53 protein-coding genes, 1 riboswitch and 3 other annotated features are annotated in these 57,671 nt (G+C 33.2%); of the genes, 2 read left to right on the top strand and 51 right to left on the bottom strand.

The features are described from left to right. Nucleotides 1-46: 46 nt before the first annotated feature. The 22 genes from aspS to AL499_RS00720 all read right to left on the bottom strand — a co-directional run bounded on the left by aspS (nucleotide 47) and on the right by AL499_RS00720 (nucleotide 22,155). Entirely contained in the window at nucleotides 47-1,813 is a 1,767-nt protein-coding gene (aspS, locus tag AL499_RS00820) for an aspartate--tRNA ligase (RefSeq protein ID WP_037540787.1), read from the bottom strand. A gap of 22 nt (nucleotides 1,814-1,835) precedes the next feature. After that, a complete protein-coding gene (gene hisS / locus AL499_RS00815) occupies nucleotides 1,836-3,095 on the bottom strand; it encodes a histidine--tRNA ligase (RefSeq protein WP_002478086.1) in 1,260 nt (419 codons plus the stop codon). Nucleotides 3,096-3,429: 334 nt separating this feature from the next. Continuing rightward, a complete protein-coding gene (locus tag AL499_RS00810; protein ID WP_002492192.1) occupies nucleotides 3,430-4,305 on the bottom strand; it encodes an N-acetylmuramoyl-L-alanine amidase in 876 nt (291 codons plus the stop codon). Next, nucleotides 4,302-4,754, bottom strand: coding sequence for a D-aminoacyl-tRNA deacylase (gene dtd / locus AL499_RS00805; RefSeq protein ID WP_002458932.1), 453 nt, complete (start codon nucleotides 4,752-4,754; stop codon nucleotides 4,302-4,304). Before dtd ends, AL499_RS00810 begins: the two co-directional genes overlap by 4 nt. A gap of 15 nt (nucleotides 4,755-4,769) precedes the next feature. Further along, entirely contained in the window at nucleotides 4,770-6,959 is a 2,190-nt protein-coding gene (locus tag AL499_RS00800) for a RelA/SpoT family protein (protein WP_002492194.1), read from the bottom strand. Nucleotides 6,960-7,218: 259 nt separating this feature from the next. Beyond that, nucleotides 7,219-7,737: an adenine phosphoribosyltransferase gene (locus tag AL499_RS00795; RefSeq protein ID WP_002458930.1), complete on the bottom strand. Its 519-nt coding sequence runs from the start codon at nucleotides 7,735-7,737 to the stop codon at nucleotides 7,219-7,221. Nucleotides 7,738-7,756: 19 nt separating this feature from the next. Further along, nucleotides 7,757-10,033, bottom strand: coding sequence for a single-stranded-DNA-specific exonuclease RecJ (gene recJ / locus AL499_RS00790; protein WP_037540789.1), 2,277 nt, complete (start codon nucleotides 10,031-10,033; stop codon nucleotides 7,757-7,759). A 272-nt stretch (nucleotides 10,034-10,305) separates the two neighbouring features. After that, nucleotides 10,306-12,594 carry a protein translocase subunit SecDF gene (gene secDF, locus AL499_RS00785; protein WP_037540792.1) on the bottom strand — a complete coding sequence of 763 codons (2,289 nt, stop codon included), beginning with the start codon at nucleotides 12,592-12,594 and terminating at the stop codon, nucleotides 10,306-10,308. Nucleotides 12,595-12,779: 185 nt separating this feature from the next. Further along, the gene (gene yajC / locus AL499_RS00780; protein ID WP_002458927.1) at nucleotides 12,780-13,040 is read right to left on the bottom strand and encodes a preprotein translocase subunit YajC; all 261 of its coding nucleotides are present in this window, start codon (nucleotides 13,038-13,040) and stop codon (nucleotides 12,780-12,782) included. An 18-nt stretch (nucleotides 13,041-13,058) separates the two neighbouring features. Continuing rightward, nucleotides 13,059-14,198, bottom strand: a complete 1,140-nt coding sequence (gene tgt, locus AL499_RS00775; protein ID WP_002458926.1) for a tRNA guanosine(34) transglycosylase Tgt — start codon at nucleotides 14,196-14,198, stop codon at nucleotides 13,059-13,061. Between the two features lie 18 nt (nucleotides 14,199-14,216). Next, nucleotides 14,217-15,242 carry a tRNA preQ1(34) S-adenosylmethionine ribosyltransferase-isomerase QueA gene (gene queA / locus AL499_RS00770; protein WP_002492120.1) on the bottom strand — a complete coding sequence of 342 codons (1,026 nt, stop codon included), beginning with the start codon at nucleotides 15,240-15,242 and terminating at the stop codon, nucleotides 14,217-14,219. 2 nt (nucleotides 15,243-15,244) lie between these two features. Next, on the bottom strand, nucleotides 15,245-16,249 hold the full coding sequence (gene ruvB / locus AL499_RS00765) for a Holliday junction branch migration DNA helicase RuvB (protein ID WP_002478078.1): 1,005 nt from the start codon (nucleotides 16,247-16,249) through the stop codon (nucleotides 15,245-15,247). A 38-nt stretch (nucleotides 16,250-16,287) separates the two neighbouring features. After that, complete coding sequence (ruvA, locus tag AL499_RS00760; protein ID WP_002492123.1) at nucleotides 16,288-16,896, bottom strand: Holliday junction branch migration protein RuvA; 609 nt, start codon at nucleotides 16,894-16,896, stop codon at nucleotides 16,288-16,290. Nucleotides 16,897-16,908: 12 nt separating this feature from the next. Further along, nucleotides 16,909-17,364, bottom strand: a complete 456-nt coding sequence (locus AL499_RS00755) for an ACT domain-containing protein (RefSeq protein ID WP_002458922.1) — start codon at nucleotides 17,362-17,364, stop codon at nucleotides 16,909-16,911. A gap of 11 nt (nucleotides 17,365-17,375) precedes the next feature. Further along, on the bottom strand, nucleotides 17,376-18,668 hold the full coding sequence (gene obgE / locus AL499_RS00750; protein ID WP_002492126.1) for a GTPase ObgE: 1,293 nt from the start codon (nucleotides 18,666-18,668) through the stop codon (nucleotides 17,376-17,378). A gap of 187 nt (nucleotides 18,669-18,855) precedes the next feature. After that, nucleotides 18,856-19,140: a 50S ribosomal protein L27 gene (rpmA, locus tag AL499_RS00745; RefSeq protein WP_002458920.1), complete on the bottom strand. Its 285-nt coding sequence runs from the start codon at nucleotides 19,138-19,140 to the stop codon at nucleotides 18,856-18,858. Nucleotides 19,141-19,151: 11 nt separating this feature from the next. Continuing rightward, nucleotides 19,152-19,472: a ribosomal-processing cysteine protease Prp gene (locus tag AL499_RS00740; RefSeq protein WP_002458919.1), complete on the bottom strand. Its 321-nt coding sequence runs from the start codon at nucleotides 19,470-19,472 to the stop codon at nucleotides 19,152-19,154. A gap of 5 nt (nucleotides 19,473-19,477) precedes the next feature. Next, nucleotides 19,478-19,786, bottom strand: coding sequence for a 50S ribosomal protein L21 (gene rplU / locus AL499_RS00735; RefSeq protein ID WP_037540794.1), 309 nt, complete (start codon nucleotides 19,784-19,786; stop codon nucleotides 19,478-19,480). A gap of 13 nt (nucleotides 19,787-19,799) precedes the next feature. Next, nucleotides 19,800-19,883, bottom strand: a sequence feature (ribosomal protein L21 leader region). 59 nt (nucleotides 19,884-19,942) lie between these two features. Next, nucleotides 19,943-20,437: a rod shape-determining protein MreD gene (gene mreD / locus AL499_RS00730; RefSeq protein ID WP_002458917.1), complete on the bottom strand. Its 495-nt coding sequence runs from the start codon at nucleotides 20,435-20,437 to the stop codon at nucleotides 19,943-19,945. Beyond that, nucleotides 20,437-21,279: a rod shape-determining protein MreC gene (mreC, locus tag AL499_RS00725; protein WP_002478075.1), complete on the bottom strand. Its 843-nt coding sequence runs from the start codon at nucleotides 21,277-21,279 to the stop codon at nucleotides 20,437-20,439. Before mreC ends, mreD begins: the two co-directional genes overlap by 1 nt. Nucleotides 21,280-21,474: 195 nt before the next feature. After that, complete coding sequence (locus AL499_RS12785) at nucleotides 21,475-21,606, bottom strand: hypothetical protein (protein WP_002458915.1); 132 nt, start codon at nucleotides 21,604-21,606, stop codon at nucleotides 21,475-21,477. Between the two features lie 78 nt (nucleotides 21,607-21,684). Beyond that, a complete protein-coding gene (locus AL499_RS00720) occupies nucleotides 21,685-22,155 on the bottom strand; it encodes a DUF4930 family protein (RefSeq protein WP_002478074.1) in 471 nt (156 codons plus the stop codon). A gap of 166 nt (nucleotides 22,156-22,321) precedes the next feature. On the opposite strand from AL499_RS00720, the gene AL499_RS12215 reads away from it, so the two are divergent. Further along, on the top strand, nucleotides 22,322-22,504 hold the full coding sequence (locus AL499_RS12215) for a hypothetical protein (protein ID WP_002458913.1): 183 nt from the start codon (nucleotides 22,322-22,324) through the stop codon (nucleotides 22,502-22,504). Between the two features lie 260 nt (nucleotides 22,505-22,764). On the opposite strand, the gene radC is transcribed toward AL499_RS12215, so the two are convergent. From radC to AL499_RS00700, 4 genes are all read right to left on the bottom strand, one after another. Beyond that, complete coding sequence (gene radC, locus AL499_RS00715; protein ID WP_002458912.1) at nucleotides 22,765-23,442, bottom strand: RadC family protein; 678 nt, start codon at nucleotides 23,440-23,442, stop codon at nucleotides 22,765-22,767. After that, complete coding sequence (locus tag AL499_RS00710; RefSeq protein ID WP_002492125.1) at nucleotides 23,439-24,149, bottom strand: prepilin peptidase; 711 nt, start codon at nucleotides 24,147-24,149, stop codon at nucleotides 23,439-23,441. Before AL499_RS00710 ends, radC begins: the two co-directional genes overlap by 4 nt. Nucleotides 24,150-24,322: 173 nt before the next feature. Next, on the bottom strand, nucleotides 24,323-25,600 hold the full coding sequence (locus AL499_RS00705; protein ID WP_037540795.1) for a bifunctional folylpolyglutamate synthase/dihydrofolate synthase: 1,278 nt from the start codon (nucleotides 25,598-25,600) through the stop codon (nucleotides 24,323-24,325). Between the two features lie 12 nt (nucleotides 25,601-25,612). After that, entirely contained in the window at nucleotides 25,613-28,243 is a 2,631-nt protein-coding gene (locus AL499_RS00700) for a valine--tRNA ligase (protein WP_037540796.1), read from the bottom strand. 40 nt (nucleotides 28,244-28,283) lie between these two features. Beyond that, nucleotides 28,284-28,520 (bottom strand) — a binding site (T-box leader). 56 nt (nucleotides 28,521-28,576) lie between these two features. Here AL499_RS00700 and AL499_RS00695 point away from each other — a divergent pair. Beyond that, nucleotides 28,577-29,137 carry a DNA-3-methyladenine glycosylase I gene (locus AL499_RS00695; RefSeq protein WP_002478070.1) on the top strand — a complete coding sequence of 187 codons (561 nt, stop codon included), beginning with the start codon at nucleotides 28,577-28,579 and terminating at the stop codon, nucleotides 29,135-29,137. Between the two features lie 178 nt (nucleotides 29,138-29,315). Here AL499_RS00695 and AL499_RS00690 read toward each other — a convergent pair whose 3' ends face one another. The 25 genes from AL499_RS00690 to polA all read right to left on the bottom strand — a co-directional run bounded on the left by AL499_RS00690 (nucleotide 29,316) and on the right by polA (nucleotide 57,424). Beyond that, nucleotides 29,316-30,389, bottom strand: coding sequence for an AbrB family transcriptional regulator (locus AL499_RS00690; protein WP_002492939.1), 1,074 nt, complete (start codon nucleotides 30,387-30,389; stop codon nucleotides 29,316-29,318). A gap of 75 nt (nucleotides 30,390-30,464) precedes the next feature. After that, nucleotides 30,465-31,748, bottom strand: coding sequence for a glutamate-1-semialdehyde 2,1-aminomutase (gene hemL, locus AL499_RS00685; RefSeq protein ID WP_037540798.1), 1,284 nt, complete (start codon nucleotides 31,746-31,748; stop codon nucleotides 30,465-30,467). A gap of 13 nt (nucleotides 31,749-31,761) precedes the next feature. Further along, on the bottom strand, nucleotides 31,762-32,736 hold the full coding sequence (gene hemB / locus AL499_RS00680) for a porphobilinogen synthase (protein WP_037540799.1): 975 nt from the start codon (nucleotides 32,734-32,736) through the stop codon (nucleotides 31,762-31,764). After that, complete coding sequence (locus AL499_RS00675; protein WP_002458904.1) at nucleotides 32,726-33,406, bottom strand: uroporphyrinogen-III synthase; 681 nt, start codon at nucleotides 33,404-33,406, stop codon at nucleotides 32,726-32,728. Before AL499_RS00675 ends, hemB begins: the two co-directional genes overlap by 11 nt. A 28-nt stretch (nucleotides 33,407-33,434) precedes the next feature. After that, on the bottom strand, nucleotides 33,435-34,367 hold the full coding sequence (gene hemC / locus AL499_RS00670) for a hydroxymethylbilane synthase (protein WP_037540800.1): 933 nt from the start codon (nucleotides 34,365-34,367) through the stop codon (nucleotides 33,435-33,437). Between the two features lie 60 nt (nucleotides 34,368-34,427). Beyond that, the gene (locus tag AL499_RS00665; RefSeq protein WP_037540801.1) at nucleotides 34,428-35,240 is read right to left on the bottom strand and encodes a cytochrome C assembly family protein; all 813 of its coding nucleotides are present in this window, start codon (nucleotides 35,238-35,240) and stop codon (nucleotides 34,428-34,430) included. A gap of 21 nt (nucleotides 35,241-35,261) precedes the next feature. Beyond that, a complete protein-coding gene (hemA, locus tag AL499_RS00660) occupies nucleotides 35,262-36,608 on the bottom strand; it encodes a glutamyl-tRNA reductase (protein WP_002478065.1) in 1,347 nt (448 codons plus the stop codon). A 142-nt stretch (nucleotides 36,609-36,750) separates the two neighbouring features. After that, entirely contained in the window at nucleotides 36,751-37,338 is a 588-nt protein-coding gene (gene yihA, locus AL499_RS00655; RefSeq protein ID WP_002491884.1) for a ribosome biogenesis GTP-binding protein YihA/YsxC, read from the bottom strand. A gap of 136 nt (nucleotides 37,339-37,474) precedes the next feature. Beyond that, nucleotides 37,475-38,737: an ATP-dependent Clp protease ATP-binding subunit ClpX gene (clpX, locus tag AL499_RS00650; RefSeq protein ID WP_002458899.1), complete on the bottom strand. Its 1,263-nt coding sequence runs from the start codon at nucleotides 38,735-38,737 to the stop codon at nucleotides 37,475-37,477. A 203-nt stretch (nucleotides 38,738-38,940) separates the two neighbouring features. Further along, nucleotides 38,941-40,248: a trigger factor gene (gene tig, locus AL499_RS00645; protein ID WP_002458898.1), complete on the bottom strand. Its 1,308-nt coding sequence runs from the start codon at nucleotides 40,246-40,248 to the stop codon at nucleotides 38,941-38,943. Nucleotides 40,249-40,411: 163 nt separating this feature from the next. Further along, entirely contained in the window at nucleotides 40,412-41,335 is a 924-nt protein-coding gene (locus AL499_RS00640) for a hypothetical protein (protein ID WP_002458897.1), read from the bottom strand. A 16-nt stretch (nucleotides 41,336-41,351) separates the two neighbouring features. Further along, entirely contained in the window at nucleotides 41,352-41,963 is a 612-nt protein-coding gene (locus tag AL499_RS00635; protein ID WP_002492922.1) for an NUDIX domain-containing protein, read from the bottom strand. Between the two features lie 279 nt (nucleotides 41,964-42,242). Further along, nucleotides 42,243-42,599, bottom strand: coding sequence for a 50S ribosomal protein L20 (gene rplT, locus AL499_RS00630; RefSeq protein WP_002458895.1), 357 nt, complete (start codon nucleotides 42,597-42,599; stop codon nucleotides 42,243-42,245). A gap of 47 nt (nucleotides 42,600-42,646) precedes the next feature. Continuing rightward, entirely contained in the window at nucleotides 42,647-42,847 is a 201-nt protein-coding gene (gene rpmI, locus AL499_RS00625) for a 50S ribosomal protein L35 (RefSeq protein WP_002458894.1), read from the bottom strand. 28 nt (nucleotides 42,848-42,875) lie between these two features. Beyond that, entirely contained in the window at nucleotides 42,876-43,403 is a 528-nt protein-coding gene (infC, locus tag AL499_RS00620; RefSeq protein ID WP_002478060.1) for a translation initiation factor IF-3, read from the bottom strand. Between the two features lie 23 nt (nucleotides 43,404-43,426). Then, nucleotides 43,427-43,552 (bottom strand) — a sequence feature (ribosomal protein L20 leader region). A gap of 62 nt (nucleotides 43,553-43,614) precedes the next feature. Beyond that, nucleotides 43,615-45,108, bottom strand: coding sequence for an amino acid permease (locus tag AL499_RS00615; protein ID WP_002493144.1), 1,494 nt, complete (start codon nucleotides 45,106-45,108; stop codon nucleotides 43,615-43,617). 238 nt (nucleotides 45,109-45,346) lie between these two features. Next, a riboswitch (Lysine riboswitch) is annotated at nucleotides 45,347-45,522 on the bottom strand. Nucleotides 45,523-45,571: 49 nt separating this feature from the next. After that, entirely contained in the window at nucleotides 45,572-47,509 is a 1,938-nt protein-coding gene (thrS, locus tag AL499_RS00610; RefSeq protein ID WP_002493141.1) for a threonine--tRNA ligase, read from the bottom strand. Between the two features lie 359 nt (nucleotides 47,510-47,868). Further along, nucleotides 47,869-48,789: a primosomal protein DnaI gene (gene dnaI / locus AL499_RS00605; protein WP_002458889.1), complete on the bottom strand. Its 921-nt coding sequence runs from the start codon at nucleotides 48,787-48,789 to the stop codon at nucleotides 47,869-47,871. Further along, nucleotides 48,789-50,165 carry a replicative helicase loading/DNA remodeling protein DnaB gene (locus AL499_RS00600; RefSeq protein WP_002478057.1) on the bottom strand — a complete coding sequence of 459 codons (1,377 nt, stop codon included), beginning with the start codon at nucleotides 50,163-50,165 and terminating at the stop codon, nucleotides 48,789-48,791. The genes dnaI and AL499_RS00600 overlap by 1 nt, the downstream gene beginning before the upstream one ends. Continuing rightward, entirely contained in the window at nucleotides 50,166-50,636 is a 471-nt protein-coding gene (gene nrdR / locus AL499_RS00595; RefSeq protein ID WP_002458887.1) for a transcriptional regulator NrdR, read from the bottom strand. A gap of 316 nt (nucleotides 50,637-50,952) precedes the next feature. After that, nucleotides 50,953-51,960 (bottom strand): biotin synthase BioB, encoded by a 1,008-nt coding sequence (bioB, locus tag AL499_RS00590; RefSeq protein WP_002493146.1) that lies wholly within the window; start codon nucleotides 51,958-51,960, stop codon nucleotides 50,953-50,955. A 172-nt stretch (nucleotides 51,961-52,132) separates the two neighbouring features. After that, nucleotides 52,133-53,134 carry a type I glyceraldehyde-3-phosphate dehydrogenase gene (gene gap, locus AL499_RS00585; RefSeq protein WP_002458885.1) on the bottom strand — a complete coding sequence of 334 codons (1,002 nt, stop codon included), beginning with the start codon at nucleotides 53,132-53,134 and terminating at the stop codon, nucleotides 52,133-52,135. Between the two features lie 146 nt (nucleotides 53,135-53,280). After that, nucleotides 53,281-53,886, bottom strand: a complete 606-nt coding sequence (coaE, locus tag AL499_RS00580; protein WP_002493142.1) for a dephospho-CoA kinase — start codon at nucleotides 53,884-53,886, stop codon at nucleotides 53,281-53,283. Nucleotides 53,887-53,901: 15 nt separating this feature from the next. Then, on the bottom strand, nucleotides 53,902-54,774 hold the full coding sequence (gene mutM, locus AL499_RS00575) for a bifunctional DNA-formamidopyrimidine glycosylase/DNA-(apurinic or apyrimidinic site) lyase (RefSeq protein WP_002493150.1): 873 nt from the start codon (nucleotides 54,772-54,774) through the stop codon (nucleotides 53,902-53,904). 16 nt (nucleotides 54,775-54,790) lie between these two features. Further along, on the bottom strand, nucleotides 54,791-57,424 hold the full coding sequence (gene polA / locus AL499_RS00570; protein WP_002493149.1) for a DNA polymerase I: 2,634 nt from the start codon (nucleotides 57,422-57,424) through the stop codon (nucleotides 54,791-54,793). Nucleotides 57,425-57,671: the final 247 nt, after the last annotated feature.

The following is a 57,671-nucleotide window of genomic DNA, read 5'->3' as shown; positions in this document are numbered from 1 at the left end:
AAAGTTATGCGCAATAAAGTTGTAAGATTGACATAAACATTCTTAATTAATGTCGAATTCTAAGTGATAATTCTTGTAATTGTTTATCAGACACGTCGCTAGGTGCATCGGTTAATAGACAAGTTGCTGATGCAGTTTTAGGGAATGCAATTGTATCTCTTAAGTTAGTTCGATTTGTCAATAACATAACTAATCTGTCCAAACCTAGAGCTATTCCACCATGTGGCGGTGCACCATATTTAAAGGCATCTAATAAGAAGCCGAACTGTTCTTGGGCTTGTTCTTTAGTAAATCCTAAAACTTCAAACATTTTTTCTTGTAAGTCACCATGATGAATTCTAATAGAACCACCACCTAATTCATAGCCATTTAATACAATATCATATGCATTGGCTTGCGCATTTTCAGGTTCAGAATCTAATTTTTTAATATCTTCTTCTTTTGGTGAAGTGAATGGATGGTGTGCTGCAACATATCTTTTTGCATCTTCGTCATATTCAAGTAATGGCCAATCAGTTACCCATAAGAAGTTTAGCTTTGTTTCATCAATTAAACCTAGCTCTTTTGCAAGTTTGATACGCAGTGCATCTAGGCTTTGTGCCACAACATTAGGTTTATCAGCCACAAACATAACCAAATCTCCTGGCTCTGCCCCCGTTAACTCAGTTAATGTCGCTACATTAGCATCTTCAAAGAATCGAGCAATAGGGCCACTTAACCCTTCCTCAACTACTTTGACCCAAGCTAATCCTTTAGCACCGTATATATTAACAAATTCAGTTAACCCATCCATATCTTTACGTGTATAGTTGTCGGCTGCACCTTTGGCAACAATTGCTTTGACTTGACCGTTTTGTTTAACTGTATCTTTAAATACCTTAAAGTCCATTTCTGTTCCAAGTTTCGACACATCAATTAGTTCCATATCAAAACGAGTGTCAGGCTTATCAGAACCATAACGACTCATAGCTTCGTTGTATGTCATGCGTGGGAATGGCCCTTCAACATCAATACCTTTTACGTCTTTAACAACTTTTCGTAGCATTTCTTCGCCCATAGCCATTACATCTTCTTGGTCTACAAAGCTCATCTCAATATCGACTTGAGTAAATTCAGGTTGGCGATCAGCACGTAAGTCTTCATCGCGGAAACATTTAACAATTTGATAATATTTATCAAAACCACTAATCATTAATAATTGCTTAAATAGCTGTGGAGATTGTGGTAAAGCGTAAAATTCACCTTCGTGGACACGAGAAGGAACTAAATAGTCACGGGCACCTTCAGGAGTCGATTTTGTTAAAACGGGTGTTTCAATGTCGAAAAAGCCATTATTATCAAGATAGTGACGAATTGATTGCGTAATTTGATGTCTCATTTTAAATGTTTGTGCTAATTCGGTGCGTCTTAAATCTAGGTAGCGATATTTTAAACGTATATTTTCATCTACATTTTGATTTTCTTCGTTGATTGAAAATGGTGGTGTTTCAGATTTATTAATTACTTCAATATGAGAAACTTGAACCTCAACTTGTCCTGTTTTGATTTTAGGATTTATAGTTTCTGGATCACGTTTTGTTACTTGTCCCTGTACTTCAACTACATATTCTGAACGAACAGTTTCTGCAATATTAAGTGCTTCTTGTGAGAAAGCAGGGTTAAATACGATTTGAACAATACCCTCTCTATCTCTTAAGTCAATAAAAATTAAACCACCTAAATCACGGCGATTATGCACCCATCCTTTTAACGTTATTTTTTCTCCCAATAATTCTTCTGTTACAAGGCCACAGTATGTTGTTCTCTTAGTCATGTATCATGTTCCTTTCTCTTACTTATTTAAAATAACTTAATAAATTCTCAAATTTAACAGTTTCTGAATTGCCTGATTCCATATGTTTAACTTCTACAATTTGATTATCAAGTTCTTGGTCGCCAATAACAATTGTATAAGTTGCATTCAAACGATCAGCTTGTTTCATTTGACCCTTAATTTTACGATTTAAATAATCTTTATCAGCACTTATGCCATTTTTACGACAATCATTAAGTAATTTTACTGCAAAATGATTGGCTGCTTCTCCCATCGTAACAATAAATAAATCTAATGTTTCATTTTCAACGATGTCGATATTTTCTTCTTCTAGTGCCAATAATAAGCGTTCGATACTTAGTGCAAAGCCAATACCAGTTTGATTAGGACCGTCCAATAATTGCAATAAACCGTTATAACGACCGCCACCACATAAAGTTGTTATCGCGCCGTCATAATTAGGGTTATCCATCATTAATTCAAATGCCGTGTGGGTGTAGTAATCTAAGCCCCGCACAAGGTTTGAATCTTCAACATAAGGTATGTTTAAATCATCTAAATATTGTTTGACAGCTTCATAATATGCCTTAGATTCATCATTTAAATAGTCAGTAATCTTTGGTGCAGTTTTAATGGCTTTTTTATCACGGTCTACTTTACAATCTAATATTCTCATTGGATTCGTGTGTAAACGTGATTGACAATCAGAACAAAAATCATCAATAACTGGTTCAAAGTGTTTTACTAGCGCTTCATTGTATTCTTTTCTTGATTCTGCATCACCAATGCTATTAATTACTAATTTAAGATGCTTTAAACCAAAAGATTGGTATATTTGCATTACCATTGCTAGAACTTCAGCATCAATACTTGGATCTTCAGCACCTATTGCTTCAACACCAAATTGTGTAAATTGACGATAACGCCCCTTTTGTTTACGTTCGTATCTAAACATTGGTCCGTTATAATATAACTTAACTGGTTGATTAGGCAAGCCTTGCATTTTATTTTCGATATAAGATCTTACAACTGCTGCTGTACCTTCAGGGCGCAATGTAATACTTCTATTACCTTTATCTTTAAATGTGTACATCTCTTTTTGTACTACATCAGTAGAGTCACCTACACCACGTGCAAATAAATCTGTACTTTCAAAAATAGGGGTTCTTATTTCTTGATAATTATATAATTTCATAAGTTGAGCTAATTTATTTTCAATATAGCGCCATTTAGCAGTTTCTTCTGGCAGTATATCTTGTGTACCACGAGGAATCTTAATCATATCATCACTCCTACTATTAATTTTTTCAAAAATTAAACGCCCCTTGTACAGTAAAAAACTATACAAGGGACGAATATCCGTGTTGCCACCCTAATTGATTGAAATATATCAGTTCAATCCACTCATTACGTGTAACGTACGCATGACGGCTTTACTTTCATAAAGCACCTGTTCTTGTGTTCAAAGACATTAATTACTCCGTATAATCTTACAGCCAAGGATTATATCTCTACGCAATGATTGCTACCTTTTCATTAATTCTTTCAAGAATATGACCGGTTTTGTTTATAAATTTCATATTTAATATTAACGATTTTTCGCTTAAATTGCAAGTTTATGAAGCAAAATATTGTTTTAGCCCATCGACAACACCTTCAAGTACAATATGACGATGATGTTGGTCTCTAATCATTGTTTCATCTGTAGGATTACTAATATAGCCAAGTTCTAAGAGCACTGCCGGTATTTTAGATTGTCGTAACACTTGATAATTTTCTTGTTTGGCACCTCTATTAGATAATAATGCCTTTTTTTGGATTGATGCATTCAGCGTTTCGGCTAACTTGCTTTGACTATCTTTATACCAATAAACTGTAGCGCCATTTGCCACAGAACTTTCAAGAGAATCGTTATGTATGCTCATAAATATATCACCTGATGCTTTACGGTCCTCAAGTTTTACGTATTCATCATCACTTCTGGTCATTTTAACATGTGCGCCTTCTTTTTCTAGTAAGGTCTTTAGTTCTAAGGCGCTTTTAAGTGTATAATTTTTTTCTAAGCTTTTTTTGTTTGTTCTACTTGAAGCTCCCTGATCACTACCACCATGACCAGGGTCAAGTACAATTGTTTTCCCTTTTAATGGTTCTTGACTTTGACTAACATCTTTCTTGATATTTAAGCTCGTATGCCAGCCTGCAATCCATCCTTTTTTAGTTTCTTGCCGATTCTGAACTTCAATCCATTTGCCTGTTTGATTAATCTTTGTAAAACCTTCGCCCTTATCTACCTTTTCGATAACGGGATATGCTGCGTTAGGACCGGTTCTTAATTCTGAGTTTTCAACTACAGTAATACGATCACTTTTTTGGTCGTTATGATTCAAAAATAAAAATAACAAGATTAAAAATAATATAAAGGGAATCAATGCAATCATAGTGGGCTTATTTTTTATTTTATATTTTGATAGCCAGGATTGTATTTTATTCATAAAATTTTGCCATCCTGACTTTCATATATAATTGTTACAGGTCCATCATTAATAATTTCTACTTCCATATCAGTACCAAATTCTCCAGTTTGAACATTAATACCATAATCATTTAATGCTTTATTAAATTTTTCATAAAGTTGATTTGCTTCATCCGGAGGCATCGAGTTTGAAAAGCCAGGACGATTTCCTTTTTTAACATCGGCGAATAAGGTAAATTGTGAAATCGACAAAATTTCACCTTCAACTTGTTGAAGATTTAAATTTAATTTTCCTGCATCATCTTCAAATAATCTTGCATTAACGATTTTCTTTGCCAAAGTTTCAATATCTTGTTCTGTAGATGATTTACCAAAGCCTACTAACAAACAGTAGCCTTGTTTTATAGAATGGTGAATATTATTATTTTTGACACTTGCACGTTTTACACGTTGTAACACAATTCTCATAGATATGCGCCTCCATTAATTCCATACTCTAGTTACAGTATATACATCACCAAGGGATTTGATTTTATCGACTACTCGATATACTTCGTTTACATTTTTTACCATAACGCTTAAATTAATAATGGCATTTTTATCCACATCAGAACGTCCCGCTACCTTTATCAAGCTACCATTTGTTGAATTTACGGCTTGTAGCACTTCATTTAGCAAGCCATTTCTATCATAGGCATTTACTTCTAAATCAACTTGGTAACGCTGTGTAGCATCTTTTGATTTCACCCATTCTACGTGAATCAGACGCTCATGTTCATTTTTGATGTTTGGACAGTCTGTACGGTGAACTTTGATACCGTGGCCTTTTGTGATATAACCTACAATATCATCTCCTGGGATTGGATTACAGCATTTTGATAACTTTATAAGTACATTTTCAATTCCTTCGACATAAACGCCACTATCAGTAATAATGTCTTCTTTAATTGGTAATGTCTTAGTGACTTCTTGCGCTTGATTTAATGCCTTTTGCTTATCCAAAATACGTTGTTTTTCAGTCAATTTATTGACGATTTGAAGGGCAGTCACGCCACCAAAACCCACAGCCGCATATAAATCTTCTTCATTTGCAAAATTATATTTTTCATTAACAATTGCAATATTTTTTTCTGTTAAAATATCTTCTGTTCGAAATCCTTGTTCTTTAATTTCAGCTTCTACCATAAACTTACCTTTTTCAATGTTTGAAGAGCGATCTTGTTTTTTAAAGAAACTTTTGATTTTACTTTTAGCACTTGAAGATTTAACGATTTTAAGCCAATCACGACTAGGACCATATGAATGTTTACTTGTTCTTATTTCAATGATATCGCCGGTTTGTATTACATAATCGATGGGAACAATTTTGCCATTGGCTTTGGCACCTATCATTTTATTTCCAACTTCACTATGAATTGCATAAGCAAAATCAATTGGTACGGCGCCATATGGCAATTCGATAACATCGCTGGCAGGTGTAAATGCATAGACTTTGTCACTTTGTAAGTCGTACTTAAGTGATTCCATAAATTCTTGTGCATCATTAGAGGTATGATCCGCTTCAGCAAGCTCTTTTAACCAATTTAATTTATTTTGAAAATCCTGTGTTTTCTCGTCAACAGTCTTTCCTTCTTTATATGCCCAGTGTGCAGCAACACCGTGTTCTGCAATTTCATGCATTTCATAGGTTCGAATTTGTATTTCTAATGGATCTCCGTTAGGACCAACTACAGTAGTATGTAAAGATTGATACATGTTTTGTTTAGGCATTGCAATATAGTCTTTGAAACGCCCTGGCATTGGTTTCCATAAAGTATGAACGAGACCTAGAATGGCATAGCAATCATTAATTGAATTAACAATTACACGTATTGCTAATAAATCAAAGATTTGATCAAATTGTTTTTTTTGCTTCATCATTTTACGATAAATACTATATATGTGCTTTGGTCTACCATTAATTTCGCCCTTAATTTTCATTTTTATCATTTCAGCATCAATCATATCAATAGCATTTTTAATATAAGCCTCTCGTTCACTGCGTTTCTTTTTCATGAGATTGACAATGCGGAAATACTGAACACTATCAATATATCTTAAGGACGTATCTTCAAGCTCCCATTTTATCGTATTAATCCCTAAACGATCTGCAAGAGGCGCGTAAATTTCAAGTGTTTCTTTAGATATTCTGATTTGTTTGTCTCTTGGCATCGCTTTTAATGTACGCATATTATGTAATCTGTCAGCTAATTTTACTAAAATAACTCGTACGTCTTTAGCTATGGCTATAAATAGTTTACGGTGATTTTCAGCTTGTTGTTCTTCTTTAGAACGGTATTTGACCTTTTTAAGTTTAGTTACACCATCAACAATACGTGCAATTTCTTCGTTGAACATCTCTTTGACATCATCAAACGTATAAGCGGTATCCTCTATGACATCATGTAAAAAACCAGCAACAATAGTTGGTCCATCTAGGCGCATTTCAGTTAAAATACCAGCTACTTGAATTGGGTGCATAATATATGGTAACCCATTTTTACGAAATTGCCCTTGGTGTGCTTCATATGCAAGGTGATAACTTTTCAGTACATACTGATAATCATCTGGTGATAAATATGATTTGGCTTTAAATAGAACTTCATCTGCACTATATGGATATTCGTTATTCACGATAAGCACCCCTACTTTTAAAAAATATAATATGTTGTTTCGCCCAACTGTTTCTAAATTTATGTATATACATTTCCATTCTACCAAAATTAGTAGATTGTGATAAAGTGGTTTAAATTTTTATAAATAATAGCTCTATTTTACTACATCATAAAAGATAAATAAATGGGAGTAGAGAAACAAAGTCAAATTTGTACTTTGTATTCTACTCCCATTAAAATATGGTTGAGCAAAGAATGCTCATAATAAACTTCTATGCTTATTCATCATATGAAATTAGACTCATCACGTCATAGTCTTTGATTTTCTCTATACCATTTAAATATTTTAATTCAATAATAAAAGCGATGCCAACAACAATTCCGCCTAACGCTTCGACAAGCTTTATTGCGGCTTCAATAGTTCCACCTGTAGCTAGCAAATCATCTGTAATTAGAACACGCTGTCCTGGTTTAATAGCATCTTTATGCATAGTCAATACATTTGTGCCATATTCTAAATCATATTCATAACGAATAACTTCACGTGGTAATTTACCTTCTTTTCTCACTGGTGCAAAACCTATACCCATTGAATAGGCAACAGGGCAACCAATAATAAATCCTCTTGCCTCAGGACCTACAACAATATCTACTTCTCTTTCTTTGGCATAAGTAACAATTTGGTCAGTTGCATAACCATATGCTTCTCCATTATCCATGATTGTTGTAATATCTTTAAAACTAACCCCTGCCTTAGGCCAATCTTGTACTTCTGATACATATTGCTTTAAATCCATCTTTGTTTCCTCCTAATAGTTAACCCATTTGCTCGATAATCCAATGTTTCAAATGCTGAAAATCATCATACAGCATTAATTTTTCAACTTCTATTCTTGCTTTTCTCGTTTGATAAACTTGACTTGCTTCTATATCCTGTTTATTAGGATTTTGATTTACTGATATTATACCATTGCTATCTATAATAAAGCCCAGTTCAAGAAAAACTTTTAACATAAATTTTAATGTGTTAGGCTGAATCCCCAAAAATTTCGATAATGCCATTCCATCGCTGATTAAATTTACTTTTTGTTTTGACATCAGTATTTTAAAGCAAGCTTTGAATGTTTTTTTATCAGGCATACCTTCGAAATAAATTGAATGTTGATGTTGTAAAACAACATATATTTGAGAAAATTGATGACCATTCATACTTTCTGATAAATGTGCTAATGAAAGGGGTAAATCACGTAATACGACACGACTTACATGTTCATCAATACTTTCGCCATAATGATAATAATTATGATCTAATTTTTCTTTTTGTGGATGAATTAATATGGCTAATTGCTCGTCATGAAAATCGATTGATAGCTGTTTCCGTTTACTTCTATAATCCAAAATTTGCTGTTGATTGATAGCAATATCCTGAATGATAAATTGTGGTGATTGATTGCCATTCCATTCATTGATTTGTAACTGACCTATCATGTTAATTGGTTGATTCAGCTCTAGCTCATCGACTAAACTTCCGCTATTCCAATAAAGTGTAGCCAAATTAGAGTTACCAATTGTCATTTTTAAATGATTCTTATCTTTTCCAATCACTTTCAATGAATTAACATTGACATCATCTAATTCAAATAATGGTTTATTAAAGTCGATTCCAAATGGTTTTAATCGCTCTATATCGTAAATGTTATTAACGGTAATCTCGTCTTCTGTAATTTTCACATCTATTTGTTTTTTCTGATCAAACGATGTCGTCTCAGCCAAATTTGCCATCCATGTATTTAAGCCTTCTCGCAATTCAGATATGTTTTCGATAGGCATTGTCATCCCAGCAGCCATATGATGGCCACCAAATTTAGATATTAAATTTTGATGGTCACTTAAGATTTCAAACATTGAAACTTGTTCAATGCTACGAGCTGATCCTTTTGCATAATGTTGTTCATCATCAATATTAAGAATGAGCGTTGGCAATCCATATGTTTCTACAATTCTAGACGCTACAATTCCCAACACACCTTCGTGCCAATTTTCTTTTGCTAACAGCAGAAATTGACGCCCTTTAGCCACCTCTTCTTTGGCAAGTAACAAAGCCTCTTCTGTAATTTTTGATACAATATCTTTTCGTTCGTTATTAAAATGATTAACTTGCTCTGCTAAAAATGCTGCTTCTTCAGCATCTTCTGTCATAAGTAATTCAGCAGCTAATGATGCGTCTTCTAATCGTCCAACAGCATTTAATCTCGGACCGATGATAAAGCCAATTGTTTCTTCATCAATGGGATCGTTATAGTTTGCTTCATTTAATAGTGCTGCAATTTGAATAGGCTGATAATCGTTTAATATAGATAACCCCGTTTTTACAATGGTTCTATTCTCATCTGTTAACGATACTAAATCGGCAATGGTACCTATTGAAGCAAGAGCAATATAATATGGCGGTACATTATTTTTTAGTAGCGCTTGCGAAACCTTATAAGCGACCCCTGCACCACAAAGGTTCGGACATGGATAGTCGAATTCTGGGTGCATAGGGTGAACAATCGCAAAAGCATCTGGTAAAGTGCTTCCCATTTCGTGATGATCTGTAACAATAACATCTACGCCTAATTCTTGAATCATTTCAATTTCACGATGTCCTTGAATACCATTATCAACTGTAATGATAAGTGAAACACCTTCATCATAAGCATTTTTAAACGCTAACTCATTCGGACCGTAACCTTCAGAAAAACGATTTGGAATATACCAACCTACTTCTGCTCCTAAAGATTGAAGCGTTTTTACCATAATCGTTGTTGATGTCACACCATCTGCGTCATAATCACCATAGATTAAAATGCGCTCGTGTTTATCAATTGCCAAATTAATGCGTTCTATGGCTTTGGTCATATCACTTAATAGCCATGGCTCATGCAATTGTTGTTGCCCATTCAATAATCCTTCAATATCTTTTTCATTTACGATATGTTTACTTTCTAACACTTTTTTTATAATTGGAGAAAGTTTATATTTCTTTGCTATTTGTTCATCTATATATTGAGTTGGTTCATTGTGATTCCAAGTATATTTTGATTTAATCATTAGCCTTCCTCATTTCCAAAAGCCATTATATCGAAAATCTGTTTAAATAAAAAGCTTCAACATATATTTTTTTAAGTTTTATGATGTTTGACTACAGTAAAATAAAAATCTTCTTTGTAGAAGTACTATCGATTTTTTATAAAGTTAGTAGAAAGCGTAAAGAAAATCATAATTTTGCCAAGCACTTTAAAAAATCTGTTGTTCTTAAGTAATATAGCAATAAAAAACATCATCGAACCACTAATTAGATGATTCGATGATGTTTCAGTTGATTAAACTAGAATTTTTTCGTCATTTGATTTTTTCTCTTTATAGACAACCAACTTACCTTTATCAGATTTTTTCAATTGTCGTTTTTTCATAATACCCCAAAGCGGTACAGCAATAAAGATTGAAGAGAATACACCAGAAATTAATCCTACAAGTAAAGCTAACGAGAAGTTAAAGATACTTGGTGCACCGAATAGTAATATGGCAACTACAACAACTATGACGGTAAGCACAGTATTGATTGAGCGTGTCATTGTTTGTCGAATTGATCGGTTAACGATATCATCAATTTGTTCTGGCGACGTAATTACTTTTAGCTTATGCAAGTTTTCACGTACGCGGTCAAACGTTACAATCGTATCGTTGATGGAATAACCAATGATTGTTAATACGGCAGCTATAAACGTGATATCTACTTCAATACGGAATAAACTAAAGACTGCCACAATCATAAATGCATCATGCAATAATGCGAGTACTGAGGACAATCCCATTCGCCATTCAAAACGCAATGATACATAAATGATAATACCGATTGAAGCATATATTAAAGCCTTCAAAGCATTTTTAGCTAACTCTTGACCTATGACAGGTGACACTGTATTTACAGAAGGACTATGTCCAAATTCATTTTTAAATTTATCATTTAATTTGGCAATGTCTTTTTTAGCTAAATCATGTTTAAACATAATAGTTGCTTGCTTTTTACCATCACCATTAATTTGTATTTCATCGGCTTTTAAGCCAACATCTTTCATTGTCTTCTCAACTTTAGCTTGTGATAGTGAATGATTCGATTCAACATCAACACGAGAACCACTTGAGAAGTCAATACCTAAATTCAGTTTGAAAATACTTAGAATAACAATACCAACGATTAAGATAAGAATACTCAAACCAATTAACGGTTTGGCTAGTTTTACAAAGTTCCATCTTTCGAAAGATGTTTTCAAATCGTGAACATCTTTACCTTCATTGATATCATGACGTTGTTTTTTCTTAACACCAAATAACCAGAATTTTTTCTTGAAGTAATTAGATGATACCAGTAATGATAATAGCCCTCTAGAAAGGAAGACTGCAGTTACAAAAATCATTAATATCCCTAATAACAGCATTGTCGCAAAACCTTTAACCGAACTTTCACCAAAGAAGAATAATACAGCGGCTGCAATAACTGTTGTTAAGTTTGAATCAAAAATGGTAAGGAACGAACTTCGATTTGCTTTAGTATAAGCTTGCTTAAGCGTTCGACCAATTCGCAATTCATCTTTTATTCGCTCGTACATAATGATATTGGCATCCACTGCCATACCTACGCCTAAAACAAGCGCAGCTAGACCAGGTAATGTTAATACACCAGAAATGAAATTAAATGCGACAAGTGTTAAATAAATATATGTCGTTAATGCGATAATTGCTACAAAACCTGGTAATCTATAGAAACCAACCATAAATAGATAAATAACAGCAATACCTATAAATGAGGCAAAAATAGTTTTATCTAATGCATCTTGCCCGAATTGTGCACCAACTGATGTAGATGTCAACTCGTCAAGTTTAACTGGTAATGAACCAGCATTGAGCAATTCTGAAATTTGTTTAGCTTTTTTAACCCCTTCTTGGCCATGGAAACCACCAGATATTTCAACACTATCAGAATTAATTGGTTGATTTACAGAAGCAACTGACACATATTTTCTATCATTTTCATTCTTTTTCTGAAGTTCTTTGTGATAACTATCTCCTTTTTCATAATCAAGCCATACAACCATCATATTTTCTTTTTTCTTAGAGATTTCTTCAGTTACCTTTTTAAACTTATCACGATCTTTTAATTTAAATGTAACGGTAGGTTCATTAGTTTGTTGTTTAAATTCTTGTTTTGCTGAACCTTGTACGATATCTTTTCCTGTCAGTTTAACATTATCATTCGCATCCCGAATTGTTAAATTAGCTTGGGAAGATAATACGTCACGAGCTTGGTTTTGATTTTTAACGCCTGCAAGTTGAACTCTAATTCTGTCTGGATCTTCAACTTGAATTCGTGGTTCTGATACCCCCAGCACATTGACACGATTTTCTAAAGTTTGAGCCGTTGATTGAAGCGCTTTTTTATCAATTTTATCGCCTTTTTGCAATGGCTTAACTTGATAAAGGACTTCGAAACCACCTTGTAAATCTAAACCAAGGTTAACATTTTTAATTACATTCTTATATGTAAGCCCCATTCCTGCAAAGAGGAGGACAATAAGTAATATAAATGCAACTATTCTACTACCTTTTTTCACATAAACACCTCATTATTTACTTATGTATCTAGAATAATCCAAACAAACGATAGCTCGCAAGTTAAAAATGGACCTTATAGACATATATAGACTTATATATATTAACATATTCAACTATAATGTGAAAATTTCTTCTTCATTCATAAAAAAACCAAGAAACACAAATGCTTCTTGGCTCACAGTGATTAAGATGGATCTACTTGTTTAATTGCAGGTTTTTCAAAAGTCATTTCAGTGCCATGACCATTAACAGTGATAACAACTGTTGTTTCATCAACAGCTTTAACTGTTCCTTTCAAACCGCCAATTGTTGTGATTTTTTGACCTGCTTCAACTCTATTAACCATTTCACGGTGCTCTTTAGCACGTTTTTGTTGTGGACGAATAATTAAAAAGTAGAATACAAGTAAAAAAAGTACTGGTATTAAAATTGCTGTTAAATTCATTCTGTACTTACTCCTTATTTAAAAATTTTTAGGGTTTTCAACATTAAGTCCATATTGTTCAAAGAACGCTTCTTTAAAATCTAAAAGTCTATCTTCTCTAATGGCCTGTCTAATATCTTCCATTAATTTTAGCAGAAAATGAAGATTATGAATAGTAGTAAGACGAATACCAAACGTTTCCTCTGCTTTAATTAAATGTCTGATATACGCTCTGGAATAATTTTTACATGTGTAGCAATCACAGTTTTCATCTAGTGGACGGAAATCATTAGCAAATTGTGCATTTTTAATTACAAGACGTCCAATTGATGTCATACAAGTGCCATTTCGTGCAATACGTGTAGGTAGTACACAGTCGAACATATCCATGCCTCTTATACTACACTCAATCAAGGCATCTGGTGAGCCTACGCCCATCAAATATCTAGGTTTATCTTTTGGCATAAACTGTTCTGTATGTTTCACCATATCATACATGACAGGTTTGGGTTCGCCTACAGATAAACCACCAATCGCATATCCAGGAAAATCTAATGCGACAAGTTCTTTAGCGCTTTGTTCACGTAAATCTTTATACTCTCCACCTTGAATAATGCCAAATAATGCTTGATCATCAGGTCGTTTATGTGCTTTTAAACAACGTTCTGCCCACCGAGAAGTTCGTTCAATTGAATCTTTTACGTATTTATATTCTGAAGGCATCGGTGGACATTCATCAAAGGCCATCATAATGTCAGACCCTAAATCATTTTGAATTTCCATGGATTTTTCCGGACTTAAAAAGAGTTTCGAGCCATTCGTATGATGTCGAAACTCAACACCTTCTTCTGAAATCTTACGTAAATTACTTAAACTAAAAACTTGAAAGCCACCTGAATCAGTTAAGATAGGACCATTCCAATTCATGAACTTATGTAAGCCCCCAGCCTGTTTGATAATATCATTTCCAGGTTGTAACCACAAATGATAGGTATTACCTAATATAATTTTAGCTTCTATATCTGTTAATTCTTCAGGACTCATAGTTTTAACTGTCGCCTTTGTCCCCACAGGCATAAACATTGGTGTTTCAAACGAGCCATGTGGCGTGTGAACAATTCCTAAACGCGCGCCAGATTGTTTACAAGTCTTGATATGTTCATATGTTACTGCTGGCATAATTAAACCTCACATTCCTTAAATAATTAACATTGCATCACCAAAACTAAAGAATCGATATTCTAATTCTACAGCTTTACGGTATGCCGTTAAGATAAATTGTCTACTACTAAATGCTGACACAAGCATGACTAATGTTGACTTAGGCAGATGAAAGTTAGTAATAAGTGCGTCAATGGCTTTAAACTCAAAACCAGGATAAATAAATATATCTGTCCATCCACTCGTAGCAATGAATTGTGAATGATCTCGACGAATCGTTTCTAAAGTTCGTGTCGACGTTGTACCTACTGCAATGATTCGATGACCTTGTAACTTTGTATTGTTCAATAACTGTGCGGTATTTTCGGTCATTTGGTAATATTCGCTATGCATCTCATGTTCATTGATATTTTCTACACTCACGGGCCTAAATGTTCCTAAACCAACATGCAGTGTGATAAAAGCTATATTAACACCTTTAGCTTTAATATCTTTCAATAAATTATCAGTGAAATGTAGTCCAGCAGTGGGCGCAGCGGCTGAACCATTCTCTTTAGCATAAACAGTTTGATATCGATCTGGATCGTCTAAACGCGCTTTTATATATGGTGGTAAAGGCATTTCACCTAACTCGTCTAGCCTTTCCTGCAATATGCCTTCATAATGCAATCGCATGATTCTGCCACCTTGGTCTAATTCTTTAATACATTCTGCTATTATTTTCCCTTCACCAAACGACAGTTGGTTACCTACTTTGATTCTTTTGGCTGGTTTAAGTAAAACTTCCCAATCGTTATTTTCGATTTGAGTTAGCATTAACATTTCTACTTTAGCACCCGTCTCTTCTTTAACTCCGAATAAACGTGCAGGCATCACGCGTGTATCATTCAGAACTAAAGTATCTCCAGGATTCAAATAATTAATGACATCTTTAAAATGTTGGTGTTTCATATCGCCTGTTTCTTTATTTAATACTAATAGGCGACTTTGATCTCTATTTTTTAAAGGTGTTTGTGCAATTAAAGATTCTGGTAAATGATAGTCAAAATCCTCAATATTCAAATTTACTCCCTCTTCTCTTTCGATTTCATAAAGTGTTCATAAGCAAATGCAGTTGCTTTACGACCTCTAGGGGTACGTTCGATAAATCCTTTCTGAATTAAAAAAGGTTCATAGACGTCTTCAATCGTTACTCTTTCTTCTCCAATAGATACGGCAATAGTATCTAAGCCAACTGGTCCACCTTGATACTGGTTAATGATGCAATTCATCATTTTATGATCAATATAATCTAAACCTTGCTCATCAACTTGTAGCAACTTTAAAGCTTTCTTAGTCGTTTCTATATATATTTGATCATCACCATTAACTTGCTGAAAATCTCTAACTCGCTTCAATAGACGATTTGCTACTCTTGGTGTACCTCTAGAACGTTTGGCTAATTCAACTGCACTTTCATCATCAATAGAAGTACCTAAAACATCTGCTGTACGAATAATTATTTCTTTTAATTCGTGTTCATTATAGTATTCTAAACGCAAATGCACGCCAAAACGGTCTCTTAAAGGTCCTGTTAAACTACCGGCTCTTGTCGTTGCACCTATTAATGTAAACGGAGGTAAATCAATACGAATGCTTCGTGCTTCATCACCTTTACCAATGATGATATCTAGGAAAAAATCTTCCATTGCTGGATATAAAACTTCTTCAACTACACTACTCAGACGGTGAATTTCATCTATAAATAAGACATCCCCAGGTTGTAATCCAGATAAAATTGCAGCTAAATCTCCAGGTCGCTCGAGAGAAGGACCAGATACAGTTCTAATATTAACTTCCATCTCATTTGCAATAATATTTGATAATGTTGTCTTACCAAGACCAGGGGGACCGAACAATAATACATGGTCTAAAGGTTCTTCTCTTAATTTTGCGGCTTGAATAAATACTTCTAAGTTACTTTTAATCGTTGTTTGACCTATATATTGCTTTAAATATGTTGGTCTTAATGAATATTCAAATGCAGAATCTTCTTGGTGAAATGATTGGTCAACCATTCTATCGTCCACAGTTTGACCCCCTTTCTTTTAGAAATTATTATTAAACATTAGGAAATTAAGGATTGTAAACCTATCTTAACCGCTTCATCAACTGACGTTACTACTTGCTGTTGTAGCGTTTTTTCGACTTTTGAAATTTCACGCTTTGAATAACCTAAAGCTTCTAACGCTAATAAGGCTTCCGCAATATAATTATCTTTCTGAGAGGTACTAGATATATCATCTATATGGATTGAATCATTAGATGATGCTTCTGTATAATTAACTTTTCCTTTTAAATCAAGTATGATTTGACGCGCAGTTTTCTTTCCAATACCAGGAAATTTAGTTAGATATGCGTCATTTTCATCCTCAATTGCACGTTTAACCTCATTAGGTGTGCTCGTAGCCAAGATAGCTAATGCTGATTTAGGTCCAATGCCTGTAACTTTAATCAGATTTAGAAACATTTCCTTTTCTTCTTCATTAATAAAACCATAAAGTAACTGAGCATCCTCTCTAACAATCAGTGATGTGTAAATCGTTACTGCTTGATTATAAAATTGTTGGAACCGATATGAATTTGGTGTTTGTATTTCATAACCGATACCTTGTGTTTCAACCACTACATGGGTTGGGAATAGCTGAGTTAATTGCCCTTTAATATATGCGTACATCATCTACCATCCTTACATGCTCATACTGATTAAATCTACTTTAAATACATGGTCAATTGACCGCAACGCTAGAATCACTTCGTCTATTGTAAGTTCTGTATATTGTGCATTAAGTGACAATGTGATAGTCGCTTCTTCATTAATAGGCACGCTTTGATGGATTGTTAAAACAGATAACTGTAGTTGAGAAATTGTGTGAAGTACCGTTGCTAGAGTACCTACCACATCATTAACATAGAGTATTAACGTGAATTCTCTATGTTCTAGCATTTTTTCATCAACAGGAAAAATGGTATCTCTGTATTTATAAAAAGCACTGCGTGACAAATCAAAACGTTGTACAGCATCATAAATGGACAGCTTAGAATTTTCTTTTAAAGCATCTTTAATCTTCAAAGTTTTAATGACAGATTCAGGAAGTACATCCTCTCGTATTAAATAAAACTTATGGTATTCTTTCTTGTCCATTTAACTGCCTCCTATTCTATAAATTCAAATTCTCCGCCTAGAATTCTTACTATATCACCATTAGCGCATCCACGTGCTCTTAATGCATCATCAATACCCATTGAACGCATTTGACGAGCAAAACGACGTACAGCTGGATCACTGTTGAAATCTGTCATTTTGAACATTCTTTCAATAGCATTTCCACTTACAACATAAGCGCCATCATCGTCTCTAGAAATCGTAAATTTATCTTGAGATGGCGTATGTTTATATAATACTCGATTTACACCAATCTCTTCATCTTTTTCGACTGAGAAGTCTATATCTTTAACTTCTTCTAATTTATTTGCAATAGCATAAAGTAAAGTATCAATATTATCTCTAGTAATAGTAGACACTGGTATTACCATGATATCAGCAGCTATACTATCCTCAAATTTCTGTAAATTGTCTTGCGCGCCTGGAACATCCATTTTATTAGCAACAATAATTTGGGGCCGTTCTTCTAAACGTTGTTGATAATTGATTAATTCTTGATTGATGACGTGATAATCATTAAAAGGATCTCTACCTTCTGAACCACTCATATCTATCATATGCACAATAACTTTCGTTCGCTCAACATGACGTAAAAATTGATGTCCTAATCCTACTCCATCGGATGCACCTTCAATCAAACCAGGTAAATCTGCCATAACAAAACTTCGTTGATCAGGCGTTGATACCACACCTAAGTTTGGCTTGATAGTTGTAAAGTGATATGCCCCAATTTTGGGCTTCGCTTTAGATACGATCGATAATAATGTTGATTTACCCACACTTGGAAATCCAACCAATCCCACATCGGCTAATAACTTTAACTCTAGAGTGACATCTAATTCTTCACCTGGCTCACCATTTTCACTAAAATCAGGTGCAGGGTTTCTAGGTGTAGCGAATCTAGAATTTCCTCGACCTCCACGTCCACCATGAGCTACTACTGCACGCTGACCATCTTCCACAAGGTCGGCTAACACTTCTTCAGTTTCTACATTTTTGATTATCGTTCCAGGTGGTACTTTTAGAATTAAATCTTCAGCATTACGCCCATGCATATTACTGCTTTGTCCATTTTCTCCTTTTTTAGCTTTAAAATGACGTTGGTATCTAAAATCTAGTAAAGTTCTTAATCCTTCATCTACTTCAAAAATGACAGAAGCGCCTTTACCACCATCACCACCTGCTGGTCCTCCAAATGGTACATATTTCTCTCTACGATAAGCAGTGATTCCATTACCACCATCACCTGCTTTAAGAGATATTTTTACTTGATCGACAAACATATATCTCACCTCTTTTACATGTAATCATTATCTTGAATTATATCATTAACTATATTGCTAATAAATCATAAGTGTTATAATTTACAATCAACTTCTTTGTAGTAGAAGTTTACTTTAATGGGCGATTTATTATGATTTACGCAAAATAAAACACCAGAAGTATGTACTTCTGGTGTTCCTTTGACAATTATTCAGCAACTGCATAAACAGAAACTTGTTTTTTGTCACGACCTTTACGTTCAAAACGAACAACGCCGTCGATTTTAGCGAATAATGTATCATCGCCACCACGACCTACATTTTCACCAGGATAGATTTTAGTACCACGTTGACGGAATAGAATAGAGCCACCTGTTACAAATTGACCATCCGCACGTTTAGCACCTAATCTTTTAGATTCAGAGTCTCGTCCGTTTTTTGTAGAACTTACCCCTTTTTTAGATGCGAAGAATTGTAAGTTTAATTTCAACATCGGGATACACCTCACTTATAATTTAATCTGATATTTTCATTATATTCGTCTTCAATCGTTTGTAAAGAAACTAACATTGCTTGAAGAATCAGTTGCGCGTCATCATTATCAAGATTCACACTTCTAATATGGAAATGACCACCGTCATCATCATAATCGATATCTGGCTTCTCTGAAGTCAAACCCATAATAGCATTTACGCTGCCAAACAGAACTGCTGAGGCACCAGCACATACGATATCATGACCATAATCGCCATAATCAGCATGACCATCCATGATAACATCAGTTACCTTGCCTTCATCATTTACTGTAATATCAACAGTTATCATATTAATTAAGCGTTGATTTTATCAACAGTTAATTTAGTATATGGTTGACGATGGCCTTTTTTACGTTTTGAGTCTTTACGACGTTTATAAGTGAATACTGTGATTTTTTTACCACGGCCTTGTTTATAAACTGTAGCAGATACTGTTGCACCTTCAACTGTTGGCGCACCAACTTTTACAGAATCTCCACCTACAAATAATACTTTATCAAAAGTAAAAGTTTCGCCTTCTGCTACGTCTAATTTTTCAACGTAGATTTCTTGACCTTCTTCAACTTTGATTTGTTTTCCACCTGTTTCAATAATAGCAAACATACTTTGCACCTCCTATATTTATAAGTCACGCCATACATAGGTGACTATTGCAAATTGAATAGTACTTAAACCCATATTTGAGCGGTTGTATGTAGCTATAAAACTACTCAACTACTGCATCTTACCATTAGTACCTTGTACTGTCAATCTTTGAAATTAATTTTTGAGATATTTATAGCAAATTGGGAACATAATAATTAATAGTATTAAATTGAGAATAAATGTAGGTAATAATCTCAATAAGATAAAATCCCATATGTCAAACTCAATAAAACCTACTGCACCATATATCAGTGCTGCATACATTTGAAATACTAATGTTGCACATATGATGACGAAGAAAATCATGATGTAATCACGATAAAATACTTTGAAAAATTTATCAATAATAAAAATAAGTAGAATATACCCAAACATATAAATACCATACAGACTTCCAATATAAATATCGGTCATTATTCCCAAAAACGTACCTAAAATTAAAGAAATCCCAAAATTTCTATAGACTGTCAGCATTAGCAAATACATTAAAGTTAGTTGTGGCACGAATTTAACAGCGTGATTGCCTATATTAAATGGTATGATTAGTCCAATTGTAATGTCGATATAAAAAAGCACAATTCCAAAGAACAGATATAAAAATGATCGCATTATTCATCCCTGCTTTCATCATCGGGAAGCGTTTTTGGATCTCTTTTCGCAATATAAACGTGATTTAAATCTCCTAAATCTGCTGCTGTTTTAACTCTCAATTCTTTTGCTAGACCATATTGGTCATTTTCAACTTGCGTCACTTCTCCGACATATAAATTACTTGGTAGTTGATCACCTAATCCGCTTGTAACCACCTTGTCTCCTGCAGAAATTTTGTTTTTATTATTGACTTCACTAATTATTAGTTCTTGTTTCTTACTATCATAACGATCAATTAATCCAAACACTTTCTTGTCACCATGTTGAATATTAACCGAAAGTTTACCAGTTCGTGCGTTTGTCGAGATTAAATCAACCTGTGCAGAAAATTGATTTACCTTCGTAACTCTTCCAACAAGACCTTGTGATGTCATCACTGCCATATTATTTTGTATGCCAGATTTAGCACCTTTATCTATGATGACTGTGTTCATCCATTGATCTGGGTTACGCGCAATCACAGTGCTTGAAATTGGCTCATACTTTGAAATATCTTTGATATCTAGTTCTTTTTTGTATTTCTTATTATCTGCTTTTAACTGTTCATTTTCAGCTTCTAATTGCTTTATTTTAGCTTTATTATCTTTTGAATCTCCAGAATTGAAAAAATTCCCGATCTCTCCAGCGACAAAATTGACAGGATAACTAATGATTCTTTGACCAGTAGATACTGTATCCCCTATAAATTGTTCAGGAGGCGATTGAGTTGAAGACCGAATAGATAAACCTATAAGCGCAATAAAAACAATGATAGCGCAAAAAACAACAATCAGCTTGTTATTTTTAAAAAACTTTAGCACCCGGAACACCTCTATTAAACTTCATTATCCTTTTCTATTTTATATTACTCTAGTCTTTAAATAAAGCACTAACTTTTATTAGATAATAAAAGTGATCTTCAGATGAATAGTATCAATAAAAAAACTGCTGATGATTAAATCACCAACAGCACTTCTATCAATATTTTCATTGGAAATTGCTATACTTTTGATTGATTATTTTTCTTCTTTAGTTGCGTTCTTTTCATCTTCTTTATATAGTGTTTCTTCTTTTCGCCACTTTGCAAAAAGATTCTGGGCCTTTGCTTGTTCATTAGCTTGTTTGGCTTTAGATTGTTGTTGTGTCATAAAATCACCAATCCTTTTTATTTACTATACTTCAAGGCTAACGTATTTACAGTATGATTTCAAATGAGAGTGATAAAGTTAATATGCGTTTAATTCTTTAAGTGGAATATGTTGTTTAAGCCTTATCAATTCTTGTTCCATCTCAATTTCAGTATTAAATACCTTTATCTTATCAGACCCTAATTTATAAATTATGAAATGATCATCACGTTGGCCTGCTATATAATCATCGTTATAACCCATTCGTCTTAAACCAGATACAGCCATAAATTCTTGTTTATCTATGATTTTAAAAACATTTTTTATCTGACTTTTAGGTATGTTTTGAATTAAATCATTATCTTCAATTGTATATGGTTCGTTTTGTTGATTGTATTGTGTCTCGGGAACTGAATTTAAATTATTAATGTCTGATGTTTCAGATATTGAACTAACCGGGTTCCATTCTTGATCTCGTAAAAAAGGTGCGTATCTAAGGGCGATATATACAATCATCATGATGATAACTATGGCAATAATGTTTTTTATAGTACTCAGAATGAAATGCATACAGTTTCCCCTTCCTAGTGATCATTTAGAGTATTATAATAGAATTAGGATATCGATGCATCAGTCTTAAGTACGAGTCAAGCTTTAATCTTAGGACTGATGCGTATTATTAAATTTAAGAATATAATAAGACGTAGTAAACGAATATTAGAAAGGATGACCGCTAATGAGTATTCTCACTATTATCTTGATTGTTTTATTAGCGATTTTATTATTTAGAGTGGGATTTTCAATATTGAGATTTTTAATATCAGCGGCGCTTGTAGTTCTTTGCCTTTACCTTGCATACCAAGGCATTTTATGGGTTTATGAAAATTATCAAGGCTTGACTGGATATTTCCATTTTTAATATAAAAATTAGAGTTAACGCAACTGCAAGGTGTTAACTATATAATTTCACAAATTTTGATAGATTTAACTTTGAACAACATTTCTTAATGTAAACATACAAGTTGTCATATTATGTTTGCACGCTTCAATTTGATTGTCATTTAGTCACGATTTAGCATGGCATACTAGCATATTGTTAGTATGCTTGTTTTGGTTTTTAGAGCACAAATCATGCATATCACTTTCTTCAATTAATCAATTGCGAAAATGCTTTACATATTATTCTATATATCCTTCATCACATAAACTAGTAAATTTATTATTACCAATGATAATATGATCTAGTAAAGATATTCCTAAAATATCTCCACATTCTTTTAAACGTATTGTAGTTGCAATATCTTCCGATGATGGTGTTACATCTCCAGAAGGATGATTATGAACGACAATTAATGAATTAGATGTATAACGCAACGCTGCCGCAAATATTTCACGTGGATGTATAATGGTTGAATTTAATGTGCCAACAAAAATTGTATGTTCTTTAATAACGATATTCTTTGTATCTAAAAATAATGCTACAAAGTGTTCTTGTTCTAAGTCTTTGAGTTTAGATGTCATTAGATTTGCCACATCTTCAGGAGATTTAATCTTAACCTTCTCACTTAAATGTGTCGCATTCATCCTTTCTCCTAGTTCAAATGCGGCTTTTAATATAACTGCCTTATGTAAGCCAATCCCTTTAATTTGAGTTAATTGATGAATGGTCATACATTTTAATTCTTTTAGTTGATGTTTTCCAAACATAATTTCATTGGCAATCTCAATACTCGAACTGCCTTTGCGTCCTGTGTTAATTAAAATTGCTAATAATTCTGTGTTAGATAAGCTTTTCTCTCCATAATGTAGTAGACGTTCGCGAGGTTTTTCAGAAGTAACCATATCTTTAATTTTCATAACATCATTCCTTCAACGTAAAACTTAAGCATTTTAAAACAAAATGCATTTAAAATAAATGAGATAAAAACAAATGGAATAAGCGGTATTTGCATTCTTTTCGTCTTATATTTAACAATTAAAAAAAGACTATATAGGGTAGCAAATAATAATGTGATAAATATAAAGTAAAGCATAAACGATTGTGGGAAAATAAGTGATAAAAATGAAATTAAAATTATATCGCCATAACCAAGCGAGTTATGAACAAATAAATAAATTGCATGACTTACTAAAGTATAAATAATAAAGTTAATGAGATAAAAGTGGGAAATAAACAATAGACATATAACAAATAAAGCGAAAAATTGTAAATTTAAGTATTTAGTTTCTATATCATAAATTGCCATAACTAGGAGAAACAAGAAGACGAACGAAAAAATCGTTGGATTTATGTCAATGTCCCAAATTAAGCTCATAGTAGGAATAATAAAAGCAATTAGCTCTCCTATAAGATAATACTTATTTAATTTGTGATGACAACAAAGCGCTCGTCCTTTTAAAAATAAAAAACTAACTATTGGTAATAAGGAATACCACGGTAATTTTTGGTGACAATAATCACAAGTTGAACGTGCTTTTAAAATACAAAATGATATACGTTCGACACCATTCAATTGATATAAATAACTAAAAAGAACACTGTATAAATAGCATATGATAACCACATATCAACCTCCTTACAAAAATTATAAGGAGCTCCGTTCCAATTGTAAATATTATAAGCAATATTAAAAGATAAATATTTTACAACTATTTATTTAATGAAATTAAACATAAAAAAAGCAGCAGATTTAAAATATCTGCCGCTTAAATATCAAGCATACTTTGCATCTATTCATTATTTGTCAATTTCAACAAACTCTACATTATCTTTTACTTCGCTTATAAAATATAAACTTCCGGTGATTAATAATCCTTTTCCAGAATAATTGTTTATAAATGAATGATAATCTTGAATATACTCAACAGTTATATCTTGAATCAAATCTTTAAACTCATCTGCTGTTATTGCTTTTGGAAAATCAAACTCAGTAAAATAAAAGACATCAGCAATTTCTTTTAACTTATTCATCATACTGGCAATTGGTTTACCCTTAATTGCCGAGAACAAAATATCCATCTTTTCTTTATTATAATAAGTTTTAACAGTTTCGATAAGTGCCTCAATACTCTCATTATTATGTGCACCATCAATAATCATCAATGGTTCTTCTTTAACCTGTTCTATTCTTCCAGTCCAAGTCACTGATTCAATCGCATCAATCATTTTGTTGAAGTCTAACTCAATAAGACCTGCTTCATTTAACTCAATTAACGCTGTAATTGCTAGTGCTGCATTTTCTTTTTGATGTTCTCCAAGCATGTTTAAGATAATCGTCTCTAATTCATACGATTTATAGCGATACGTAAACTCATCATCTTCAGACACAATAATGATTTCACGTTCTAATTCAATGGGCTTTGCATTCTCACTAACTGCAAGGTCACGTATATATTTTAATGCTTCATCATTTTTCACAGCATAAATGACTGGGATGTTGGGTTTAATAATAGCACCTTTATCTTTGGCAATATCTAAATACGTATTACCTAAAATATCGGTATGATCTAATCCAATACTAGTTAATATCGATATAATGGGATTAAAGACGTTCGTAGAATCATTTTTAATACCCAAACCTGCTTCAATAACTACAAAATCCACAGGATGTATTTCACCAAAGTATAGAAACATCATCGTCGTAATTATTTCAAACTCAGTTGCAACGCCTAAATCAGTATCTCTATCCATTGCTTCACTAATTGGTTTAACGCGTTCTACTAAAGCGACAATTTCATCATCTGAAATTGGTACGCCATTTAGACTGATACGCTCATTAAATGATTCTATAAATGGTGATGTAAATGTACCAACTTCATAACCATTACTGGCTAAGGCAGAACGAAGATACGCTACTGTTGAACCTTTGCCATTTGTACCACCAACATGAATACCTCTTATATTATGCTGAGGATTATTAAATTGTGCAAGCATCCATTCCATACGTTTGACGCCAGGTTTGATACCAAATTTAGTACGTTCATGTATCCAATACAAGCTGTCTAGGTAATTCATCATCTAATACTCCTATGCTTTTAATTGTTCAATTCTTGCTTTAACACCATCATATTTTTCTTGGTAACGTTCCTTTTTATCTCGTTCTTCATTAATTACTTTTTCAGGTGCTTTTTTAACGAAGTTGTCATTTGCTAATTTTTTATCAACGCGATCTAGTTCGCTTTGAAGCTTTTCTAACTCTTTAGTTAACCGAGCAATTTCTTTATCCATATCGATAAGCCCTTCTAATGGTAAAACAACTTTACCAGCTACAACAACTGATGTCATTGCTTTTTCAGGAATTGTGATATCAGTATCAATAATTAGTTCGCTCGGGTGGCAGAATTTATCAATATAGTCCGCATTCTCAATTAATGTCGCTTTAACGTCTTCATCTTTGGCTTGAATAAAAATTGGAATGGCTTTAGATAAAGGTGTATTAACTTCAACTCGAGATTGTCTAACTGATTTGATTATTTCCACTAATTGTTGCATCGTTTGTTTACTATCTTTAAAGCTGAATTCTTCTTTAACTGTTGGCCAAGCAGCTTTGACAATGGTATCACCTTCGTGAGGTAAACTTTGCCAAATTTCTTCAGTCACAAATGGCATAAACGGATGTAACATGCGCATCATTTGATCAAGCGTATAACTTAATACAGAACGTGTTGTTTGTTTTTGCGCTTCGTCTGCACCATTCATTGGTATCTTACTCATTTCTATATACCAATCACAGAATTCATCCCAAATAAAGTTATATAATACGCGACCTACTTCACCGAATTCATATTTGTCACTTAAATCAGTCACCGTTTCTATCGTTTCATTTAAACGCGTTAAAATCCATTTATCAGCTAGTGATAAGTTGCCAGATAAATCAATATCTTCTACAGCAAAATCTTCACCAATATTCATTAAGCTAAACCGTGCACCATTCCAAATTTTATTGATAAAGTTCCATACAGATTCAACTTTTTCAGTAGAATATCTTAAATCATGACCTGGAGATGAACCCGTCGCTAAGAAATAACGTAAGCTATCTGCGCCATATTCTTCGATTACATCCATCGGGTCAACACCATTGCCAAGTGATTTACTCATTTTACGACCATCTTCGGCGCGCACCAATCCATGTAATAATACATCTTGGAAAGGTCGTCGTTCGGTAAACTCTAAACCTTGGAAAATCATTCGAGCCACCCAGAAGAAAATAATGTCATATCCGGTAATCAATGCATTAGTTGGATAATAACGTTTAAAATCATTTGCACTTTCGTTAGGCCAGCCTAATGTTGAGAAAGGCCATAAGGCACTAGAAAACCATGTATCTAGAACGTCTTCATCTTGTTCCCAGTTTTCTATATCTTTTGGCGCTTGTTCACCAACATAAATTTCACCTGTTTCCTTATGATACCAAGCTGGGATTTGATGACCCCACCATAATTGTCTAGAAATTGTCCAATCTCTAATTTCTTCCATCCATCGATTAAATGTATTCTCAAATCGTGGTGGATAGAAATCAATGCGATCTGTTGTTTTTTGATTGTCTAACGCGCGCTGTGCTAATGGTTTCATTTTTACAAACCATTGTGTGGATAAATATGGTTCAACTATTGCACCGGAGCGTTCTGAATGACCTACCGAATGCATATGATCTTCAATTTTAATTACTAAATCTAATGCTTTTAAATCTTCTACAAGTTGCTTACGACATTCAAAACGATCTAACCCTTGGTATTTTCCTGCTTGGTCATTCATGGCACCTGTTTCATCCATCACAATAATACTATCTAGGTGATGACGTTGACCAATTTCAAAGTCATTTGGATCGTGAGCCGGAGTAACTTTCATAGCACCACTTCCAAATTCAGTATCAACATATTCATCTGCTAAAATTGGCAATTCTCGACCAACAATAGGCAAGATAACAGTTTTACCTATAACATCTTTATAACGTTCATCATTAGGGTTTACAACAATCGCAGTATCCCCTAACATCGTTTCCGGCCGGGTTGTAGCAATTTCAATGTAACCATCCCCATCAGCATAAGGATATTTAAAGTGATAAAAATGCCCTTGAACATCTTCATGTATGACCTCTATATCTGATAATGCTGTACGTGCTTTAGGATCCCAATTTATAATACGTTCTCCACGATATATGATACCTTTATTATATAAATCAACGAAAACTTTTTTAACAGCTTGACTTAATCCTTCATCTAGGGTAAAACGTTCACGACTATAATCTAAACCTAGTCCTAATTTAGCCCATTGTTGTCGTATAAATGAGGCATACTCTTCTTTCCATTCCCAAGCTTGTTCTAAAAATTTTTCTCTTCCAATATCATGTCTAGAGATGCCTTGTTCATTAAGTTTCGCTTCAACTTTAGCTTGTGTAGCTATACCAGCGTGATCCATGCCAGGTAGATATAACGTATCATAACCTTGCATACGTTTCATACGTGTAATGATATCTTGTAAGGTTGTATCCCAAGCATGTCCCAAGTGTAATTTCCCAGTTACATTTGGTGGTGGAATAACAATCGTATATGGTTTTTTTGACTTATCCGTAGATGTATTAAAATATCCGCTATTGACCCATTCATCATATCTACCTGATTCTACTTCTCGCGGATTATATTTAGGTTCCATTTTCATCAATAATGACCTCCTTGAAATAAAAAAACCGTCCTAATATATATAGGACGGAATTTCCGTGGTACCACCTAAATTCAAGAAAAAAGTTCTATAAAATCAAACTTAATTCTTGCACTTAATTATGATTAACGCTCAAACACGCTTTTATCTACTTAATATTACTGTTCAATAAAAGATCTAGTGGGCTACCTTCAGTAAGAACGCTATGCATATTCTCACCAACCATATGCTCTCTGAATTACCATTCATACTTACTCTTCCCAAACATATATTTTGCTTCTTAATTATAGTATAATGGAAATCGCTATAAGTCAATCTCTTGGAGGTATATTTATGAATGAGTGCGCATTTAGCACGAAAGATCCTATTTATTTAGATTATCATGATAACGTATGGGGAAAACCTTTATATGATAGTAAAGCCTTGTTCAAGCTCCTGGCACTAGAATCTCAACATGCCGGACTTTCCTGGTTAACTATTTTAAAAAAGAAAGACGCATACAGTGAAGCATTTCATAATTTTGAGCCTCAAAGAGTAGCACAAATGACTGAAAGCGATATTGATAAGCTAATGAGCTTTCCCAATATTGTTCATAATCGCAAAAAATTAGAAGCAATCATTTCACAGGCTAAAGGATATTTAGACATTGAAAAAGAATTTGGTAGTTTTAGTCAGTTTCTATGGTCATACGTTGGCGGTCACCCCATTGACTTACATTATAAGCATGCGTCTGACAGAATAACTGTAGATGAACGAGCAACACAGCTTTCAAAAGATTTAAAGTCATATGGTTTCAAATTCTTGGGACCTGTTACTGTGTTTTCATTCCTTGAAGCATCAGGGATGTATGATGCTCATTTAAAAGATTGTCCACATAAACCTGTTCATAAATGACGATAACAATCTAGTACAATAATGTTATAGATTTTATTCATAAGACAACTTGGGCTGACTGGATAGCAACCTATGAAAACTCAGATATACCATACGAAGTATTGATAATAAAAGAAGCACAAAGATGATTTATGTCAAAACATCTCTGTGCTATTATTTTGGAATTTATGCCCCACTCTTATTTCTTGTCATATCTTTTCAAACTCAATTTCAATAAGTAACTAATAATCGGTGCAACTATGAATAAAATAAAGAAGATTCTAAAGATATGAAAACTTGAAATCATTGCTACATCAGCACCTGTAGCTATAGCCACAATAACAATTTGACTCATACCTCCAGGCGCACCACCTAAGAATAATTCATTTATAGAATCATTGGTAAATAAATGAACGAAATAAACCATGATAAAAGCACTGATAATTAATAATACATTCTGATAAATGATTGCAATCGCAATACGACCTTTCAAATCACCAAGTAATTGAGCTATTTGCAATCCGATTCTTATCATGTATATAACTTGAGCTGATGCTAAAATATAATTATCTAAGGTAAATGTGATATGCGTAATTAAATTCCAACTAATCAATACCATGATAGGTGCTAATAACTGTTTAGTAGGAAAGTTGATTTTTGCCATTATAAAATAAACAAGTGCAATTGCCATGATTATCAATATAATCTCTGGAAAATGGAGTACCTGCGTTAATGGCTTTGCATGACTAATACTTTGCGTAGCTGTTTGATTGCTACTAAATAAATAAGAAATAAGCGGTACAAGAATGACAACGAAAATAACACGTGAAGTTTGTGTCAAACTCACAACAAGTATATTAGCCCTCTTATTCTCTTCTGCCATAATGAGCATTTGACTAAGTGCTCCAGGAATTACACTTAATATTGCAGTTTCAGTATTCACACGTGCTATCTTTTTAAAAAAGTATGCGATAATTAAAGATAATGCGATGAGTAATACAGTAACAATGATAATTGTTGTCCAGTCATCTTTAATATCATTAATAACTTCTGTTGTGAATGTCGATCCTATTTGAACACCCAATAAAATCAGCCCGACTTGGCTAAACCAGAATGGCCACTTTACATTTAATTTTAAAAATTTAACAACAATTATAGCAGCAATAATAGGACCAAACATAAATGGTAACAGTACATGTGCAAAATATAATATTAAGCTCACGATGATTGCTGTTGTTAAAAGAATTAAATTATTAAGCCATATTCTTCTCATCATGACCCTTCTTTCATTAAAAAGAGGTTAAGACATCCTCAGTATGAAAGTCCTAACCTCATATTATTAAATTCATTATACAATACGACTTAAAGCAGTATCAAATGCTTGAATTGTTGTTTTTATGTCGTCTTTAGTATGTGCCGTAGATAAAAATGTACCTTCAAATTGTGATGGCGGCAAGAATACCCCTTCTTTTGCCATTTCACGATACATTTGGCTAAAGAGTTTTAAATCACTGTTATTTGCTTGTTCAAAGTTAGTTACAGGACCATCGTTTAAGAAATAGCCAATCATTGATCCAGCTCTGTTAACAGTGATAGGTACATTATGTTTAGCAAAGATCTCTTTCAATCCTTGTTCTAATAAATCCCCTAATTCTTGGAAGTAATCATAAGATGTTGGGGTTAGCTGACTTAGCGTTTCATAACCGCTTGTCATTGCCAACGGATTACCTGATAAGGTTCCCGCTTGATAAATATCGCCTTCAGGAGCAATATGGTCCATAATTTCTTTTTTACCACCGAAAGCTCCTACTGGCAAACCGCCGCCGATGACTTTTCCTAAACATGTTAAATCAGGAATTACATTAAAATAACCTTGAGCACAATGGTATCCAACACGAAAACCAGTCATTACTTCATCAAAAATAAGCAACGCTCCATATTGAGTCGTAATATCTCTTAAACCTTGTAAAAAGCCATCAACTGGTGGGACGACTCCCATATTTCCAGCTACTGGTTCAACGATTATACCAGCAATATCATCACCATAGTTTTCAAATGCCAATTTGACTGCATCTAAATCATTATACGGCACTGTAATTGTATTTTTCGCTGTGCCTTCTGGAACACCTGGTGAATCAGGTAAGCCTAATGTAGCAACACCTGAACCTGCTTTAATTAGTAAAGAATCACTATGACCGTGATAACAGCCTTCAAATTTGACAATTTTATTGCGTCCTGTATAACCACGAGCTAATCGTAAAGTATCTAATGTTGCCTCGGTACCTGACGATACCATACGTATCTTCTCAATTGATGGTACCCGTTCAATAACAAGTTTAGCAAGTTGATTCTCTTTTAGCGTTGATGCACCAAAACTCGTCCCTTTATCAACAGCTTCATGCAACTTTTCAATAACTTGTGGGTTCTTATGCCCTAAGATCAGCGGCCCCCAACTCAATACGTAATCGATATATTCATTGCCATCTATATCGTAAATTTTGGATCCTTCAGCATGATCCATAAATATTGCAGGCGTATCTACGGATTTAAAAGCTCTAACAGGACTATTTACACCACCAGGCATTAAATTTTCAGCTATAGCCATTGCTTCTATTGATTTTTCGTAACTCATAGTCTACCTCCCTCTATTTATCTAAATAACGACATATATCTTTTGCAAAATAAGTAATAATCATATCCACACCTGCACGTTTCATTGATACCATTTGTTCCATTACAACATGTTCTTCATCAATCCAACCATTTATTGCTGCAGCTTTTGTCATTGCATACTCACCACTGACGTTGTATGCCACTACAGGAATATTCGTATTATTTTTAACGTCCCGCACAATATCCAAATAACTTAAAGCGGGTTTAACAATCATCATATCTGCGCCTTCTTTTAAATCACTTTCTAATTCTCTTAATGCTTCTAAACGATTTGCTGGATCCATTTGGTAAGTCTTTCTATCACCAAATGATGGTGCAGAATCAGCAGCGTCTCTAAATGGACCAAAGAAACTAGAAGCATATTTAATACCATAACTCATAATTGGTACATTATAGTAGCCTGCGTCATCCAAACCTTGGCGTATTTCAGCCACAAACCCATCCATCATATTGCTAGGTGCAATAATATCTGCACCAGCTTCAACTTGAGAAACAGCTGTTTTAACAAGTAATGGCAATGATTTGTCATTATCAACATCATGTGTATGTTCATCAATGACACCACAATGGCCATGGTCAGTGTATTCACACAAACAAGTATCTGCAACAATTAATAAATCTTCGTGCAATGATTTCGCTTTACGAGTTGCCTGTTGAACAACACCATTAAGATCATACGCACCTGAACCAACTTCATCTTTAGCATTTGGAACACCAAAGAACATAATTGCTCTAATTCCTAAATCATATGCTTCATTAATTTCATCATCTAATAAATTTAAGCTTATTTGATATACTCCAGGTAGAGAAGTAATCTCACTTTTTACATTGTCCTTTTCAACTACGAATATAGGATAAATTAAGTCTTCTTTTCTTACGTGATTTTCTCTTACTAAATTGCGCATCGTTTCTGAAGTACGCAATCTTCTGTGTCTATCAAATTTCATTGTAATTCCTACTTTCTATAATTTTATTTATCAATGATTCTAAGGTTTGATTATCAGCAATCTTAGGTTCATACCCATAATATCTAATCGTGTTAGCAGTCTGACGGCCAATTGCGTAGTAAGCATAAAAGTTTGGAAGGTTAGCTTCTTCAAAAAAGTAATGCACAGCTGAAGAACTTGAAAATGTAAGTGCATCGATTTTGTTATTTGATATCAACTTAATTACTTCATGGATATTATCCCTATGTGCAATAGGTGTATACAAGTCAATCTTTACTACCTTATTATTTTGTGATAGTTTCCGTTGCAAATAAGGTCGCGCTTGTGCGCTACTAGGTATTAGAAGCTTTTGATTTTGCAACTTCAACTTAGAAATAAGTCCTTCTTGGGAATAATCATCAGGTATAAAATCAACTTTTATACCTAGTTCTTGACATAGTTGCGCTGTTTTATCCCCTATCGCTGCTACATACTTTATATTAACGCTATTAAAAAAAGGATAAAATAATTGTACAGCATTTTTAGAAGAAAAAATAATCCAGTCATAGTTATCGTGCAATAGCTGAGTGTTAAATTCAAGCGATTGGATTTTAATAAACGGTTTATGCACAATCTCAATCAAATCACTTTTTACATTACTCGTTTGCGTCATTACTACAACTGGCTTCATTTTTCATTACACCTCAATATTTATGGTATTAATGCAATTGTTGGTCGTTTAATTTTCTAATTATTTCATAAGCACCTTGTTCAATTAAAACATCGCTAACTTTATTACCTAATTCTATAGGATTATTGCCGCTTTCAGTATGCTCATATCGTTCTTTTCCATCAGGAGTCATAATCAATCCAGTAAATTCAATATCTCCATTAGTTTTATTCGTTGCATAACCCCCTATTGGAACTTGACAACTGCCGTCCATTGCTGCAAGAAATGTTCTCTCTGCTGTTACACAGTCAGCTACTTGTTGATTATGCACTTGCTTAAGTAAAGCTAACAACTCAACATCATCACTACGACATTCTATCCCTAATGCACCTTGTCCAATTGCGGGTAATAAAACATCTTTATCTAAATAAGTTGTGACAATATCATCTGACCAACCCATACGCTTTAGTCCTGCTGCAGCTAAAATAATAGCATCATAATTTTCAGTTTCTAATTTATGAAGACGGGTATCAATGTTACCTCTTATCCATTTAATCTCAAGATTAGGATATTTTGCTAAAATTTGTGCGCCGCGTCGTAAAGAACTAGTGCCAACAATACTACCATCTGGTAACTGATCAAGTGGCGTATGATTTTTTGCAATGTACGCATCAAATGGATTTTCTCTATCGGGAATGCAGCCTAAAGTTAAACCTTCAGGCAGAATACTTGGAACATCTTTTAAAGAATGTATCGCAAAATCAATTTCTTTATTAAAAAGTTCGTGTTGGATTTCTTTGACAAACAAGCCTTTGCCCCCAACTTTAGATAATTGTTTATCTAAAATCTGGTCACCTTTTGTCACAATTTCTTTAATTTCTATTTCTAAATCCGGATTAATTTCTTTTAATTTATCAATAAATTGCTTGCTTTGTGTCAAAGCTAATTTACTTCTTCGTGATCCCACAACCAGTTTGCGCATAGACTATCCTCCTAAAAATACATCTGCAAAGTAAATAGCATCATAAGCCATAATATAAACCTATGAAAAATGTGTTGTACAGAAAAGATTTATCATACATAGGCAAAACAAAATAATATTAAAATAAATGAGATGCTTCGCACTTAGCCATCGTTTAACATGGCATAATAAATAAATAGCATAAAGTGAAGTAATAATTGATGATAAAATCACTTTAGGATCTATAAAAATACTTTTACCAACTGAAAACATACCCCATTGTGCTCCTAAAATAATGCTCATTATCATTAGGACAAAGCCGGCTAATGATGAATAAAAAACAATATTTTCTAATGAAGCAACACTGCCAATGCGAAAATATTTTTGATCAAAATTTTTCTCTTTAAGGTTGCGATATTGAATAATAAAAAGTAGTGCATTGACAAATGCTAATGCATAAAATGCATAACTAAGTACCGCAAGCCCAATATGGACTAAAAGAAGCTCATTAATTACAGCGCTTTTTTCTACGTGGGTTGAGTAGTTATCAGGTTGGAATGTACTCATTGTTAACAGCACTAATCCTATTAAATTCAAGAAAAATACTGAGAAACTCATACTCTTTATTAAATTTAATATTAATGAAATTGTGATTAATATCCAAGCCAAAAAGAAAAAAACATCGAATATAGAACCTAATGGTACTTCATGTTGCGAAGTGATATATACAGACAAAGAGATTGTTTGTAACATCCAAACAATCCCTAGTGTGTAATTTCCAAAAGTTCTCACTTTATGTGTTTTTCTAACAAAATCCCAAAAATAACATAATAAACTTAAAACATATATGATTAAAATAACTTCGTGAAATCTAATAAACAGGGTTTCTTGCATATCATCACCATATTAATATGCTTATTCAAAACTAAAAATACGACGCACTGCTAATTCACTTTCTTGATGTGCCTTGCGTTCTTTTACTTGCTGATATGGATCTTCTGCATCTATATCAAAAATGTTTTGAAATAGCTCTAATTTTTCATAACTGTTTTTATCATTACTTAATTCTTTAGCTTGTTTAATAGGATCCTTTAGCATTTGATTGATGATACTTTTAGTGTGTTTAGAGATAACTTTACGTTCCCTTTCACTTAGATCAGGCAATTTGCGATCTATGCTTTCCATCGTTTCAGCCTGAATCGCCATAGCTTTTTCTCTAAGCGCTCGAATAACCGGAACTACTCCTAACATATTAACCCAATCATTATGGGCATCAATTGCTGAAGGAATCTGCTGTGCAATAATATCTGCAGCCAATTGACGCTCTCTTAAATTAGCATCAACTAATCCGTTTAAGTCATCCACATCATAACTAAAAATATTATCTGTTACAGACACTTGAGGATCTATGTCTCTAGGTACTGCGATATCAAGTAACAATAAAGAAGCCACTGAACGATATTGTACAACATACTCCATCATTTGTTTAGTAATAACATAATCAGGCGAACTTGTTGAACTAATTACCATGTCAGCTTGAATTAATAATTCTGGAAGCTCGTTCAAAGTTGCATAACTTACATTGTGTTTTTCAGCTAATTCTTGTGCTTTTGAATGTGTTCTATTAACTACTGTAATATTTGTTAATCCAGCACCTAATAAATTAAGTAAAGATAGTTCACTCATTTCCCCTGCACCAATAATGATTGCTTGTTTACTTTTCAGTTTACCAAATACCTTTTTAGCTAATTCAACAGCAGCATAAGAAACACTTACCGCATTATCTGCAATATCTGTTTCATTATGTGCTTTTTTAGCAAAAGTAATCGCCTGTTTAAATAAATGATTAAAAATTGTACCAGTTGTTTGATTATCTTGGGCTAAGAAAAATGCATCTCTAATTTGACCTAAGATTTGTGTTTCACCTAATACAATTGAATCTAAGCCAGAAGTGACTCGCAATAAATGTTCTACTGCTTCGTCCCCCACTTTAACTTCTGACATCGCTTTAATATCATCTACTTCAAATCCAAATGAACGTGCTAAAAATCGTTGAATATAATAGCGACCCGTATGAATTTGATCAACAATAGCGTATACTTCAGTACGATTGCACGTAGAAAGAATAACGTTTTCCAAAATAGACTTCGTTTCAAATAAATCTAAATGTGCAATACGTAAGGCATCATTTCTAAAAGCAACTTGCTCTCTAAGTGCAACATCGGCAGTGCGATGATTTATACTTATAGCAATAAAATGCATTTTAACGCCCTCCATATACTTACAATAACCATAGTATAACATATATTATAATGTGTTTAAGTACCTTGCTTAAATAATTTAGAAACATTCTAATTTAGTTTCAAAAAATTGTCATAGTTTATGATGAACATATAGTGAATCTTTATAGATAAGGTTCAATTAAATTCCATATTTGTTGTTGTCTACTGTTTTTAATTGAAGAATAACTAATGATATTATCTTCATCTTCTAAATCTAATTTTTCTTTTATATTCTTCAAATGCTTTTGCACTTTCCCTTTAGGAATTTTATCTTCTTTGGTGCAAATAACTAACGTTGGAATATCAAAATGCTTTAAATAATTGTACATTAATATGTCATCTTGTGTCGGATCATGGCGTAAGTCAACCAATTGAATAACAAGCCTTAAATTTTCACGAGTTGTGATATATTCTTCAATCATTTTGCCAAACTTTTCTCTTTGAGATTTGCTCACTTTTGCATAGCCATATCCAGGTACATCTACAAATATGAGTTGTTGATCAATATTATAAAAGTTTAATGTTTGAGTCTTCCCGGGCTGCTGAGATGTGCGTGCCATGTTTTTTCTACCAATCATACTATTAATAAACGTAGATTTTCCAACATTAGAACGACCACTTAAAGCTATTTCTGAAAGATTAGTATCTGGATATTGCTCTTCCTTTACGGCACTGATTAATAACTCAATATTGTTGGGATTTATCTTCATATTGTATCCTCGCTTTATCATTTAAAAATCTTTCCTAAATTACTTTATCATTTTCATACTCAAATTGTCATTATGAAATAATATAAAAAGCGAAATGGAATTGTAATTAAATTCTCATTTCGCTTTCATTTCTAATTTAAGCTGAAGTTTTATTTTTATTAATTAATTGTCCTTCTGAGTCATATAATTCTGGTTCTATTTCATTGTTTATTGTATCTGACGTAATAACAACTTTAAAGACATTCTCTGTTGATGGCACATCATACATAATATTGATTAATGCTTCTTCAATAATTGAACGCAAGCCACGTGCACCTGTTTTCCGTTCTATCGCTTTTTCACTAATTGCAGACAATGCATCATCCGTAAACTCAAGATCGACATTATCTAGTTCAAGCATTTTAGTGTATTGTTTTACAAGCGCATTCTTAGGTTGTGTTAAAATATTTTTTAATGCTTTAACATCTAATGTTTCTAAATTTGCTACAACTGGCACACGCCCAATAAACTCAGGAATTAAGCCATATGCTTGTAAATCTTCTGGTCTAATTTGTGCAAGTAATGCTTCTTCATCATATTTATCAGCTTCATTACTAGCAAAGCCAATTACTTTTTCACCAAGGCGACGTTTAATCACTTCTTCAATACCATCAAAAGCACCACCAAGAATAAATAGTATGTTAGTCGTATCAATTTGAATTAGTTCTTGATTTGGATGCTTTCTTCCACCTTGTGGCGGTACACTTGCAGTCGTACCTTCTAAAATTTTTAGCAATGCCTGTTGTACACCTTCACCTGAGACATCACGTGTGATAGATGTGTTTTCAGATTTGCGAGCAATCTTATCAATTTCATCGACATATATAATACCTTTTTCCGCTTTATCTATATCAAAATCAGCTGCTTGAATAAGGCGTAATAAAATATTTTCAACATCGTCGCCCACATAACCAGCTTCTGTTAAGCTTGTTGCATCCGCAATAGCAAATGGTACATTTAATGTTTTCGCTAACGTTTGTGCGAGCAATGTTTTACCACTACCAGTTGGTCCAATTAACGCGATGTTACTTTTTTGAAGCTCAACTTCATCTTCATTTGGACCTAATTGCTGTATACGTTTATAGTGATTATACACAGCAACTGCTAATGATTTTTTTGCTTTTTCTTGTCCGATAACATATTCATTTAAATGTGCCATGATTTCTTTAGGTGTAGGTACTTCAGTAAATTCTTCCGAAGATGTTTGTGCTAACTCTTCTTCAACAATTTCTGAACATAACTCAATACACTCATTGCATATATAAACGCCACTTCCTGCTACTAATTTCTTTACTTGATCTTGATCCTTACCGCAGAAAGAACATTTTAAATTTTCTTCGTCTTCATTAAATTTAAACATTCCTTTTACACCTCTATTCCCTAACGACTATACTAGAATGCATTTTACAATGCAACTTAATACTTCTACAACTCTTCTGCTTAAATGTAGAGTAGCAGATACATAAATGATGCACCTGCTACCTTCAATTATCTATTAAAATAATAATTTGAGAAATAATGAGTACATAAATATCTCAATTTGATTTGTTACACTGACGCCGTTTATTCTTTGTCTTCAGATTTTGCTTCTACTAATTTTGCGTTGTCGCGTAATAAGTCGATCACTTTTTGAATACGAACGTCATTTTTGATGATATCTGTATTTCCTAATGTATTTTTAATATCTTCAACTGAAAGGTTAAATTGTGAACTCATTTTTTCTAATTCTTTATCAATATCTTCTTCAGATACCTCAATGTTTTCAGCATCGGCAATTGCTGTAAGTGTTAAGTTTGTTTTAACACGTTGTTCTGCATCGCCTTTCATCTGTTCTCTCATTTGAGATTCATCTTGACCAGAAATTTGGAAGTACGTTTGTAAATCTAATCCTTGTTGCTGAATTCTTTGTGCAAATTCTTGAACCATACGATCTAATTCAGTATTAATCATTGCTTGAGGAATATCAATTTTAGCATTTTCTGTTGCTTTGTTGATTGCTTCTTCTTTTTCTACGTTTTCAGCGTTAGTCTCTTTTTGTTCAGCTAAACGCTTGCGTAGATTTTCTTTATACTCATCAACTGAATTTGCCTCAGAATCTAATTCGTTCGCAATTTCATCATCCAATTCTGGAACTTCTTTAAATTTGATTTCATTGATTTTAGTTTTGAATGTAGCTTCTTTACCAGCTAATTCTTCAGCATGATATTCTTCTGGGAAAGTAACAACAACGTCTTTTTCTTCTCCAGTTTTTAAGCCTTCTAATTGTTCTTCAAATCCTGGAATAAATGACCCTGAACCGATTTCTAGATCGTATTTTTCAGCTTGTCCACCTTCAAATGCTTCACCATCTACTGAACCAGAGAAGTCAATATTTACAGTATCGCCATTTTCAACTACGCCGTCTTCTTTAACTACCATATCAGCTAAATGACTCAAACTATGGTCAATAGACTCTTGTAATTCTTCATCTGTTAATTCTGTTTCTTGCTTTTCAATTTCTAAACCTTTATAGTCACCTAATTCAACTTCTGGTTCAACTGTAACAGTTGCTTCAAATTCAAAGTCTTTGCCTTTTTCAATTTGAGTTACGTTTACTTCAGGTTGATCAACTGGTTTGATACCTGTTTCTTCAATGGCTTCACCATATGCTTCTGGTAATAAAATATCTACTGCATCTTGATATAATGCTTCCACACCAAAACGTTGTTCAAAGATTGGACGTGGTACTTTTCCTTTACGGAAACCAGGTACATTAATTTGTTTAACTACTTTTTTAAAAGCTTTATCTAACGCTTTGTTTACTTTTTCTGCAGGAACTGTAACTGTCAATAATCCTTCGTTACCTTCCTTTTTTTCCCAAGTTGCTGTCATGTATAAATACCTCCATGCTTACTTTTTTAATTTTTCAACTCCATCATTATATCATACGACAATTATGGAGACAAACATTGATATTCTGGTGTTTAGCCATATTTGTGTAGTTTCACAACAAATTTATATTAACTGATACACCTTCAATTTAAAAGTGATTAGCCTACACATCTTTATCTAATTGCTGAATAAAACACAATATACTCATATTGTCTTCGTTGTTGCTTAAATCAAACATAGATTTAAAATAAGTAACATAGCCATCTATCCACTGTTGCTTATTATACAAATCATATATATCCAGTGGATAAAGTAAAATGGTGTGATTATTCATAATATGTCTTGCTTCATTTAAAAGATTAAATTCATTGTCTTCCAGTTTTTTCATTACTTCAGGAATCACTTGTGTCTTCATAGATGTATGCTCAAAACCTAGTAATAAATTAGGTTGGACTGTAAATGTTTGACTATATTTTCGAATAGAAATTTCTTTTGAATATTGCGCAAATCTTAGATACTCGATCATTACACTAAGCACATGTGGTGGTATTTGATAATAATGAATAATGTTAGCAATTGAATCTTTAAATTCATAATGGCCATTATCAATAAGTTGTAATATCAGTTGAGATTGCTCACGTCGCGATAATGATTCAAAGCGACCAAGCATATCCGTCACACGTTGTTTATCTTCTAATAATTGTGCTTTAGCAAATTCACGCATCGGATGAAGTGCCATCCTTGTTTCATGAAGTTTTACTTCATCAATAATTTGATCAATAACTTCCACTGCTTCAAAGTATTGTCCCAAGCCATTTAAACTTTGAATGTAATATATCATTAATTCATCATACTTTTGTAAGCCCTTCTTTAATAAAATAATCGTTTCTTCTCTGAGCTCTAAAAAAGCATTTAGCTGTAGTAATGTCTCACATTTAATCAAAGACAGCGTTTCATCAAGTTCAAAATGTGCTTCGTATGTTTCAAATAAATCATAAACTAACGTATGATTTTTATTTTTATGAGCATCAATAATTTCGTTTGTTAGCTTTAGTTGTGATCTAGGAAAAGGTATAACATCGGACATCTTATTTACACCTCAATTAATACAAATCTTGTAGAATTAAAGCACTCCAAGTTTCAAAATCGTCATAATTATCTATTTTACCTTGTTCCATCCATTTAATTCTTAACGTGTCTGTCTCCTTAGCCTCTACATCATTGGAATTGACTGTAATTTTAAAGACAACACCAATGTGTACACGACCAACTTCATTATTATCATCATTAATAAAACCAATATATTGCATATTCTGCGATTTGTCTGATGATAGACCAACTTCTTCCTCTAATTCTCTTTGTGCGTTGACACGAAGTACTTCATTGACATTATCGGCGCCTACGACGTCATTCATATGACCACCTACGCCAATTGAACTCTGCCCGTGTAACCTTTGCTCGCCACCACCTGATAAACGTTCATAAACTAATATTTCACCATGTTCATTTTCGAGTAAGCAGTAAGATATTAATTGTTTATAACTTGGATCTTCTTCCATATCACCACGTCGTTTTACTTCATAAGCATCTAACTTATTAAATATCTCTTCACCCTGATTACCATGTTTGGTTAAAAAACCATTAAATGCATTTTTATTATTATCAAATAATATTGATCTAGGAACTACAATAATTTGTTCATCAAATTTAGACATGTTTTTCTCCTTATTAAATATTTCTTATCTCACATTTTAGCAAACTATTAAAATGATTGACAATGTAATGAAAAGTGAATAATGGTGTAGAGTCTTGGACATAAGTCTCGTAATAATAACATAAAGATGATTTAAAATTCTCTCTGTCCTTCTCTTGAAATCAATACTGCATGCTATAAGTTATAAAAAATTACAAAAACGCTAAATTCTATTGAAACATGATAGAATTTAGCGTTTTTGTTTTAATCCGATACCTCTATGTCCCGGATTTTTGAAATATTATTTTAAAGCTTCTTTTGCTTTAGAAACTAATTCGCCAAAAGCTTTTTCATCTGAAATTGCGATTTCAGAAAGCATTTTTCGGTTAATATCGATGTCAGCTTTTTTCAAGCCATTCATCAAACGAGAATAACTCATGTCATGTTGACGTGCTGCAGCATTGATACGTGTAATCCATAATTTACGGAAATCACGTTTACGTTGACGACGGTCACGGAATGCATATTGACCTGATTTCATAACTTGTTGTTTTGCTACTTTATATAATGTATGTTTTGAACCAAAGTAACCTTTAGCTAATTTAATCGTTTTTTTACGACGCGCTCTTGTTACTGTTCCACCTTTAACTCGTGGCATATTAAATTCCTCCTTAGTAAATCACTCTATATGTTCATTATTGGTTGTTACTTTTTGTATGCAAGTAATTGTTTTACGCGTTTTAAGTCGCTTTTAGAAACTAATCTTGCTTTACGTAAGTGACGTTTTTGTTTTGTATTTTTATTTGCAAATAAATGTGAAGTAAACGCTCTAGAACGTTTTAATTGTCCTGAACCAGTTCTTTTAACACGTTTAGCTGCTCCACGGTGAGTTTTCATTTTAGGCATGATCCATTTCCTCCTACTAATCGTTAAATTATTTTTCGTTGACTGGCGCTAACATGATAAACATTTGACGCCCATCCATTTTAGGTTTTTGTTCAACAGTGGCAATATCTTTACACTCGTCAGCAAATTTTTCAAGAACACGTTGACCAATTTCTTTATGTGTAATTGCACGGCCTCTGAAGCGAATTGAAACCTTACATTTGTCACCTTTGGTTAAGAACTTACGTCCATTTTTCAACTTCGTTTGGAAATCATGTTCCTCAATAGTTGGACTTAGACGAATTTCTTTAACATTGATGACTTTTTGTTTTTTCTTCATTTCTTTTTCTTTCTTCTGTTGCTCGAATTTATACTTACCATAATCCATTATTCTTGCAACAGGCGGTTTAGCATTTGGAGCTACTACAACCAAATCTAATTCTACGCGTTCAGCCATTTCTAACGCTTCACGTTTAGATTTCACTCCAATTTGCTCACCATCTTGTCCGATTAAACGTAATTCTTTAGCACGAATTTTCTCATTAATTTGAGTTTGATCTTTTGCTATGATTGACACCTCCCAAAATTTTACGAAATTTTCCAAGCAAAAAAGAGCAGGTATAGCATACCCGCTCTTTAATCTGACATAATAATGCCTGTCATGTTAACCTGCCAACAGCTTGATGCGTCGCTACAGGTGAGAAACGGGTGTTTCTACTTGGTACGTTTCGTATTCAACGTATACAATCATAACAACATTATATGATTAAGTCAATTACTTTTATAAATTAATGGTGTTTTATTTCATTCATGTGAACATCTTGTCTTAAATCAACTTCTTCTAGTGGAATCTTTTTGGTTTTGTATCTTAATTTATGATAAATAAAGAACACTAAGAATACCGGAATACCCATATAAGTAATAACAAAGCGATTTAAATCAAATTCACCAGTTTTAATGAAATCCACATCTTGACCTATGATAACAATAACGCATAGAATACCAGCAAAAATAGGTCCAAATGGGAACCATTTAGCTTTGTATTTTAATTCTTTTTTATTATGGTGTTGTCGTTGGAATGCACGTCTAAATCGATAGTGACTTACAGCAATACCTACCCATGCGATAAAACCAGTCATGCCACTTGCCGCAACGATATATTCATATGCATTGCCACTAACCTTTTGAACTAAAAAGATAATGATCACTAATATTGCTGTGAGTAATAAAGATAAATATGGCACACCATATTTATTAGTTTTCCCGAAAATCGGGAATGCTAATTTATCTTTACTCATTGAATAAAGCATTCTTGTTGATGCATACATTCCAGAGTTACCAGCAGATAATACTGAAGTTAAAATAACTGCATTCATAAATGATGCGGCAAAAGCTAATCCAGCATTTTTAAAAACTAATGTAAATGGAGAAGTTGAGATGCTATTATCTCCGCCCATTAAGGCATTACTATCATAAGGTATTAACATTCCGATAACAAAAATTGCTAAAATATAAAATAACAATATTCTCCAAAACACTTGTTTAATCGCCTTTGGCACGGCACGCTCTGGATTTTCAGATTCTCCAGCAGTAATCCCTATAAGTTCTGTACCTTGGAATGAAAAACCTGCTACTAAGAACACACCTAATATAGATAGCAAGCTTCCGCCGAAATTCCCACCAAGTATAGGTCCTTCGCCTTTAGTAAATGTTTCAAAGCCAACAAATTTACCACCCATTATTCCAATAATAGTTAGTAGACCAATAGCAATGAAAATAATAACCGTAACAACTTTAATTAAAGCGAACCAATATTCACTCTCACCATAGATCCTTACAGATAATGAATTCAATGAGAATATGATGACTAAAAAGATACAGCTCCATAGCCATGCAGGTATCCCTGCCATTGGTGTCCAATATTGAATAACTTGCGCGGCAATAGTTACATCCGCAGCAACCGTAATAACCCAGTTAAACCAATAATTCCAACCTAATGCAAAACCTAATGAAGGATCTACAAAGCGCGTTGCATAAGTACTAAATGAACCTGAGACAGGTAAGTATGTTGCCATCTCTCCTAAAGAAGTCATTAAGAAAAATACCATAATACCAATAATTGCATATGCTATCAATGCGCCAAGCGCACCTGCATCGTGTATGGCACCACCAGAAGTCATAAACAGTCCTGTACCAATACACCCTCCCATAGCAATCATAGAAATATGACGGTCTTTTAATCCTCGTATAATACCGCCATTTTGACTTTCAATCTTAGACATAAAAGCTCCCTTTCTTTTACGTAGAGGCTAGCTAAATACACCCGTTTTTCAATTGTAGATAAGGGACAAAACACATGATGAACGTATCTTTATATCGTCAAATACACAAAAATTTCCGTTGAGAAATTATTATTGTTTTACAAGTGTTTTATCGCGTCCTTTTCTTTTTATCAAACGAATCGATGTTAAAGCATAAAAAATGGTTACATATCTATAAGAGATATACAACCATTTTTTCTATATTGGTAGCACATCACATATTGTGACAGTACAGTATCTATTCGATAACTGTCCCAACAAACATTTATTATGGATAAACATTTGCTTCGGCAACATTACCTTTCACTCACCTATATGCGTCCCATAAAAACTATAGATAAGTTACTTATTAAAGTTGCAACCTCTAACTCAAATTTAAAATTTTATATAATGAATATACATTAATTCCTACTATATTACAAGACTATCTATGTTTTTTTAGTCTGATTTCATCAACTAAATTCCATATAAATTCGTCCCTTTCAAGCGTCTGTTGATCTTGAGAGCCGTATTGACGAACATTAACTTGGTTATTCTCAACCTCTTTATCACCGACAACAATTTGATATGGAATTTTCTGCATTTGTGCTTCACGTATTTTATAACCCATTTTTTCATTACGATCATCAATTTCAACTCGTACACCTTGGGATTTTAATTCATCTTGCAAGTTTCTTGCATAGTCATAATGTAAATCAACATTGACTGGAATAATTTCAACTTGCTTAGGTGCCAACCATGTTGGAAAAGCGCCTTTTGTTTCTTCTGTTAAGAAAGCGACAAAACGTTCCATCGTAGATACAACGCCACGATGTATCACTACTGGTCTATGATACTCACCATCACTACCAATATAAGTTAATTCAAAGCGCTCTGGCAATAAAAAGTCTAGTTGTGCTGTTGATAATGTTTCTTCTTTGCCCATAGCAGTTTTAACCTGAACATCTAGTTTAGGACCATAAAATGCCGCTTCACCTATTGCTTCAACATAAGGCAAACCAAGCTCATCAACTGCTTCTTTTAACATTGACTCTGCTTTATTCCACATATCATCGTCATCCATATACTTCTCTTTATCTTCAGGGTCTCTGTAACTTAAGCGGAATGTATAATCTTCAAATCCAAAGTCTTTATATACATCTTGAATCATATGAACTACACGCTTAAATTCATCCTTAATTTGGTCAGGTCTAACAAAAATATGTGAGTCATTTAAAGTCATACCTCTAACACGCTGTAGGCCTGATACTGCACCGCTTGCTTCATAACGATGCATTGTGCCTAATTCAGCAAGACGGATTGGTAACTCACGATAAGAATGTGGTTTATTTTTATAAATCATCATATGATGAGGACAATTCATTGGACGTAATACCATTTCTTCATTTTCATCTAATTTCATCGGTGGAAACATATCATATCTATAATGAGCCCAATGACCAGAAGTTCTATATAAATCGACATTTGCTAAAACAGGTGTATAAACATGGTCATATCCCATACTAACTTCTTTATCAACGATATAGCGCTCAATTTCACGTCGTATTGTCGCACCGTTTGGCAACCAAAGAGGTAATCCAGCACCAACTAACTGATTATTTGTAAACAACTCTAAATCTTTACCAATCTTACGATGATCACGTTCACGACGTTCTTCAAGTAATTGTAAATGTGCTTTTAAGTCTTTTTTGTCGAAGAAAGCAGTTCCATATATACGTTGAAGCATTTTATTATTGCTATCTCCACGCCAATATGCCCCTGCAGTAGATAATAACTTAAATTCTTTGATTTTTGCTGTTGAAGGTACATGTACCCCACGACATAAATCTGTGAAGTCGCCTTGTGAATACAATGTGACCATCTCATCTTGAGGAATTGCGTCAATTAATTCTAATTTATAAGGGTCATCCTTAAAGAATTCTTTAGCTTCTTCTCTAGAAACAACCTTACGTTCAATTTTATGATTTTCATTAACGATTTGTTTCATCATTTTTTCAATCTTTTCAAAATCGTCTGAGGAAATTTTATTTTCCATATCAAAGTCATAATAGAACCCGCCTTCAATAACCGGACCAACTCCAAATTGTACATTTCCATATAAACGTTTTAATGCATTTGCCATTAAATGTGCTGTTGAATGTCTTAACACTTCTAATGCTTCTTCACTACCAGGAGTAACAATTTCGATTTCTCCATCTTCTTCAAGTGGTCGTGCTAAGTCAATGAGTTGCTGATTAAACTTACCAGCTACAGCTTTTTTACGTAATCCAGGACTAATTGACTGTGCAATTTCTTCAGTAGTAATACCTTTATCGAAAGCCTTCTTATTACCGTCAGGAAATTGAATATTTATTTTGGTCATACTAACATCCTCCTAAAATATGAACTAGTATCGTTGATTCTTTATTATATATAGCAGCAAAATAAAAATCCCATCCCAACAAAGGGACGAGATTATCGCGATGCCACCCTAATTAAGTAATGAAATTTCATATATCTTAAAGTACTTATATGAATATATCATCACTCTACCTCTACATAAGATAACGGTCTTGAGCCGGACACTCATTACAAATGTCTACAAATGAAGGAGTAACACGAAAAGTTATTAACCATTTTTCATCAACCAATGGCTTTCTAAATAATACCCTTAACATGTCGTATCTTCAAAAATTTCAACGATATAGATTTACGTTCATTATACAACACATATTTAAAATATCAATTGTTTCTATAATTTTTTCCTTCTAAATATACATCATCAGCTAAGCTTTTTATACGCTCTATAATTCTTGCAGCTTTTGTTTTTTCTGCCCCTTCACGTGTTATAGACAAATGATGTTCCAATTCTTCAAAGCTTAAATTAGAACTAAAGAAAGTTGGCAATTCTTGAACCATACGATAATGTAATAAAGGTCCAATAATTTCATCTCTAACCCATGGAGTTACTTCTTCAGCACCTATATCATCTAACATTAATATTCCAGCTTCTCTAATTCGAGCTAATCGTTGTTCGTAACTGCCGTCTTTAAAACCATTCTTTAAGCTTCTAATATATTCAGGCAAATATACGATAGTTGAGGCAACTTTTTGTGATTTTAACTGATTAGCCATCGCACCTAAAATAAACGATTTTCCTGTTCCAAATGGTCCATAAATGTATAAGCCTTTGACACTTTCACCATTAATAATACTTTTACATATGTGATTAGCTTTTATCGCTATTTCTAATCGATCTCGATCTTCAGTAAATATATCATTTAACTTTGCATTAAGTGTGTCACGCTGCATATGGTGGGAAGTAACTAGTTGGCTATCAAAACGCGCTTCATCGTATTTAATTTTGCAAGGACATGGTAAATATTTTATTTTTATGCGTTCATCTTCAACATAAAGTTCAGGTATGTGTCCTTTAACAAAGTTGGGACATGAATGATAATCATGACCATCATAATGCTTTTGCTGGTCTTTAAATTCTTGCAATACATTTAAATCACGATCAATCATGGCATTTGTTAATTCACTTTGGTGCATAGTTAAAAATTGCTTAACATCTGGATCGTTAATAACTTGTTGCTTGATTTGTGAAATACGCTGTTCTAAATTTGAATCTGATCCCATAATATTTTTAAAGCTTTTCATTAATCATCACCCCAATCTTTTTTTAATTGCTCTAGGAATTGTTGTCTATCTTTCTCCAAATTGTCATCTTTTTTCTTTATTTTCTCTTGTCTTTTAGCAGTGTCTCTGTTTTCCAGCCACTTCGGTGTTTTCTCTCTAGAAACAATTTGTTTTCCATAATAACGATTCTTTGCATTTTGAGGTTTTCGCTCTACTTGTTTTGGTTCATTCATTTTTAGTGCTCGTTCGTATGCTTCTTTTGCATTTGAAATGCCTAATTTTTTCCAATTAGAAGCAACTTCAAATATATATTTTTTAGGCAACATCATTTCGTTTTTTAACATCACAAATTGTAATAATATATTTATGACGCCTAACGGTAGTTTTTCTCTACTAACCAATTCTTCTATCATCAGCTTTTGTTGATGAGTCGGTTCTGAACCCGACCATGAGGAGAGCATATCAACTGGGCTTATATTATCTAAACTAGATAGCCACTCGTCTTGTTTTGTATTAGTCGAGTTATCACGCGTATGTTGGCTCTCAGAATCATAATATTTATCAGCATTTATCGCTAATTTAGGCAATTGCTGTTCATGCTCAATTAAATAATATGATCTTGCTTGTTTGCGTAACTCTTCAAACGATAAAGTTTGTGCACTTGTAATTGAGTTTAAAATCATGCGTTTCATTGCCTCAACGGTTAAACCGTATAAAGTAGCCAATTGTAAGATTAAAGCTTTAGCTTCATCTGTAACTATTTCACTACTAATAAAATGATGTTGAAGTAACTCTTTAAGTAATTCGAAATCAAAGTGCTCATTAGACAAATCAAGACCTTTATAATATTGAGATGATTTAATGTTTTGACTATCAATTTTAATATCTTTATTAGGCATTTTAAAAACTTCAGTAAATTTGTGCGTAATATTTTGATAATTTGTTAAATCTTTTCTATCTTGCTCAAAATATTGTTTTAACTGTACAAAGCGCTTTTTATCGACTTCACTAAATAAAAAAACTGACAGCATAGGATCATTAAAAAATTGATAAGCTGTAGGTGGTTGTATTAGTTCATAGATAAAATTTGAATTATCAGATTGATGGCGCACAAAAGATTTAAGCAAGCCAATCCCCTCTAAATAATCCATTGTCTTTCTAAAATCTAATAAATTAACCTTTAACTCATTCATAATGGTATAATGCGTTAGCAATTCCTGATTATTTTCAGATACAAACTGATTTAAATAATGGTATAAACCAATGGCATGCGTACCAATCAATGGAGCATATAATCGATTTAATATTTCTAAGTGAGCCTGACTAAGCTCAAAATGACGAATAACTTCAAAACTGTCTCTTGGTCTTAAATCAAATTGGTAAGCTTGCATGGTCATTTAAGAGTCACTCCGTTTATTATCATTTAAGATACCTTGCATGGAAGCTAGAAGCTGATCAACATCTTTAAATTCTTTATATACGGATGCGAATCTGACATAAGAAACTTGATCGACATGCATAAGTAAATTCATTACATGTTCCCCAATATCTCTCGAAGAAATTTCAGTGTGACCCTCATCACGCAATTGCCATTCTACTTTGTTTGTAATATCTTCTAATTGTTGATAACGCACAGGTCTTTTTTCACAAGATCTTACCAAACCATTTAATATTTTTTCTCTTAAAAATTGTTCACGTGTACCATCTTTTTTAACAACGATTAATGGGCTCACTTCTATGTGTTCAAAAGTAGTAAAACGCGTGCCGCATTTCTCGCATTCACGGCGGCGACGAATTGCATTTGCTTCATCTGCATGTCTTGAATCAACAACTTTTGAATGTGTAGAGCTACATTTTGGGCATTTCATTTATATCACCCTCTTGATTAGATTATGCTTCATTATACTATATTTTCTATTTTGACAAAAGCAGTGACATGTTCATTGAATCCATACAGAATTTTAACAAATAGCAATTTAACATAACTTTTTTATACACGCTATTCTTATATATTTATAAAACCTTTTCTATTTTACTTTTTTCAAGAAAAATTATTCAATTATGGCTTTACTTTACAGTTTGCCCCTCCATAATAAATATTACTTATTCTCAATAGTAGAACATTATATTAAAAATTTTTTAATTGATGTTGTTTGTTGAATTGTAACGTTGTTTTTTCTGTATTTACTTTGATTTGAATTGTGGATGACTAAAAGTTATTTCATCGTCATTGCCATAATCAATTTCAAAACCTAGATCTTCGAGCATTTGATAATCTAACTCATTTGGTTGACCACCGGTAATTAAATAGTCACCTACAAATATCGAGTTTGCAATTTGTAATGCGAGTGGTTGTAATGATCGCAAATTTACTTCACGGCCACCTGCTACACGAATTTCTTTTGTAGGGTTTATTAAGCGGAATATAGATAATATTCTTAAACACTTCATAGGCGTTAAATCATCCATACTACCAAATTTTGTTCCTTGTATCGGATGTAAAAAATTCACTGGAATACTATCAGCATCTATTTTTTTCAATGCGAAAGCCATATCAATTATGTCTTCATCGCTTTCACCCATACCACATATTACGCCTGAACATGGTGAAATATGATGTTCTTTCATATATGATAACGTTTGTATACGTTCATCATATGTATGTGTTGAAACAACTTGCCCATGATACGACTCGCTAGTATTAATATTATGATTATAGCGATCAACTCCAGCAGCTTTTAATTTTTCTGCCTGCTCTTCGTTAGCCAATCCAAGACAGGCACAAATTTTTAATTGTGGATGATCCTTTTTTATATCTTTTACCGTTTTTGTAATATGTTCTACTTCTTTGTCACTTGGTCCTCTACCACTCATAACAATACAATACGTACCAATTTTATTATTTGAAGCAACATCTGCGCCCTTACATATTGTTTCATTTGACACCAAGGCGTATCGTTGTTTGTGCTTCATCTCTCTAGATTGACCACAATAGCCACAATCTTCAGAACAAATTCCACTTTTTGCATTCAAAATCATATTTAGTTTGACTTTATGACCGAAATAATGTCGTCTAATTAAATAAGCTTCATGCACTAAATCTAATGTAGCTAACGAAGCATCTCTGTAAATTTTTAAGCACTCAGCCTGAGTTAAATATTTCCCGTTAATAATTTGATTTGCTAAGTTCATTTCCCCACATACCTTTCTGCTTTCAATATAGTTATATCTTAGTCTTTGATACCAACATTGTAAACCATAGATATTATAAAGTTTACAATATAGTTGTTTATTTTGTTAAGACTTAAAATATAAAACGAGGTAAGTTTCCAACTTACCTCGCATTGATGCAGTAATAAATTGTTTATTTAATTAGTTCTCCAAGTTGATTTGCTACCTCAACTACTCTATTAGAATATCCCCATTCGTTATCATACCAGGCTATAACTTTAACCTTATTATCTCCCATGACCATTGTATTTTTAGCATCTATAACTGCTGAATGAGGATTTGTATTATAGTCCTTAGAAACTAGAGGGGCCTCTTCAACATCAATAATTCCTTGTAAGTTTGCATCTCTAAATGCATGATTAACTTCATCTACTGTCACTTTTTGTTTTAAATCAACGACTAAATCAACTAATGATACATTTTGAGTTGGCACACGAAGTGCTATGCCATGTAGTTTGCCATTCAATTCTGGCATAACTTCTTTTAATGCTTTAGCAGCACCTGTTGATGTTGGTATAATACTTTCCCCACAAGAACGCGCTCTTCTCAAATCTTTATGCGGATTATCTATATTATTTTGATCATTTGTAATTGCATGTACCGTTGTCATTAAGCCATTTTCAATGCCAAAACTATCATTTAAAACTTTTGCAACTGGTCCGATACAATTCGTAGTACACGACGCATTACTAAATATGTCATATGTATCTGTATCTAAGTCTTGATCGTTAACACCTTTAACCACCATCTGTACTTTTCCACCTTTTGATGGTCCTGTCAATAACACTTTTTTAGCTCCTGCTTGAATATGTGCCTTAGCTTTATCACCATGGTTAAATTTACCGGTCGCTTCAATGACGATATCTATTTCTAAATCTTTCCAGGGTAAATTTTCTGGGTTTCTATCAGACACTAATTTAATATCATGGCCTTCCACTCGAATTCCACTTTCAATAGGTTCTACTCTTTTATCGTATCTCCCATGTGTTGTGTCATAATTAATTAAATGTGCAATTGTTTCAGGAGGATAGCTAGCATTGATGGCAACTACATTCAATGCCTCATTCTTTAGTGCTATTCTTAGCACCATTCTTCCAATTCTACCCATTCCATTAATTGCAATATTCGTTGACATTAAAAGCACCCCTTATATTCTTTATGTTATACTTTATGCAATTAGTATAACATAATTTATCTTCATTGGAAGCGTTTACTTTTAGTTTTTAGAAATTTTTTATATAAAAAACCTTTTACAAATGTATGTAAAAGGTTCCTCTATATTTATTCTTGATTTATATATCCTTGATCAGTCAAAATGCGTTCTACGTTTTGTTTTAATTCTAATTTATCCCCCAAATTATCTATTACTATATCAGCCATTCTACTTTTTTTATCAATAGAAATTTGACTATATACGCGTGCTTTGGCTTCTTCCAAACTTAAATTATTTCTTTCCATTAACCGTTCAATCTGAATACTTTCTGAAGTATATACTAACCAAACTTCATCTACCGTATCTTCTAATTCATTTTCAAAAAGTAACGGAATGTCCATCACCACATTATAACCTTGATTAAGGTAGTGTGATTTTTCTTTATCCATTAGTTGATGCACGATAGGATGTACAATTTCATTTAATTCTGTTCTTTTATCAGGGTGATTAAACACGAGTTGACCCATATATTGACGATTCATTTCACCATCATCATTAATGGCTTCGTTCCCAAATGTTTGGCGGATTTGCTCCAATCCAGCAGAACCTTTTTTAACTGCTTCTCGAGCTGCAATATCTGCATCTACGACTTTAAATCCATAGGCTGTAAGTAATTCTGATACTGTTGATTTACCAGTGGCTATCCCACCTGTTAGTCCTATTACTTTTGGCATAAACTCACTCTTTCATTATTTTTGACAAACCGGACAAAAATGACTATTACGTGTAGCAATCACTTGCTGTTCTATTTTATGTCCACATTTTTTACATTGCTGTTGTTTATATACATTTAAGCGTAACTGCATCGTGCCTGTCTTACCATCTGCATGACGATAATCCGAGATACTCGTTCCGCCATACTTAATACCTTCATTTAAAACGGCTTGAACTTCTAAAAAAAGATTTTGTCTTGCTTGCTGATTTAAGCTTTGCACTTCAGTGGCGGGATGTATTGCAGCTCTATATAATGCCTCACAAGCATAGATATTCCCACAACCTGCAATAACTTTATGATCAAGGATTAATTGTTTAATAGGTTTGTGCTTTACTTTAGGTTGGTTTAAATAAGTCAAATAATGATCTAATGCGCTTTCGTCAAAAGGTTCGGGCGCCATATTTTTGAACGATGCGTAATTATTTAGTGCTTGTACATTTCTAATTTCACCAAAACGTCGAATATCTGAATAAACAAGTAATTTACCATTACTTAAATGAAAAATAACATGCCAATGTTTTCTATAGTTTGGAGCATATATCTCATCTAAATGATTTACGATAAAAAAACCACCTGCCATTCCTAAATGACTAATCAATACACGGCGCTCCTGATTCTTTTCAATATAAATATTAATGTATTTACTGCGTCGCTCTACTTTATATATTTTATAACCCTCTGTAAACTGCCTAAAACCATCAAGATTAATCCCTTTAATGATTGTTTCTTTCCCGTCTGACTTGCCGTCAATGACTTTTGAAGAAAATGTTACTGATTTTATAATCGTGTTAATTATAAAAGGTTCAATACCTCTTTTAACATGTTCAACTTCTGGTAATTCTGGCATACTTTATTTCCTCTTTCTATTTAGCATCATACCATGTAGCTCCATAGCTAGAATCTACAAGCAATGGGACAGCAAGTGTTAATGCATTATCCATAATTTCTTCAACAAATTCACTAAAATCTTGTACCTCAGACTTTGGAACTTCAAATATTAATTCATCATGCACTTGAAGTAATAATTTGGCATGATAGTTTGTTTCTCTTACATTTTTGTCAAATTGAACCATTGCCAATTTAATAATATCTGCAGCACTACCTTGAATAGGCGTATTCATGGCTGTTCTTTCAGCAAAACTTCTTAAATTAAAGTTGCGACTCGTAATATCTGGAATATAACGGCGTCGATGTAATAATGTTTCAACATAACCATTGGCTTTTGCATCTTTAACAATATCGGTCATATATTGTTTAACACCTGGAAAACTAGCCAAATAATCATCAATAAAAGCTTTTGCTTTTTTACGTGTAATACCTAAATTTTGGCTAAGACCATAATCACTTATACCATAAACAATACCAAAATTAACCGCTTTTGCTTGTCTACGCATTAAATCATTAACTTGATTTTTTTCAACTCCAAACACTTTCATAGCAGTAGCAGCATGAATGTCGTCTCCATGTATAAAAGCTTCTTTTAAACTTTCATCTTGAGTCATATGTGCTAATACACGAAGTTCAATTTGAGAATAATCCGCAGATAAAATAACATAATCATCTGACGTTGGTTTAAAGGCTTTACGAATTTTACGACCTTCCTCAAGACGAATCGGTATATTTTGTAAATTCGGATCAATTGATGAAAGACGTCCAGTTTGCGCTAATGTCTGATTAAAACGCGTATGGATACGTTGATCGTCACTTATGACTTTTTGCAAGCCTTCTACATATGTTGATTGTAATTTTGACAACTGTCGATACTCAAGAATGTAATCAATAATAGGATGTTTACCTTGTAACTGTTCAAGTACATCAACCGCAGTAGAATAACCCGTCTTTGTTTTTTTAATAATAGGTAATTTTAATGTTTCAAATAAAACAATGCCCAATTGTTTAGGTGAATTAATATTAAATGATTCACCTGCTGCTTCATATATTTCTGAAACAAGATTATCCAATTTTTCTTGAAGCTCGTTTTGCATTTCCTTAAGATCATTTACGTCTGTATAAATACCTGTTTCTTCCATGTCAGCAAGTATTCTCGCTAATGGCAACTCTAAATTATTCAACAAGTCCATTTGATTATGGTCTGACAGAATGTCTGACATTAATGGTTTACAATTATAAATAGCTTGCATAATGGCAGCGATATGCACTTCCAACACATCATCTAGTGGAACTTGTCGTTTTTTCCCTTTACCATATACAGCAATATCACTTTTGACAAAATTTTGATTATAATAACTTACTACGGATTGAACATCTTCTATAGTACGAGATGGATCAATAATATAACTTGCTAACATAACATCAAAATCAATATGCTGCAGATTAATCTCTAAACGATGTGCAGCAACATAAGTCTTTTTAGCATCAAAAACAATTTTATTATTATGATCATTTTCTAACCACTCAATGAGTTCAGTATATTGATGGATATCCTCAGCCGAAATAACGATATATTGATTTTGTGCATATAATCCAAACTTTAAAATTTTATCCTTTAAATAATTACTACCATAAATTTCAAAATGTATGATTGCATTATCTAGCTTTTTAAAATTTATATTATCAAAATGATGGATCACTTCAAAATTGTGTTCAGTTTCACTGTTATTTTCACTAGCACTACTGTCTATATCATTAAGTAATTGTTTAAATTCTAATTTTTGGAAAAGCTCAATTTTATCTTTATTATCATTTAAATCGCCCATAATTGTATCTTTAAGATTCACTTTTATAGGGCTGTCACAATTAATTGTAGCTAAATCTTTACTCATAAACGCATCGGCTTTACTATTCTCAAGGTTTTCCTTAAGTTTTTTTCCAGAAACTTCATCAAGATGATTATACACACCTTCAACAGAATGAAACTGGTTAAGTAACTTAATTGCCGTTTTTTCTCCAACACCAGCTACTCCAGGTATATTATCAGAAGTATCTCCCATAAGACCTTTCATATCAATAATTTGTTTTGGTAACAATCCATTATATTTTTCAGCAATGAATTCTGGTGTGTAATGATCTACATCAGTAACCCCTTTTTTCGTGTAATAAATTGTTACATGGTCCGTTGCTAATTGTGTTAAATCACGATCTCCTGTAATAATAATCGTTTCTAACCCTGACGCTTCAGCTTGTTTGCTCAACGTACCAATAATATCATCAGCCTCATAATTTTCTAATTCATAATACTTAATATGATATGCATCTAATAACTGTCGAATATATGGGAATTGTTCACTTAATTCTGGAGGCGTACTTTGTCTCCCACCTTTATATTCACTATATTTTTCGTGTCTGAAAGTCGTCTTACCTGCATCAAATGCTACTAAAAAATGATTAGGTTGCTCTTCTTTCAATATTTTCTCTAGTAACATAGCAAAGCCATATATTGCATTTGTATGAATACCAGCCTTATTCGACAGCAAAGGCAAAGCGTAAAATGCCCTGAAACTCAAACTATTTCCATCAATTAAAACTAATTTATTCACAATCAAACCTCCAGACCATATTTACCTATATTCTAGCATATAAAGAAGCACTTAACGAGCATGGCGAGTTTAGTGCTTCTTATGCATGAGCTTCAGCTCAGGTATTCCTTTATTGCACTTAACGAGCATGGCGAGTTTAGTGCTTCTTATGCATGAGCTTCAGCTCAGGTATTCCTTTATTGCACTTAACGAGCATGGCGAGTTTTATAGTTCCACTGTCTTTGGGCTAGTGGAACTTATGCATTTG

The organism is Staphylococcus lugdunensis (assembly GCF_001558775.1).
GTDB classification, from domain to species: Bacteria; Bacillota; Bacilli; order Staphylococcales; family Staphylococcaceae; genus Staphylococcus; species Staphylococcus lugdunensis.
The sequence above is the reverse complement of the archived record's forward strand: the minus strand, read 5'-3'. Positions and strand labels throughout refer to the sequence as shown.

Excerpts from the sequence above, each read along its gene's own strand:
- AL499_RS00795 (WP_002458930.1), bottom strand. The coding sequence starts at position 7,737 with ATGGATTTAAAGCAATATGTATCAGAAGTACAAGATTGGCCTAAGGCA.
- AL499_RS00690 (WP_002492939.1), bottom strand. The coding sequence starts at position 30,389 with ATGAGAAGAATATGGCTTAATAATTTAATTCTTTTAACAACAGCAATC.
- aspS (WP_037540787.1), bottom strand. The coding sequence starts at position 1,813 with ATGACTAAGAGAACAACATACTGTGGCCTTGTAACAGAAGAATTATTG.
- thrS (WP_002493141.1), bottom strand. The coding sequence starts at position 47,509 with ATGACCAAAATAAATATTCAATTTCCTGACGGTAATAAGAAGGCTTTC.
- hemL (WP_037540798.1), bottom strand. The coding sequence starts at position 31,748 with ATGAGTTACGAAAAATCAATAGAAGCAATGGCTATAGCTGAAAATTTA.
- hemC (WP_037540800.1), bottom strand. The coding sequence starts at position 34,367 with ATGCGCAAACTGGTTGTGGGATCACGAAGAAGTAAATTAGCTTTGACA.
- AL499_RS00640 (WP_002458897.1), bottom strand. The coding sequence starts at position 41,335 with ATGTCCGATGTTATACCTTTTCCTAGATCACAACTAAAGCTAACAAAC.
- rplT (WP_002458895.1), bottom strand. The coding sequence starts at position 42,599 with ATGCCACGAGTTAAAGGTGGAACAGTAACAAGAGCGCGTCGTAAAAAA.
- mutM (WP_002493150.1), bottom strand. The coding sequence starts at position 54,774 with ATGCCAGAATTACCAGAAGTTGAACATGTTAAAAGAGGTATTGAACCT.
- AL499_RS12785 (WP_002458915.1), bottom strand. The coding sequence starts at position 21,606 with ATGACACAACAACAATCTAAAGCCAAACAAGCTAATGAACAAGCAAAG.
- ruvA (WP_002492123.1), bottom strand. The coding sequence starts at position 16,896 with ATGTACGCATATATTAAAGGGCAATTAACTCAGCTATTCCCAACCCAT.
- hemB (WP_037540799.1), bottom strand. The coding sequence starts at position 32,736 with ATGAAATTTGATAGACACAGAAGATTGCGTACTTCAGAAACGATGCGC.
- yajC (WP_002458927.1), bottom strand. The coding sequence starts at position 13,040 with ATGAATTTAACAGCAATTTTAATACCAGTACTTTTTTTACTTGTATTC.
- gap (WP_002458885.1), bottom strand. The coding sequence starts at position 53,134 with ATGTCAACGAATATTGCAATTAATGGAATGGGTAGAATTGGAAGAATG.
- bioB (WP_002493146.1), bottom strand. The coding sequence starts at position 51,960 with ATGAACTTAGCAAATCAAATTATTAACGGGAAATATTTAACTCAGGCT.
- radC (WP_002458912.1), bottom strand. The coding sequence starts at position 23,442 with ATGAAAATTAAAGATATGGTTACTTCTGAAAAACCTCGCGAACGTCTA.
- AL499_RS00720 (WP_002478074.1), bottom strand. The coding sequence starts at position 22,155 with ATGCATTTCATTCTGAGTACTATAAAAAACATTATTGCCATAGTTATC.
- AL499_RS00755 (WP_002458922.1), bottom strand. The coding sequence starts at position 17,364 with ATGGACAAGAAAGAATACCATAAGTTTTATTTAATACGAGAGGATGTA.
- AL499_RS00810 (WP_002492192.1), bottom strand. The coding sequence starts at position 4,305 with ATGAATAAAATACAATCCTGGCTATCAAAATATAAAATAAAAAATAAG.
- rpmI (WP_002458894.1), bottom strand. The coding sequence starts at position 42,847 with ATGCCTAAAATGAAAACTCACCGTGGAGCAGCTAAACGTGTTAAAAGA.
- dnaI (WP_002458889.1), bottom strand. The coding sequence starts at position 48,789 with ATGAAAAGCTTTAAAAATATTATGGGATCAGATTCAAATTTAGAACAG.
- hemA (WP_002478065.1), bottom strand. The coding sequence starts at position 36,608 with ATGCATTTTATTGCTATAAGTATAAATCATCGCACTGCCGATGTTGCA.
- AL499_RS00665 (WP_037540801.1), bottom strand. The coding sequence starts at position 35,240 with ATGCAAGAAACCCTGTTTATTAGATTTCACGAAGTTATTTTAATCATA.
- dtd (WP_002458932.1), bottom strand. The coding sequence starts at position 4,754 with ATGAGAATTGTGTTACAACGTGTAAAACGTGCAAGTGTCAAAAATAAT.
- recJ (WP_037540789.1), bottom strand. The coding sequence starts at position 10,033 with ATGATTAAATCAAAATATACTTGGAATCACAATGAACCAACTCAATAT.
- tig (WP_002458898.1), bottom strand. The coding sequence starts at position 40,248 with ATGACAGCAACTTGGGAAAAAAAGGAAGGTAACGAAGGATTATTGACA.
- AL499_RS00675 (WP_002458904.1), bottom strand. The coding sequence starts at position 33,406 with ATGAAGCCAGTTGTAGTAATGACGCAAACGAGTAATGTAAAAAGTGAT.
- rplU (WP_037540794.1), bottom strand. The coding sequence starts at position 19,786 with ATGTTTGCTATTATTGAAACAGGTGGAAAACAAATCAAAGTTGAAGAA.
- hisS (WP_002478086.1), bottom strand. The coding sequence starts at position 3,095 with ATGATTAAGATTCCTCGTGGTACACAAGATATACTGCCAGAAGAAACT.
- coaE (WP_002493142.1), bottom strand. The coding sequence starts at position 53,886 with ATGCCAAAAGTAATAGGACTAACAGGTGGGATAGCCACTGGTAAATCA.
- AL499_RS00740 (WP_002458919.1), bottom strand. The coding sequence starts at position 19,472 with ATGATAACTGTTGATATTACAGTAAATGATGAAGGCAAGGTAACTGAT.
- obgE (WP_002492126.1), bottom strand. The coding sequence starts at position 18,668 with ATGTTTGTCGATCAAGTAAAAATATCTCTTAAAGCAGGTGATGGTGGT.
- clpX (WP_002458899.1), bottom strand. The coding sequence starts at position 38,737 with ATGTTTAAATTTAATGAAGACGAAGAAAATTTAAAATGTTCTTTCTGC.
- AL499_RS00705 (WP_037540795.1), bottom strand. The coding sequence starts at position 25,600 with ATGAATTACCTAGACAGCTTGTATTGGATACATGAACGTACTAAATTT.
- tgt (WP_002458926.1), bottom strand. The coding sequence starts at position 14,198 with ATGCCAGCAGTAACATATGAACATATCAAGACTTGTAAACAATCTGGC.
- mreD (WP_002458917.1), bottom strand. The coding sequence starts at position 20,437 with ATGCGATCATTTTTATATCTGTTCTTTGGAATTGTGCTTTTTTATATC.
- AL499_RS00615 (WP_002493144.1), bottom strand. The coding sequence starts at position 45,108 with ATGTCTAAGATTGAAAGTCAAAATGGCGGTATTATACGAGGATTAAAA.
- AL499_RS12215 (WP_002458913.1), top strand. The coding sequence starts at position 22,322 with ATGAGTATTCTCACTATTATCTTGATTGTTTTATTAGCGATTTTATTA.
- AL499_RS00600 (WP_002478057.1), bottom strand. The coding sequence starts at position 50,165 with ATGACCATGCAAGCTTACCAATTTGATTTAAGACCAAGAGACAGTTTT.
- nrdR (WP_002458887.1), bottom strand. The coding sequence starts at position 50,636 with ATGAAATGCCCAAAATGTAGCTCTACACATTCAAAAGTTGTTGATTCA.
- yihA (WP_002491884.1), bottom strand. The coding sequence starts at position 37,338 with ATGAAGATAAATCCCAACAATATTGAGTTATTAATCAGTGCCGTAAAG.
- rpmA (WP_002458920.1), bottom strand. The coding sequence starts at position 19,140 with ATGTTGAAATTAAACTTACAATTCTTCGCATCTAAAAAAGGGGTAAGT.
- AL499_RS00700 (WP_037540796.1), bottom strand. The coding sequence starts at position 28,243 with ATGAAAATGGAACCTAAATATAATCCGCGAGAAGTAGAATCAGGTAGA.
- AL499_RS00635 (WP_002492922.1), bottom strand. The coding sequence starts at position 41,963 with ATGTCTAAATTTGATGAACAAATTATTGTAGTTCCTAGATCAATATTA.
- AL499_RS00695 (WP_002478070.1), top strand. The coding sequence starts at position 28,577 with ATGAATGAGTGCGCATTTAGCACGAAAGATCCTATTTATTTAGATTAT.